The following is a 56,753-nucleotide window of genomic DNA, read 5'->3' on the forward strand; positions in this document are numbered from 1 at the left end:
CGGCATCAACAAGGCCATCCTGTCCTCCGAGGTTCCGGTGGCTACCTATGTGTCGCCGCAGGGGGCCAGGGCGGCCAGTGCCGGTACCTATATCCTCTACGCCAGCCATATTGCCGCAATGGCCCCGGCTACCCACCTGGGTTCTGCGACGCCGGTCCAGATGGGCGGGTTGCCGGGAAGCGACCCGGGAACCCCGTCGGATCAGGATCAGGGCGGCAGTGACGGCAAGACGGCCATGGAACGCAAAATCCTGGAAGATGCCGTGAGCTACATCCGCAGTCTGGCGGACCGACATGGGCGAAATGCCGACTGGGCTGAAGCGGCGGTGCGTGATGCCGTCAATCTGGGTGCCGATGACGCGCTGAAACAGAATGTGATCGATGTCGTGGCGCCTGACGTGCCAGCGCTGCTCGCCAGCATCGACGGCCGTACCGTTACCCTGGCAGCCGGTGACCGGGTACTCCATACCGCGGGCCTGGAGCTGGTGCGGGCGGAGCCGGACTGGCGGACCCGTCTGCTGTCGGTGATTACCGATCCCAATGTTGCCTATTTCCTGATGATCATCGGTTTCTACGGCATCATTTTCGAGCTGGCCAGTCCCGGCGCCATCTTTCCCGGTGTGATCGGAGCGATCTGCCTCGTGCTTGCCCTGTTTGCCTTCCAGGTGCTGTCGGTGAATTACGCCGGCCTGGCATTGGTGTTGCTCGGCCTGGCCTTTATTGTCGGCGAGGCATTCGTGCCCAGCTTCGGAATCCTCGGGATTGGAGGCATCGTGGCGTTTGTCGCCGGCTCGGTCATCCTGATGGACGGAACCCACCGGGACATCTCCCTGCCAACCGTGGGCGGAACCGCTCTGGTGGCCGCAGGGTTCATATTGTGGACGGTGACCCGCTTCATGGGGCTCCGCAAAAAGCATCCGGTGATCGGTGCCGAGCAGATTGTGCACGAGCAGGGAACCGCCCTGGATGAATTTTCCGCCGAACATGGCCACTACTCGGGCCATGTGCGAATCAGCGGCGAGCGCTGGAAGGCGCGGAGCTCGACGCCGGTGGCGGCCGGAGACCCGATCCGGGTGACCGGTATCGATGGATTGACGGTAACCGTCGAGGTCGTTCAGGAGACTGACTGACCCGGCGTACATGTGTTCTGTGTGAACAAGGAGAGACCCTATGATCGGCAATCTGATTCCCTACCTGGCACCGGCAGTGATTTTGCTGCTCATTCTGGTGTCGGCCATCAAGATCCTGCCCGAGTACGAACGTGGCGTGGTGTTTTTCCTCGGCCGGTTCCAGGGGGTCAAGGGCCCCGGCCTGATTATCGTGATCCCCGGCATCCAGCAGATCGTGCGGGTGGACCTCCGGGTGATTGTGCTGGATGTGCCCAGCCAGGATGTCATTTCCAAGGATAACGTGACAGTCCGGGTGAACGCGGTGCTGTATTTCCGGGTGGTCGATCCGGAACGGGCCATCATTCGGGTTGAAGACTACAACTCGGCCACCAGCCAGTTGGCACAGACCACCCTTCGCTCGGTTCTCGGTAAGCACGATCTGGATGAGATGCTGTCCGAACGGGACAGGCTCAATGCGGATATTCAGGAAATCATCGATGCCCAGACCGAGGAGTGGGGCATCAAGGTCGCCAACGTGGAAATCAAGCACGTCGACCTGAACGAGTCCATGATCCGTGCCATTGCCCGTCAGGCCGAGGCCGAGCGTGAGCGGCGAGCCAAGGTCATTCATGCCGAGGGTGAACTGCAGGCGTCTAAGAAACTGGTGGAAGCGGCACAGGTGATGTCTGCCAATTCAGGGGCCATGCAACTGCGCTATCTGCAAACCATGGCGGACATGAGCGGCTCCAATGCCTCGACCATCATGTTCCCGATGCCGATGGATCTGCTCCGGCCGTTCATGGAAAAAGCCTCTCAGGGCAAGGGCCCTGTCGCCGAAAAAGACGAGTAACCGGGCATCCGGGCACAAAAAAAGGCCGGACTTGCCGGCCTTTTCTGCTGAACTTCCGGGCCTTACTTCTGGCTGGAAGTCTGCAGCATGCGCTTGGCGCGCTCGTTGGCCTCGTCGGCAGCCTTCTGTGCTGCGCGGGCTGCGGCCAGAGCTTCTTCAGCAGTCTGCTGGGCAGTGCGTGCAGAGCTGGCAGCGCTGTTGGCAGTGTTCATTGCGTTTTCAGCAGTCTGCTCGGCAGAGCTGGCAGTTGCGTTGGCCTCGTCGATAGCGCCCTGGTCGGTGGTGGCACAACCTGCAGTAACGGCAGTGGCCAGTGCGAACCCGGCGATCATCAGTTTACGCATGGTAAATCCCCTTATTGGTTGAGTTATTTCCTGAGTTCCGGAAGTCAGTATAGACCACTTCCTGATAAACCGGCTCCGATGGATGTTTTCCAACGAATCGTAAAACAGTGTAAATCACACACCGGCGAAATGTTAACTCAGTATACGTAAATTTTTAGTCCCTATGACAGCAACTTAATCGTTGCTTCATCTCTATTCACGGCAGAATGCGGATCGGGGTTCCATTGGAAACCAGTTGCCAGATCTCATCCATGGCCTTGTTGTTGACCGCGATGCAGCCATCCGTCCAGTCCAGACCTTCATAGGCAAAGGCCATGTCGCCGGCATTATTCGGAAGGCCATGAATCATGATGCTGCCGCCCGGATTCAGGCCCCAGGCCCGCGCCAGCTCCCGATCGTGGGCACTTGGATAGGAAATGTGGATGGATTTGTAGAAGTCACTGTGGACGTTTCGCCAGTCCAGGGTGTACTGGCCTTCCGGGGTCCTCTCGTCACCCTCGTACAGCTTGTGCCCTTCGGGATTGTCGCCCAGGGAAATGCGGTAACTGTGAACGATCTTGTCATTGGCCATGAGGAAGAGGCGGCGTTCTGCTTTTTTTACCACCACCTGGGTGATGTCGACGGCACCCGCTTTGGCCGGCATGCGAGTATCGGCCTTTGCGAGCAGGTCCGCGGAGGCAGCCGGCAATGACCAGAACGCGAGGCTGATCATCAGGGAGAGGAATACGTGTTTGAGGAAGCCCATAACCTTTACTTACCAAAGATTCATCTTTTCAGGCCCTTTATATCACAGGCTCACGGCGTGCTGTTAAGGGGTTCTGTTACGTTTTTTGGCCATGTCGTTCTTCCATCAAACATTTTGTGAACTGTCCATCTTCAGGCCGACTTTTGTAACCCGGTCCGCATCGGTCGCGCGGGCCACCAGGGTGACCGGCCCGAGCGTGACCGTGTCACCAACGACCGGATGCCCTTTGGTCCGCCGGGAGAAGCATTCCGCCAGGGTAATCTCCGGGGCCAGTTCGTCAAACTCGATGCCGTAAACCTGTTCCACATCGCCCAGCAGCGCATCACCGTTGAGTACGAAATCGCCGAAAAAGGCCCGTTCGGCCAGATATTCCGGTGCATGCCGACCACTGAGAGCCTTGCCGAGATCGGGCAGGACGGCCGGGGTGGCGAACATGGCCACCATGTCGCCACTGGATACTTCGAGGTCGGCCTTGGGTTGCAGGCATACACGGTTCCGGAACACGCCGGCCACCGCCGTGTTCTCCGGAAAGCGCATCTGGCTGAGCTTTCTCGGGGTTTCCCAGTTCTTGCCTCGAAGGGGAAACAGCATCAGTTCGTGGTCCCCGGCTGCCGGCGCATCCAGGGGCAGGCGACGAAACGGGTCATCCCCGGCGGGCACTTCCAGGCGCATCTTGCGGGCCAGCGGTGCCATGGTCGTCCCCTGGACAATCAGGGAGACCAGCACGATGAAAAAGGCTGCGTGGAAAATCAGCTGGGAGTCCGGGAGACCGGCAATGATCGGGAACAATGCCAGCACGATCGGCACCGCGCCTCTCAGGCCCACCCAGCTGATAAAGCCCAGCTCGCGGGGCTTGAATCCGAATGGCCAGAGCGTGGCCAGGACGGTCACCGGACGGATCACGAAGATCAGGGCCAGTGCCAGTACCAGACCGCTGCCTGCGAGCGGCAGCAACTCCGAGGGCGTTACCAGCAGGCCGAGCATCAGGAACAGGCAGAGCTGCGCCAACCAGGCCAGACCGTCGTGAACCTGCAGGATCATGGGCATCATGCGGACCGGGCGGTTACCGATGACCACACCGGTCAGATAAATCGCGAGAAACCCGCTTCCGCCCAGGGCGTTGGTGGCGGAAAACACCGAAATGCCGGCGGCAGCCACCAGAAGTGGGTACAGGGACGGGGTCAGACGGATCCGGTTGGCCAGTTCCACCACCGCGTAACCCCCGGCAATCCCGGCGACCCCGCCAATACCGAACTGTTTGACCAGCATCATCAGCGCAGACCAGGTGGCACCGTCACCGTGATTGGCAATCAGCGCAACCAGCATCAGGGTCAGGAAAATGGCCATCGGGTCGTTGCTGCCGGACTCAATCTCCAGGGTGGCGCTGACCCGTTCGTTGAGATGAAGGCCCCGACCCTGCAGCAGGGCGAATACCGCCGCCGCGTCGGTGGAGGAAATGATTGCGCCAATGAGCAAGGCAGTCAGCCAGTCCAGGTCGAACGCCCATCGGGCCACCACGGCCGCCCCGGCTGCCGTCATGAATACCCCGACGCTGGCCAGGACCAGGGCCGGCCTCAGACCGACCCGGAAGGTTTCGGCCCGGGTACGCATACCGCCATCGAGGAGGATAACGCCAAGTGCAAGGTTGGCGATCACGAAGGCCAGTTCGAAGTTGTCGAACTTGATGCCGCCGGGGCCGTCCTCGCCCATGACCATGCCCACGACGAGGAAGATCAATAGCACCGGCATGCCGACACGGCTGGACAGTGGGCTGAGCACAATGCTGATCACCAGCATCAGGGCACCGACGAGGGTGAGGGTTGGGTCCATTCAATCTCCAGACAACGCTTGCCCGACCGGGGTCGGACCGCTTATATTTCCTTCGCAGCGAAAGCAAATGCGGGTGTAGCTCAATGGTAGAGCAGAGGCTTCCCAAGCCTACGACGAGGGTTCGATTCCCTTCACCCGCTCCAGCCTGATGCCGCCGGACCTTTGATACAGACTTTAACGGATTAGGGCCAGCAGGAACCAGTGTTGACAGGCATCAAAGCATTTCCGGATAGTCCGGGTACTATTGACCTGTGAGTAACTACAACCTGTACCGTGTGTGATCGATATAGTCCCGGGTAGGGTTTGCGGATTCTGGTTTCGGAAACGTTCACTATATGACGCTTAGCCGGATTGTCACAGTGCTTCTAATGGTTCTCATGTTGGTGAGCGGCCCCTCTGTCGGCGCAATTCCTGGTCACGGCGGTCTGCAGTATGCCTCTGCCACTGTGTCGGAAGGGCCGGATTGCGGAACTCAGGTAGCGATGATGGGCGCTTCCGGTCAGCTGATGGCGGGTGGCTGCGGGAGTGTTGCGCAATCCCACTGCATGATCAGCGTTCAGCAGTGCACGAGCCTTCCGGTCGCCAGCTTGCCCTCCCCTCTGCACCTACCTTCTGAATCCTCGGTGGTTCGCCGGCTTTTCCCGCATACAGCAATCCTTTACCAAAGTCCCCTGCTGGACGTTCTGACGCCTCCTCCTGATCTCCTTTCCTGAATACCAGTGTGTTCCAGGACTGAGCGATTCTGCTCAGACCATCATTGACTGTGTTTCCACCCGTGTGTCGGAAACGGCACGACGGTTTTTATTTGAGGAGATCACTATGAAATTTCAAACGACTCTGGGCCTGACTGCCCTCGTCATTGGCGTATTCGCCATCGGATATCGGCTCCAGGCCGCGAGTTTCGGCGACGAAGTTTCTCCGACTGCGTCTGCCCCTGTGGCGGAAGGGCCGGCCATGACCGTCTTTAAAAGCCCGACCTGTTCCTGCTGCGCCCGCTGGGTGGATGATGCGAAAAACGCTGGCTTTGACCTGACGGTGAAAAACACCAACGACATGAACCGCATCAAGGCCGAATACGGAGTGCCACAGACCATGATGTCCTGCCACACCGCCGTCGTGGATGGCGTTGTGATCGAGGGCCATGTGCCGATGGAGGATATCCGTGCATATCTGACCAATGGCACCTACCCGCTGGGCGACCGCACCATCGGTATTGCAGTCCCGGGTATGCCGCAGGGCTCGCCGGGTATGGAGACCGGACGACAGGACAACTTTGAGGTTGTGGCGTTTGCACCCCGCGGACACACCAAAGTCCTGAAGCGTTACGAGTTCTGATATGCCGGATCTTGCCACCTGGGGTGTCATGGCTGCGTTTCTGGGCGGACTGCTGTCATTCCTTTCCCCCTGCACACTGTCGCTGGTGCCCGGCTATCTGTCCGTGGTTACCGGCGGCGCTGTCCATGAAAGCGAAAATCGCCTGAAGGCGTTCTGGCTGAGCTTCTGTTTCGTCCTCGGATTCAGCGTTATTTTCATTGCCCTCGGTGCGAGCGCCAGCCTGCTGGGCCAGTGGCTGAGGGTGTACCGCGAGGAGGCTAATCTTGTAGCGGGGTTGCTGATCGTCCTGATGGGCCTGTTCATGCTTGGCTGGTGGAGTATGCCGGCACTGCAACGGGACTGGCGCTTCGGACACACCCTGGAGGGCGGGCGGCCAACCGCGGCCTTCCTTCTGGGGCTTGCGTTTGCTATTGGCTGGACGCCCTGCATCGGTCCGATTCTCGGAGCCATACTGGCCCTGAGCTCAACACAGGCGAACGCAGAGACCGGTATCGTCTATCTGGCCATGTACTCGGTTGGACTGGCGATCCCGTTTCTGGGAACGTCGCTGTTCATCGAGCATTTCCGGGTAAGGTTGCGCCGGTTTGGCCACTGGAGCCGGTATCTGCGGATGTTTGCGGGTGCGGTGCTGGTATTGATGGGCGTATTGGTGATTACCGGACAGATGACCCGGTTCGCGACCTGGATGCTATCGGCCTTTCCCATACTGGGGACGCTCGGGTAGACGCTGACTCCACCGTACGGAGTTCATCTCCGTCGATGGAGTCATTTATCCCGGGCTCCGTTTATACCGCTTCGACCACTTTCGAGAGCATGTCCCGCACCTGGCCGGCAACCTCTTTGAGGGCGTCGTTGTCGATGGCTGACATGGAAGCAACGGGGTCAATGGCGCTCACTTCAACGCCGCCCTGGACTTCCCGCAGGATGACATTGCACGGAAGCATGGAACCGACCCTGGGCTCCAGTCCGATGGCTTCCCAGGCCATGGTGGGGTTGCAGGCGCCGAGGATTCGGTAGGCGGACATGTCCTTGTCCAGCTTCTTCTTCATGGTGGCTTTGACGTCAATCTCGGTAAGAACGCCGAAACCATGATCGGCGAGGGCCTTGCGTGCCCGCTCGTCGACCGTGTCAAAATCTGCGTCGGTAATTGTCCGGTTCATCGTGTAGGACATGAAACCTCCCAGTTTGAGAATGCGAACCGCAACGGGTTTCCGTCGGGCGGTTCAGTTTGATGGATCGGTCCGTTTGTCGATCGGCCATTCGGCAAATGCGAGAAAATACAGCAACCCGAGGTTCACCAGTGGAACAAGCGTCAGCAGGCTGAGCCATCCGGAAAAACCGGCACGCTGGCAAATCCGCCAGACCGGCACCACGATAAAAACGGCGATCAGCAGAGGCCAGAAACCATGGCCGGCAAACAGTGTCATGCCGAACGTTGAGTCTCCCATCATGAGCTGTGCTCCTTTTACGGTGAGGATTTTCCATGCTGGTGGGCGTGGGACCTTTGTTGATTATCGGTGGCGACCGCACGGGTGGTGCCCAGAAACCAGGCTTCGGCGATGGCAAGTACCATCATGGTTACCGCGGCAACGGCCAGGACGAATGGGTCGGTCGTCAATTTGACCCAGACAAAGCCTCCCAGTGCCAACAGGTCCAGCACGATCGCTGTTGCGGGAATCCAGGGGCGAGCTTTCACGGCGTCGCGGAGGTGACGGAGAACGCCCCAGTGAATCGCAATGTCCATGATCAGATAAAAAATGATACCGAGGGCCGCAATGCGGGAAAGATCAAAAAACGCCGTCAGGACAAGGCCCAGTACCACGGTGTAGACCAGCGTGTGTTTCTGGATACTGCCGGGCATGCCAAAGTGACTGTGGGGAACCAGCTTCATTTCGGTCAGCATTGCCAGCATCCGTGACACGGCGAAAATGCTGGCGAGGATCCCGCCGGCCGTGGCGGTCATGGCAATTATTACGGTGAACCAGACGCCATAATCGCCCAGGGCCGGCCGAGCTGCTGCGGCGAGCGAATAGTTCCGGGTTTTGATGATCTCGGCCAGTGAGAGATTGCTCGACACCGCAAACCCCACCAGGGTGTAAATGAGGACGCAGGCCGCAATCGAGATGATAATGGCCCGGCCTACGTTCCGGTGAGGATCTTTTACCTCCGAGCCGCTGTTGGTAATGGTTGTGAAGCCCTTGAAGGCCAGGATGCCCAACGCGGTTGCGCCCAGGAACGCGCCTGCGGTACCGGCATTCTGTTCAGTGCCGGCGGGGATGTGGAGGGACAGGCTGTCCGCAATCCAGACCCCGACGAGGCCAAAGGCGAGAATGCCTCCGATTTTGAGAACGCCGATAAAAGACGCCACTTTCTGGATCAGCTGATTGCCCAGCAGATTGATGATGAAGGCGGCCAGTATCAGGGATACCCCGAGAATTGAAATCATCTGGCCACTGCGATCGCCGCCAAACAGCTGCATGGTGTAGGAGCCGAAGGTTCGCGCCAGGAAGCTCTGGGCGATCACCATGGAAAAATACATGAGCAGGGCGTTGAAGGCGGTCGCCAGACTGTGGCCATACGCCTTGTGGAGGTACATGCCAATGCCGCCCGCTGACGGATAGGCATTGGAAATCTTCACGTAGGAGTAGGCACTGAAGCTGACAATGACGGCGGCTGCAAGAAATGCGAGGGGAAAGAGCGCACCGGTCATCTGGGCCATCTGACCGGTGAGGGCGAAAATGCCGGCACCAATCATGACGCCGGTGCCCAGCATGACCGTTCCCGGCAGGGTCAGACTGCCGGGCTGGTAGTGGGTCGTCCTGTCATCTCCCTGATGGTTCACTGAGAATCCTGTTATTTCTTCATGGGTGGAATTTTTGAACAACAAAAAGGCTCGTGGCTGGCGTTGGCCCGGACGTTGTCATCGGTAAAGCGATACCAGGCAAGTTTCCTGCGTGTCCACCAGCCGTTTCTCAGCTCTCCCCCATGGGCCTGAATCAAATCCAGCAACTCATCGGTGGACCAGTGGGTGCCATCGTAGGTGACCTTTAGCTGATGCCCTGACTCGAGTTCTGCAAAGTCGATACACGGATGGTGATTCAACTCCTGGATGAAATCCTCCCACTCGCTCTCCGAAAGACCATCAACCGTGAGTTTCCGTTTCAGCAAAAAGGCTTCCTGGCTGGTCGGTTTGTGAGCTTTTGCCATGGTTATTCCTCCCGGCCTGGTGAATTTTCCATTATCTCAGCACACCAAACTGAATTGCGTCTGAAAACGCCGCAGGCAGAGGTGCTATGGTTTGATCTGCATCAATCAAGGCGTCGATAAGCCGAATTCCTGAATTTTTCAGGCAGAATTCAGGTGGAACGGCAACACTGTCGCATTTCCTGACCAAGGCAAAAGGACCCCGTAGATGCGTTTACTGCTGGTGGAAGACGATCAACTGTTGGCGGAAGGCCTCGCGAGCCAGCTGGAGAAAGCCGGCTTCAGCGTTGATCGGGCCGAGTCGGTTCACGGCGCAACGATGCTGGGCAGCCAGGAGGAGTATCGAGTCTGCGTGCTGGATCTCGGATTACCGGATGGGAACGGCCTGGACCTGCTCCGCCAGTGGCGTGAGAACCGTGTGGCCTTTCCGGTGCTTATCCTGACGGCAAGAGGCGACTGGAAAGACAAAGTGAGCGGATTGAAAGCCGGTGCGGACGATTACCTGGCCAAACCCTTCCAGACCGAGGAATTGATTGCGCGGCTGCATGCCATTGTCCGGCGCAGCGAAGGTCGCGTTCTGTCCACACTGAGGGCAGGTACCATCGAGTTGGATGAAAACCGCCAGATGGTCCGAGTGAGCGACGGTACCGAGCACAGCCTCACGGGAACCGAATTTCGTCTGCTTCGATGCCTCATGAGCCGTCCCGGCCATGTTTTCTCGAAGGAGCAGCTGATGGAGCAGCTTTATAACCTCAGTGACAATCCCACAGATAACGTGATCGAGGCCTACATCCGTCGGTTGAGGAAGCTGGTGGGCGCCAGTGCGATAAAAACCCGGCGAGGTCAGGGGTACCTGTTTGATGACGCTGTTTAGGAAGCCGGATTCGGTCCGGGGCATGCTCCTTGCCATTCTGCTCCCGGCAGGCATCGTGCTGATGGCCCTTGCCTGGTTTGTTCATGGCAGTCTGCTGGACAGGATGTCACGGGAGTTCGTGGAGGGACGGTTGCAGGACGAAGCGGCCTTTCTGGAGCACCAGTTGCGGGAATCCGGCGGCCGCACGGCCGCCCTGAAAACCGGAGGCTATTTCCAGGAAGTCTTCCACCATGGATTTGCTATCGCCTCCGGGGACGGTACTGTCGTTTATCCACGAGCCTGGGCGACACTACTGAAACCGCTGCTGAAATCGAGCCAGCCGGGGACCGTCCGGATACGGGACATGGAGGCCGGTGATGCCCCGTCGGATCTCCTGGCCTACCGTCGATCTTTTGCGATTGGCGATTCGCCGGTGACCGTCGTGGTGGCCGAGGATATGGCTGCGCTGGACAACAGCCAGGCCGAACTGCATGTATGGACGGCAGTGGTGTCGATCCTCCTGATCATTCTGATGATCGGAAGTATCTGGCTGGGCATCACACTTTCCATGCGGCCGGTGGTGACACTCCGTGCTGCCCTCAGAAAACTCCAGGGCGGCGAAGTGTCGCGCATCAAGGTGGAGTGTCCCGAGGAGTTCCGACCGCTGGTCCAGCAGCTCAACCAGTTGCTCGATTCCCAGGATCAACGCCTTGAGCGCTCCCGGGAAGCCCTTGCCAACCTCTCCCATAGCGTGAAAACGCCCATCGCAGCGGTACGTCAAAGCCTGGAAGACACCGGGAAACCCCTGGATGATCGGTTGCGCCGGGAAATGGCATCCCGGCTCAGTGACATCGATCGTCAGCTTGAGGCGGAAATGCGGCGAAGCCGGTTCGCCGGCCCCCAGGTTGGCAAAAGTGCCTTCCCGGTATCCCAGGCCCGGGATCTCCTTTGGATGATGGGCCGCCTCTATCCCGATAAGTCCTTTGAGCTTTCTACCGATCTGACCCAGGAACGCCGCTGGCCGATCGAGGAGCATGATCTCAATGAAATACTCGGCAATCTGCTGGATAACGCCGGCAAGTGGTCGGACCGATGCGTCGAGCTGTGTTTATCCGAAACCCGGGAAAAGATGCAGATTGTCGTAAACGATGATGGTCCGGGAGTGGCCGAAGAAGCCCGTGAACAGCTGGGACGTCGTGGCTTGCGGCTGGACCAGCAAAGCACCGGGCACGGACTGGGACTTGCTATCGTTATGGATATCGTCGCTCGGTATGGAGGACAGGCCGATTTCTTCACCAGCGCCGCTGGGGGCCTGGGGGCCAGGGTTGTGTTTCTTGCCCCCGGGTCATTTGCTCAATCGCATTCCCGTTGCTAGTTTTGAAACAGGTGGTTGGAAGCCTCCTCAGTCAAACGTTCAGAGGAATCCCATGTCGGAAACCGTGGCGAATGGCATTGCCGAGTACTGGGCCACTGGCTTTTTTGTCCTCGCAGTGGGTGGTCTTTGCGCCTTTATGGTCGGTGCATCGAGCCTGCTGGGCGGGCGTAGTCATGGCATCAGCAAGACACTTCCCTTTGAATCCGGCATCCGAGGTGCCGGAAGTGCGCGCCAGCGTTTTTCGGTCAAATTCTATCTGGTGGCCATGTTGTTCGTGATCTTCGACATCGAGGCGGTTTTTCTCTTCGCCTGGTCGATTGTAATCCCGGACGTTGGCTGGACCGGTTTCTGGGGGGCTGCTGTGTTCATCTTTATCCTTCTGGCCGGTCTCATCTACGACAGCCGCACCGGCGCCCTCAACTGGGCCCCGCAACGCAGACGGTCCGGCAAAAGTACCGCCTGACGACATTCGCCCGGGCGTTTCGGCCAGAGGCGAAGGCGCGCCGCGGCGCCCGAACAACACTGGAGGAATTCTATGGCCTATACCCTGACCCGGGCCGAGGGTCCGACGGGAGGCGATGCCCGTTATCCGGTGGACCGTCGCAGCAAAGTCGAGGATCCGGTCAAGCAACAGCTTGAACGCAATGTGTTTACGGGCAGGTTGAGCGAAGTGCTGAATTCGGCGGTCAACTGGGGCCGCAAGAATTCCCTCTGGCCCTATAACTTCGGGCTCTCCTGCTGTTACGTGGAAATGACCACGGCGTTCACTTCGCCCCACGATATTGCCCGGTTCGGCTCGGAGGTGATTCGGGCCTCCCCCAGACAGGCGGACTTCATGGTTATTGCCGGTACCTGCTTCATCAAGATGGCGCCCGTGATCCAGCAACTGTACGACCAGATGCTGGAACCGAAATGGGTGATTTCCATGGGCTCCTGCGCCAATTCCGGGGGCATGTACGACATCTACTCCGTGGTCCAGGGCGTGGATAAATTTCTGCCGGTGGACGTCTATGTGCCCGGCTGCCCGCCCCGGCCGGAGGCGTTCCTGCAGGGCCTGCAACTGTTACAGGATTCGATCCAGGAAGAACGGCGCCCGCTGTCCTGGGTGGTGGGTGACCAGGGAGTGTATCGGGCTGAAATGCCCTCCCAACGGGAAAAATGGCGGGACCAGCGGATCCAGGCCACGGAACTGAGGACACCCGACAAGCTGTAACAGTGTTAGCCGTCGTTTCACAACTGGCCATCAGGAGTTGAACCACGAGCATGACTACGGACACGATCGGTGATGAATGGTTGGAAGCCCTGGAACGGGACTTCGGCGCCAGTGTGCTGCACGAACAGCACACTCATACCGGTATGCCAGTGCTCTGGGTTACGCGGGAGGCGCTGACGGATGTTCTGGCCTACCTGAAAAACCTGAACGCCCCGTTTGATCTGCTCTACGATCTTTCCGCCATGGATGAGCGGCTCCGTGGCCATCGCCAGGGGTTGCCGCGGTCTGATTTTACGGTTTTCTATCAGCTGATGTCGGTGTCACGGAACCGGGACATCATGCTGAAAGTCGCCCTGACTGAAGAAGACCTGAACCTGCCCACCGCCACCGGCGTGTTCCCGGCTGCCAACTGGTATGAGCGGGAAGTGTGGGACATGTTCGGCATTGCCTTTTCCGGCCATCCCCATCTCGCTCGGATCCTGATGCCGCCGACCTGGATTGGCCATCCGCTGCGCAAGGATTACCCCGCCCGGGCCACGGAGTTCGACCCGTATACCCTGACGGTGGCCGGTGAGGAAAAGGAGCAGGAGGCCCTGCAGTTTGTCCCCGAAAACTGGGGCATGGCGCGGGAACGGGACGGCGCCGAGTTCATGTTCCTGAACCTTGGGCCCAACCATCCGTCCGCCCACGGCGCCTTTCGCATCGTCCTGCAGCTCGATGGTGAGGAAGTGGTCGACTGCGTACCGGACATTGGCTACCACCACCGGGGCGCAGAGAAAATGGCCGAACGCCAGTCCTGGCACAGCTTCATTCCTTATACCGACCGCATTGACTATACCGGCGGGGTAATGAACAACCTGCCCTATGTGCTGGCGGTGGAAAAGCTGGCCGGGATTGAGGTGCCCGACCGGGTGAAAACCATCAGGGTCATGATGGCCGAGATGTTCCGGATCACCAGCCATCTGCTGTTCCTGGGCACCTACCTGCAGGATCTGGGGGCCATGACACCAGTGTTCTTCACCTTCAGTGACCGGCAGAGGGGTTACAAGGTGATTGAGGGGATTACCGGGTTCCGGATGCACCCGGCCTGGTATCGCATCGGCGGGGTGATGCAGGATCTGCCCCGGGGCTGGGAGAAGCTGGTGCAGGAGTTCCTCGACTGGATGCCTCCCCGGCTGCGGGAATACGAGCGGGCCATGATGGAAAACGCTCTGGTAAAGGAGCGCACCCGCAACGTGGCCGCGTTTGATACCACCGAAGCCCTGGCCTGGGGCGTCACCGGCCCCAACCTGCGCGCCACCGGCTGCAATTTCGATCTGCGCAAACAGCGGCCCTATTCCGGCTATGACAATTTCGAATTCGAAGTGCCCCTGGGCGACCGCGGCGATGTCTTCGACCGCGGCCAGCTCCGCATCGAGGAAATGCGCCAGAGCCTGCGAATTATCCAGCAATGCGTGGATCACATGCCGGCCGGGGATTTCAAGGCGGATCATCCGCTGACCACTCCGCCGCCCCGGGAGCGGATGCTGGAGCACATCGAAACCCTGATTACCCACTTCCTGCAGGTGTCCTGGGGGCCGGTGCTCAAACCCCAGGAATCCATGCAGATGGTCGAGGCCACCAAGGGGATCAACAGCTATTACCTGACCAGTGACGGCAACACCATGAGCTACCGAACCCGGATCCGGACGCCGAGCTTCCCGCACCTGCAGCAGATACCCAGTCTGATGCGGGGCGGCTTTGTGCCGGATCTGATCGCCCATCTGGGCAGCATTGATTTTGTGATGGCAGACGTGGACCGCTGATGATGGAACAGAGCCAGGCTTCAAACCAGCAGACCCTCGCCACCGACGGCTTCCAGTTGCATCCGGAGGACGAAGCCGCCATGCGCCAAGAGGCGGGCCATTACGAGCAACCCCAGGCCGCCTGCATCGAGGCGCTGAAGATCGTCCAGCGCCGCCATGGCTGGGTGCCCGATGGCGCGATTGCCGCCATTGCCCGGGTGCTGGGCGTGGGCCCGGCCAGCGTGGAGGGTGTGGCCACGTTCTACAGTCTGATTTTCCGGCAGCCGGTGGGGCGCCATGTGATTCTGGTGTGCGATTCCAGTTCCTGTTTCCTGACCGGTTTTGACCCGCTTCTGGATGCCCTGACCGAGCGCCTCGGTATCGGGCTGGGTGAAACCACCGCAGATGGTCGTTTCACCCTCCTGCCTGTGTGTTGCCTGGGCGCCTGCGATGGGGCGCCGGCCCTGATGATTGACGATGATGTGTATGGCCCGGTGGGCGCCGATGATCTCCCGACGGTATTGGAGGGGTATTCGTGAACAGCCAGCGTCAGTCGCCTATTTATCGCAGCCGCCTGCTTCAGCCCGCGTCCGATCGCAAGCCGGAGACCCACCCGCTGACCTGGCGGCTGCGGGATGACGGCCAGGTCGTCGATCTCGCGGACTACGAGGCAAAAGAGGGTTATCGGGCGGTCCGGCGGGTTCTGAATGAACACGATCCCCAGTCCGTTATTGCCGCGATGAAGGACGCCAATGTCCGGGGTCGCGGCGGCGCCGGCTTTTCCGCCGGCCTGAAATGGAGCCTGACCATGCAGGGCGGCGACATGCCCCGGGGGTACATCGTCTGCAACGCCGATGAGATGGAGCCGGGCACGTTCAAGGACCGCCTGCTGATGGAGCAACAACCCCACCTGCTGATCGAGGGCATGATCCTGTCGGCGTTCGCCAACAACGCGCGTTATGGCTACATCTTCCTGCGGGGGGAATACGTGGAGTCGGCCCGGGTGCTGACTCAGGCACTCGCGGAAGCCCGGGAGGCCGGCTGGCTGGGGCCCGACATTGCCGGCAGCGGCTTTGATTTCGACATTGCCCTGCACACCGGTGCCGGGCGCTACATCTGCGGCGAGGAGACCGCCCTGCTCAATTCCCTGGAAGGCAAACGCGCCAACCCCAGGGCCAAACCGCCGTTTCCGGGGCAGTCCGGGGCCTGGGGCAAGCCCACGGTGGTGAACAACGTCGAGACCCTGTGCAATGCGCCGGCCGTTCTGCTGCGCGGTGCCGACTGGTATCAGGGGCTGTCCGGGGGTCGCACCGACGATGGTGGCACCAAACTCTATGGCGCCTCGGGGCTGGTGAACCGGCCCGGACTCTGGGAGTTACCCATCGGAGTCACCGGCCGGGAAATCCTGGATCGCGCCGGTGGCCTGCGGGACGGCCGAAACCTCAAGGCCTGGTTGCCCGGGGGGGCCAGCACCGGGTTTCTGTTGCCGGAGCACCTGGATCTGCCGCTGGATTTCGACACTGTGGGCAAGGAGGGCAGTCGCCTCGGAACCGGTTTGCTGACTGTGGTGACCGAGGATCAGAGCATGGTCTCGCTGCTGCGCAACCTGGAGGCGTTCTTTGCCCGGGAATCCTGCGGCTGGTGCACGCCCTGCCGGGATGGACTGCCGTGGACCGTGAAGTTGCTGATGGCCCTGGAACGCGGCGAAGGCGAGGCCGGCGACGTGGAGTTGCTGGACAAGCTGGCCGCGGACTGCGGGCCGGGATTGACCTTTTGCGCCCATGCGCCGGGTGCGGCGATGCCCCTGCAGACGGCGCTCCGGCATTTCCGGCACGAATTCGAGCAGGGGGTGCGCTCTCCGGAGGACAGGGCTCGCGGGGCGTCGGTTTCAGTGGGGGAAGCATGACGCAGCAATCAACTGGCGGCAGGGAGTAAACCGGTACCATGGCAACCATTCATGTGGACGGCCAGAGCTACGAGGTCGATGGCGCAGACAACCTGCTCCATGCCTGCCTGTCCCTGGGGCTGGACATACCCTATTTCTGCTGGCACCCGGCCATGGGCAGTGTCGGGGCCTGTCGCCAGTGCACCGTGCGCCAGTACAAGGATAAGGACGACGACAGGGGCATGCTGGTGATGTCCTGTATGACCCCGGCGGCGGACGGCACCCGCATCGATATCGAGGATGAGGAGGCCCGGGCGTTCCGGGCCAGTGTGGTGGAATGGCTGATGATCAACCACCCCCACGACTGCCCGGTGTGCGAGGAGGGTGGCCATTGCCACCTGCAGGACATGACGGTGATGACCGGGCACGACCGGCGTCGCTACCGGTTCCGCAAGCGTACCCGTCGCAACCAGTACCTGGGGCCGTTCATTGCTCATGAGATGAACCGCTGTATTACCTGCTACCGCTGCGTGCGCTTTTACAACGACTACGCCGGTGGCAAGGATCTCGGGGCGTTCGGGGCCAAGGACAACATCTATTTCGGCCGTCACGAAGAAGGCACGCTGGAGAGCCGGTTTGCGGGCAATCTGACCGAGGTCTGCCCCACCGGTGTGTTCACCGACCAGAGCCATTCCGATCACTACACCCGCAAGTGGGATCTGCAGTTTGCGCCGGGCATCTGCCACCAGTGTGCCATGGGCTGCAACATCAGTCCGGGCGAGCGCTATGGCGAGATTCGCCGCATCGAAAACCGCTACCACGGCGATCTCAACGGCTACTTTCTGTGCGATCTGGGCCGGTTCGGCTATGGCTATGTGAACCGCACCGACCGCCCCAGGGTGCCCGAGTGGCAGGTGTCTGCGGGTGAGCCGCCGGCCGAACTGCAGGTGGATGCAGTCCTGGCGCGCATTGGCGATGCCCTTCTCCATGCCCGCCGGGTGATTGGCGTCGGGTCGCCCCGGGCCAGCCTCGAGAGCAATCATCAGCTTCGCGAGCTGGTCGGCGCCGATAACTTCTCCACCGGCATCGGGGCACTGGAACAGGATTGCCTCCAGCGCATGAACGACCTCAACCGCAGTTGCGGTCTGCGAACCCCCACACTCCGGGAAGTGGAGGAGCACGACGCCGTCCTGGTGTTGGGGGAAGACCCGATGGAAAGCGCCGCCCGACTGGGCCTGGCCATTCGCCAAGCGATCACGGCACCGCCGGCGGAGCGGGCCGCAAAGCTGGGCGTGCCGGGGTGGAATGCCGAGGCCATGAAGACCCTGGCCCAGGATCACCGCCAACCGCTGTTCATTGCCTATCCGGCGGCCACCGAACTGGACGAAATCGCCCGGCCCAGGCTGTCCCTGGCACCGGAGGATATTGCGAGACTGGGCTTTGCCGTCGCCCACGCCATTGATCCGGCCGCGCCCGACGTGCCGGATCTGGCCGATGAGCTCCGTGAACAAGCCGGTGAGATTGCCCGGTCATTAATGCATGCGGATCGCCCGTTGGTGGTCAGTGGCGGGTCACTGATGTCGCCGGCTGTGCTGGACGCCGCCGGCAATATCGCCCGGGCCCTGGCACGCCGGGCGAGCCTCGGTGGGCTGGTGTTCATACGCCGGGAGGTCAACAGCACCGGCGTGTCACTGATGGACGGACAGCCGCTGGACTGGGCCCTGGATCAACTGTCCGCCGGACAGGCCGACGCGGTGGTTATTCTCGAAAACGATCTGTACCAACGCCTGCCGGATACCCGGGTCGACGCGGCACTGGACCGCTCCGACGTGACGGTGGTGATCGATCACCAGCGTACCCGGACCCTGGAACGGGCCACGTTCTCGCTGCCGGCCGCCACCTTTGCCGAGGCAGACGGCACACTGGTCAGCCTGGAAGGCCGGGCCCAGCGCTTTTTCCAGGTCTTCGAGCCAACCTACATGCGGCCGGAGGCGCGCATTCATGAAAGCTGGCGATGGTTGCACGCGCTTTCGAACCGTCAGAACCGGGCGGATTCCGGCGAGATTACGCTTGATCAGGTGACCGGTGCCTGCGCCAGTGCCTATGCGGACCTGGCGCCGATTGTGGAGGCGGCACCGGGTTCGGGGTATCGGGTCGAAGGGCTTCGACTTGCGCGGGAACCTCACCGGTACAGTGGTCGCACCTCCATGCGGGCCAACCAGAATGTCAGTGAACCGCGCACGCCCCAGGATCCGGATTCTGCGTTTGCCTTTTCGATGGAAGGCTACAGTGGCTATCAGCAGCCCCGGCAACAGGTGCCGTTTGCCTGGGCGCCGGGCTGGAATTCGCCCCAGGCATGGAACAAGTTCACCGACGAGGTGGGCGGTCATTTACGGGGCGGCGACCCGGGTATCCGGCTGCTGAACCCGCAGCCGGGCCGGTATGAGTATGCCGGTAATATCCCCGATGCGTTCCGGGCGGACGGCGGGGGCTGCCAGGCCCTGGTGCTACCCCGGCTGTTTGGCGGCGAGGAAACCTCGGCGCTGGCGGAGCCGATCCGGCAGCGCATGGAGCGCCCGGTGTTACTGCTTTCCGAAACCGATGCTACGGGCCTGGGTGCGGAACTGGGCGGGCTGGTCACGGTTACCGGTGACCATGCCTGTGTCACCCTTCCGGCCCGCGTCCAGCCTGACTGGCCCACCGGCCTGGTCGGTTTGCCGGCAGGCAGCGTCCCGATCGGATTGAACGGCAGCCGGGTGACCCTGAGCGCCGGTCCGGGGGCTACACCGAGCCCCGGTGAGGAGGTGCGGCCATGAGTTGGCTGAGCCCCGAACTGCAAGCCATTCTCTGGGGGATGTTCCAGGCTCTGGTAATCCTCTTGGGCGCGGTGCTGCTGGGTGCGGTTCTGACCATCGTGGAGCGGCGTCTGCTCGGGTTGTGGCAGGACCGCTACGGGCCCAACCGGGTGGGGCCGTTTGGCACCCTGCAGCTGGTGGCGGACATGATCAAGATCTTCTTCAAGGAAGATTGGATCCCGCCCTTCGCCGACCGACCGCTGTTTGTGCTGGCGCCGGTGATTGCGTTTGCCTCCCTGTTGCTGTCGTTCATCATCATTCCGATCACGCCCGGCTGGGGGATTGCCGACCTGCATATCGGACTATTGTTCTTCCTGGCGATGGCCGGCATCAATGTGTATTCGGTGTTGCTTGGGGGTTGGGCGAGTGGCAACAAGTACGCCCTGTTGGGCGCCATCCGCTCGTCTGCACAGACCATTTCCTACGAGGTGTTCATGGGCCTGTCGCTGATGGGCGTGGTGGCTCTGGCCGGCTCGTTCAACCTGCGCGAGATTGTCGCGGCCCAGGACGGTCTCTGGTTCGTGATTCCCCAGTTCTTCGGCTTCTGTACCTTCCTGATTGCCGGCATTGCCGTCACCCACCGGCACCCGTTTGACCAGCCGGAGGCGGAACAGGAACTGGCGGACGGCTACCACATCGAGTACTCCAGCATGAAGTTCGGCCTGTTCTTTATTGGCGAATACGTCGGCATGGTGTTGGTGTCGGCGCTGATCGTGACCCTGTTCTTTGGTGGCTGGCATGGGCCCTGGCTGCCGCCGATTCTGTGGTTTGCAATCAAGACGGCTTTCTTCCTGATGTTGTTCATCCTGTTGCGGGCCTCCTTGCCGCGGCCCCGTTACGACCGGGTGATGAGCTTTGGCTGGAAGGTGTGCCTGCCACTGACCCTGATCAACCTGTTGGCAACCGGCGCGGTCATTTTGCTGGTTGGCGAATGAATCCGAGGAGGACCCTGTTATGGAGAAAGAAAAGGTCCCGTACATCAAATCCGTGTTGTGGCTGGTGCCCGCGACCTGGAGCCAGCTGCGGACCCTGGGCATGGTCTTCATGCACAGTTTCCGCAAGCGGGAGACGGTGAACTATCCGGACGAAGAGGTCTACCTGCCACCCCGCTACCGGGGCCGGATCGTGTTGACCCGGGACCCGGACGGCGAGGAACGCTGTGTCGCCTGCAACCTCTGCGCGGTAGCCTGCCCGGTGGACTGCATTTCCCTGCAGAAGGGGGAGCAGGAGGACGGCCGCTGGTACCCGGAATTCTTCCGCATCAATTTCTCCCGATGCATCTTCTGCGGCATGTGCGAGGAGGCCTGCCCCACCTCGGCGATCCAGTTGACCCCGGATTTCGAGATGGGCGAGTACGATCGCCAGCAGCTGGTGTATGAGAAAGAGGACCTGCTGATCAACGGGCCGGGCAAGGACCACGACTACCACTTCTACAAGGTGGCGGGCATGGCCATTGGCGGCAAGGACAAGGGACAGGCGCTGAATGAGGAGCAACCGGTGGACGTACGTTCGCTGTTGCCGTAGATCCGGAGGAGAGGCCCTATGGAACTGGCATTTTATCTCAGTGGCCTGGTCGCGGTGCTGGCCACACTGGGTGTGATCACTGGCAGGAATCCGGTGCACGCCGTTGTCTACCTGATTGTCTCGCTGATCGCGGTAGCGATGGTGTTTTTTGCGCTGGGCGCACCGTTTGCCGGCGCCCTGGAAATCATTGTCTATGCCGGGGCGATCATGGTGCTGTTCGTGTTTGTGGTGATGATGCTCAACATCGGGCCGGAGCAGGACGGCGACCACACCGGCTGGCGCCACCCGCGACTCTGGATCGGTCCCTCGGTGCTGGCGGCGGTGTTGCTGGCGGTCATGATCACCCTGCTGGTACGGGGCGACATGGCGGGCGCCATTGATGGTGAACTGCTCGCGGCAAGGTCGGTGGGGCTGACACTGTTCGGTCCCTGGCTGGTGGTCGTCGAACTGGCGGCGCTGTTACTGCTGGGTGCCCTGATTTCGGCCTCCCATGTCGGGCGTCGTTCAAATCCGTTGCGGAACAGGAGTGGACGCTGATGACAGGCATTCCGGTGGAACACGGTCTGATTCTGGCCACCTTACTGTTTGTGCTGGGCCTGGTCGGGCTGATGCGGCATCGCAATATGCTGTTCGTGCTGATCAGTCTTGAGGTGATGCTGAATGCGGCGGGCCTGGCCTTTGTAGTAGGGGCTACCGCCTGGGGCCAGCCTGATGGCCAGGCCATGTTCCTGCTGGTGATCACCCTGGCTGCCGCGGAAGCAGCGGTTGGTCTGGCGTTGATGATCCAGCTGTTCCAGCGGGCGCGGTCCCTGAATCTGGATCTGGTCAGCAGGATGCGCGGATGATGGATCTTCCTGTCACCCTGTCGTTTATCTGTCCCCTGATCGGTACCTTGGTGCTGGCGCTTTCCGGTGGTCGGCTGGGGCCGCGCGTCAGTTCCCTGATTGGTGTGGTCAGCATTGGTCTGGCGGCCCTGGCGACGGCGTGGGCCATCTCCCTGTACGTCGCCGGGGCGGGTGCCGTGCGATTTACCCTCTGGACCTGGATTCAGGCGGGCGCCTTCCAGCCCACCATCGGACTGTCGGTGGATGGGTTGGCGCTGGTCATGATGGCGGTCATTACTGGCGTCGGCTTTTTTATTCACCTGTTTGCCGCCTGGTACATGGCCGGTGACACCGGCGTGACCCGCTTTTACGCCTGGATGAACCTGTTCGTCTTCAGCATGCTGATCCTGGTGCTGGCGGATAACCTGATGCTGCTGTTCCTGGGATGGGAAGGTGTCGGGTTGTGCAGCTATCTGCTGATTGGCTATTACTACCAGGACAGTGCCAACGGCCGGGCCGCGTTCAAGGCATTCCTGGTGACGCGGATAGGCGATTTGCTGCTGGCGCTGGGGCTGTTCCTCCTGTTCAACGAGCTGGGTACCCTCGATATCCAGCAGGTGATGGCGCGGGCCGCCGAGGCCTGGTCCGTGGGGAATCCCACCGCGACTGTTGCGGCATTGCTGATCCTCGGCGGGGCGCTGGGCAAATCCGCCCAGGTACCGCTGCATACCTGGCTACCAGACGCCATGGCTGGCCCGACCCCGGTGTCGGCACTGATCCATGCGGCTACCATGGTAACCGCCGGCGTTTATCTGATTGCACGCCTGAACGGCCTGTTCCTGCTCGCACCGCAAGTGCTCTGGCTGGTGGGCGTGATCGGCGCGGTGTCGCTATTACTGGCTGCATTTGCCGCTCTGGCACAGACCGACATCAAGCGGGTATTGGCCTTTTCCACGATGAGCCAGATCGGCTATATGTTTCTGGCTTTGGGCGCTGGTGCGTTTGATGCCGCCATCTTCCACCTGGTGACCCATGCGTTCTTCAAGGCGCTGTTGTTCCTGTCCGCCGGCGCCGTGATTACCAGTTGTCACCACGAGCAGGACATGGCCCGGCTGGGCGGCCTCAGAAAACGCCTGCCGCTGGCCTATGCCGGGTTCCTGGTGGGCGGGTCGGCGCTGGTGGCACTGCCGCTGGTGACCGCCGGTTTCTACAGCAAGGATGAAATCCTCTGGCAGGCGATGGCGTCGGGTCACCAGGGTTTCCTGCTCGCGGGCCTTCTGGGCGCTTTCCTGACCTGCATATATACGGTGCGACTGATTGTCGGTACCTTCCACGGCGACTACGGCAGCGATAACGCCCGTCACGCGGAACAGGGCAGAAATCCGCTGACGCACCATCTGCCGCTGGTGGTTCTGGCAGGGTTGTCCACGGCGCTGGGCGCCTGGCTATACCCGCATCTGGAGGACCTGTTCCCGGCTCCGCCCGGCGCCAGTGCCGAGACCGGCCACACCCTGCTTCAGACCCTGGCCACCGGCACCGTGATTTCCGGTCTGGCGGTCGCGGCCTGGCTGTTTCTGGCCCGTCGTCGCTGGCTTCAGCGGCAGGCCTCGCAAGGGTTGGGGGCCGTGTTGTGGCGTCTCTGGCACCAGGCCTGGGGCGTGGATGCCCTCTACGACCGGCTGCTGGTGCAACCCTGGCTGTTTCTGGTGCGCATAATGAGACATGACGTGGTCAACATGGCCATGAATCTGCCGGCGCTGCTTTCCCGGATCCTGAATGGCGGGCTTGTGCGCGCTCAGAATGGCCGGATTCGCAGCTACGCGACGGTGATGGTGCTCGGGGCCACGATTATTCTGTTGGCCCTGGTGCTGTTTCCGGGGGGTGCTGCATGATCCTTGTCTGGCTGATTCTGATTCCCTTTCTGGGCGGTCTGTTGTGCTGGCAGGCCGATCGCTGGGGCAAGCATGCCCCGCGCTGGATTGCCCTGGCCACCATGCTGTTTGTCCTCGGTATCAGCCTCTGGGTGTGGGTGACCAGCGACTTTGCCCTTCCCGGAAGCAGTCAGGACCACTGGGTCCTGGAATGGCGGACGGGCTGGATCCCCCGCTTTGGCATCGACATACACCTTGCCATGGATGGCCTGTCACTGATCCTGGTAGCGCTCACCGGCTTTCTTGGCGCCCTGGCGGTGTTGTGCTCGTGGCATGAAATCAGTGATCGTATCGGCTTTTTTCACCTGAACCTGCTCTGGATACTGGGCGGCGTCGTGGGCGTGTTCCTGTCGCTGGACCTGTTTGTGTTTTTCCTGTTCTGGGAAATGATGCTGGTGCCCATGTATTTCCTCATCGCGCTCTGGGGGCACAGTGGCTCGGCGGGGCAGACCCGTATCCGGGCCGCCACGCGCTTTTTCATCTATACCCAGGCGAGCGGGCTGTTGATGCTGGTGGCGATTCTCGCGCTGGCGTTCATCCATTTCGGTAACACGGGTGAATGGTCGTTCAACTATTTCGTGCTCCGGGAGGCAGAGATCCCCGAGGCCATCGCGCCCTGGCTGATGCTCGGGTTTTTTGTGGCGTTTGCCGTCAAATTACCCGTGGTTCCGCTCCATGGCTGGTTGCCGGACGCGCACACCCAGGCGCCGACGGCGGGCAGTGTGGATCTGGCCGGTATACTGCTGAAAACCGCCGCCTACGGGATGCTGCGTTTCGGTGTGCCCCTGTTTCCGGCAGAGTCCCAGGCCTTTGCACCGGTGGCCATGGCCCTTGGCCTGTTCAGCATCGTGTATGGTGCGGTGCTCGCCTGTGGCCAGCAGGACATGAAGCGGTTGATCGCCTACACCAGTATTTCCCACATGGGCTTTGTGCTGATTGCCATCTATTCCGGCTCGGAACTCGCGGTTCAGGGCGCGATAGTGCTGATGGTGGCGCACGCGTTCTCGTCGGCGGGGCTGTTTATCCTGAGCGGACAGATCTACGAGCGCCTCCATACCCGAGACATGCGCCTGATGGGCGGGCTGTGGGGGCGTCTGCCCATCCTGCCCGGTCTCACCCTCTGCTTTGTCGCCGCATCCCTCGGGATGCCGGCAACGGCCAATTTCGTCGGAGAGTTCATGATCATGTTCGGAACCTTCAAGACGGCGCCGGTGGTGGTGATCATCGCCAGCAGCGGGCTGGTCCTCTCCGCCATATACTCCCTGTTACTGATGCAGCGAGTCTACTTCGGGCCCGTTTACCGGCAGGGCGCGCTGCCAGGCCCGGACTGGCGGGAGTATTTCATGATGCTGGTCCTGCTGGCCCTGGTCCTCCTGGTTGGCCTTTATCCCCAGCCTCTTCTGGACACCACCGCAGGTCTGTCCGGAACCATTGCCGACCTGTTTGCCGGCATCAGCCCCGTGGACGTTTTCGGGGAGGTGCGTTAATGCTGGAGATCAGAGACCTTTTTTCCATACTGCCCCTGATCATTGTCGGCTCGACCGCCGTGCTGCTCATGCTGGTCATTGCCTGGCAGCGGCACCACACCGCCACGGCACTGATCTCGAGTGCCGGGTTGATTGTCGGTCTGCTGTGCCTGCCGGCGGAGTCCATGTCGGCCGGATCGCCCCCCCTGATGCAGGTGGATGGGCTGGCGCTTATCGCCGGCGCCCTGATCCTGCTTTCGGCCCTGGTGACGGTGATACTGAGCCATCAGTACCTGATCGGTTATATCGGTCCCAAGGAAGAGTTCTACCTGCTACTGCTGTGTGCGACCTCGGGTGCCCTGGCCCTGGTGGCGGCCGATCATCTGGCCATGCTGTTTATCGGCCTGGAACTGCTGTCGATGCCCCTGTACGGCATGCTGGCGTACAGTTTCCGTGCGGAGCGGTCGCTGGAAGCCGGTATCAAGTACCTGCTGCTTTCGGCCACAGCAACGGCGTTTCTCCTGTTTGGCATGGCCCTGATCTATGCCCGGACCGGTAGCCTGGATCTGGGCTGGGTTTCCGGAGCCATGGTGCGGGCATCGGATGCCTGGATGCTGGCTGGCGCTGGCCTGATCGTCGTCGGGCTGGGCTTCAAGCTCTCCGTGGTGCCTTTCCACCTCTGGACGCCGGATGTCTACCAGGGCGGTCCGGCACCGGCCACCATTTTCCTCGCCACCGTCAGCAAACTGGCCGTGTTTGTGGTGTTATTGCGCCTGGCACTGGCAGCGCCGGTGTTCCAGAGTGAGTGGATGCAAACCGTTATCACGGTGCTTGCTTTGCTGACCATGCTGGGCGGCAATCTGCTCGCCCTGTTCCAGGCCAATCTGAAACGTCTCCTGGGGTATTCATCCGTTGCCCACTTCGGTTACCTGCTGGTGGCGATCGTCGCCGGCAATGCCCTTGCGATCGAGACCACGGGGGTTTATCTGGTGACCTACCTGATCACGACGCTGGCGGCCTTCGGTGTGGTAACGATGGTTTCCAGCCCCTTCGGAGGTGAGGATGCCGACGCGCTGCCGCTCTATCGCGGGCTCTTCTGGCGCCGGCCCTATCTGGCAGCGGTCATGACCGTCAGCTTCCTGTCGCTGGCGGGTATCCCACTGACGGCCGGGTTCATCGGCAAGTTCTACGTGATCGCTCTGGGAGTTTCCGAGAGTCGCTGGTGGCTGGTAGGCGGTATTGTCGCAGGCAGTGCCATTGGCCTGTACTACTACCTGCGGGTGATGGTGACGCTTTATCTTCCCGAACCCGGCATGCCGCGCCGTGATGCGGCCCATGACTGGGGCAGCCGGGTCGGGGGGCTGACGCTGATCGCCGTGGCCCTTGCGATCCTCGTGCTCGGTGTCTATCCCACCCCGATGATCGACTGGATCCAGCAGCTGAGCGTCGGTTAGTGCAGTTTGAGCCTTGGATGCATGGCCCGGCTGATCCGGTCCATGAGCCAGATGATGCCGGTCCGGATCATGCCGTGCAGGGCGACCTGGTGCATCCGGTAGAGCGAGAGGTAAAACAGCCTCGCCACCTTGCCCTCAATGTACATGCTGCGCCCGGACAGGTTGCCCATCAGGTTGCCGACCGTGGTGTAGCGACTGAAATTGATCAGTGAGCCGTGGTCGTTGTAGACGAACGGCACCGCCTCCTTGCCCTCCAGACGATTGCAGAGGGTCTTGTAGAGTGCGTCGGCTTGCTGGTGCGCGGCCTGCGCCCTGGGAGGTACGGGGCGCTCCGACTCCGGTTGCGGACAGGCTGCGCAATCCCCGAAGGCAAAGATGTCCGCATCCTGTGTGGTCTGGAGGGTCTGTTCGACCACCAGCTGGTTACCCCGGTTCACTTCCAGACCATCGAGATCACTCAGAAAGGCGGGTGCCTTGATGCCGGCGGCCCAGATGGTCATCTCGGAGGGCAGCTCTGTGCCATCCTTCATGACCACGCTGTTTTCCCGGACCTCGCTCACCGGCTGGCCCGCCAGTACCTTCACATGCTGGCGTTCCAGTTCCCGGGTCGCCGCATTGGACAACCGGCCGGGCAGGGCCGGAAGAATACGATCCGCCGCTTCGATCACCGAAATGGACACATCGGACGCCTGCAGGTGGTTCATCCCGTAAACCGGCAGTTCCCGGGACGCCAGTCGCAGCTCCGCCGCCAGTTCCACGCCGGTGGCCCCGGCGCCGATAATACTGATATTCAAAGCATGCTCTTTGCCCTGCATGGCCTCGTGGTTCTTGCGCAGGAAGGCGTTGAGCATCAGATTGTGGAAGCGCCGGGCCTGCCGGAGGCTGTCGAGGAACAGGCAATGTTCCTGGGCGCCGGGCGTACCGAAGTCATTGGCGGTGCTGCCAACGGCAATCACCAGGGTGTCATAGCTGATGCGGCGCTCGGGTACCACCTCCTGGCCTTCGTCATCGTGGAACGCGTCGATGACGACCTCTTTTGCAGACCGATCCAGTCCACCCATCCGTCCCAGCTGGAACTCGTAATTGTGTTTGCGGGCGTGGGCCCGGTAATTGATTTCATTGGCGTTGGCGTCCAGTGAACCCGAGGCGACCTCGTGCAGCAGGGGCTTCCAGACGTGGGTCAGGCTCGCGTCGACCAGGGTGATTCGTGCCTTGCCCTTCTTGCCCAGTCTGTTGCCAAGGCTGGTGACCAGTTCCAGGCCGCCGGCACCACCACCGACCACCACGATGTGATGAAGATTGCTCATATTTGTCGGACCTTTGGAAATGAAGAGAGCCAAGGGCTCTGGCACCGGAAAGCACTTGGCTGTCCTCACTGTGAAGGCGACCAACAAAGGTAGGGGGCTAACGCTGTGTGGCTCATAGTAACGCGGTGTCGGGAAAAAGAACAATTGGACGGAAGTCCCGGATGACCTGTGCCAACGGAGGGCGCCGATGCCGATCAGTCGCCGCTCATGGTAGAGTCCGGAATAACTGAATTGGCGTTGTAACCGTTGGGGAGAGTTCATGAAAATCGCCGTTTACTGTGGTTCCAGAATGGGCAACGATCCGATCTACGCGGATGGCACCCGGGCTCTGGGTAAGCGATTTGCCGAAGCCGGCATTGACGTGGTGTTCGGCGGTGGGCATGTCGGCCTGATGGGCGTGGTGGCGGATGCGGTTCTGGAACACGGCGGCCGGGTGTTTGGCGTCATACCTGAAGCCCTGCGGGACCGTGAACTGGCCCATGACCGGCTCACCGAATTGCACGTGGTGAGCGACATGCACCAGCGAAAGGCCCGGATGGCGGAGTTGGCGGACGGTTTCCTGGCCTTGCCGGGAGGCATTGGGACGCTGGAAGAGCTGTTCGAGGCCTGGACCTGGGGGCAGCTGGGATTCCACCACAAACCCTGCGGTATCTATAATCTTGGCGGGTTCTATGACCCGTTGCTCGCCCAGGCCGAGACCATGGCCCGGGCTGGCTTCCTCAACCGTGAGTACATTGACATGATTGTGCAGGCGGACACCCCCGAGGCGGTGATTGAGGCCTTCCGGAATTACGTTCCCCCGCACGAGAAATGGACCTGACTTATCCCCGCAGTTCTGCCGCCGCCTCCAGGGCGCCCTCCTGCTGAGCCAGCTCCAGCGCGGTCCGACCGTTTCTGTCACGGGCATCGGCGTCGGCGCCGGCCTTGAGCAGGCGGGCAATGATGCTGCACCGGTTGGACAGTGCCGCCACCATGAGAGGGGTCTGTCCCCGGTTGTTCCGGTGATCGACGGTGGCCCCCATTTCCAGCAGAAGCTCCACCGTGTCGCTCTGACCGTTTTCAGAAGCCAACATCAGTAGGCTGTCTCCGTCGGTGGTTCGTATGTCCACGGGCAGGCCGGCCTGCAGGAGCGGGCGAAGCATCGTGGACCCTCCGTTCCTGGCCAGATCGAACATCCCCTGCGCCAGTGCGATGGCATCCTCATCCTGCTGGGTTTCCGGTGGGCGCGGGCTGCCCGGTGTCTTGCTGCTCATCGTGACCTCGGTGCTGATGTGTGTCGGCCTGTGGGCCGGGAGCCGGTATCGGCGGCCTGCTGCTGATCTGGACAGAGGGCCGACACCACTGTTAAAACCGTTGTATCACAGATCCGGTGGCGAGTGTGTGCCGCTGCCGGCCAGAAGCCAACGATCAACCACCATCGACAGGAGACACGATCGTGAAACTGCAGGTTCGAGGTATTGAGGAAGGCCAGCCGATTCCGGAGAAATTCGCATTCGGCGTATTCAGTGAACAGGACCACATGAGTTTCGGGCCCAACCGGAATCCTGAAATAACCTGGGAAGACGCGCCGGAGGGGACCAGGAGCTTTGTGGTCATGATGTTCGATCCGGATGTGCCCAGTGTCGCGGACGACGTCAACCAGGAAGGCAAGACCGTGTCCGCCGATTTGCCGCGGGTCGACTTTTTCCACTGGTTGCTGGTGGACGTTCCAGCCAGTGTGAACCGGATTCCGGAGGGTGAGGACAGTGACGGTGTCACCCCGAAAGGCAAAGCCTACGGGCCGGGCCCCATCGGCATCCGGGGTGTCAACAACTACACCCAGTTCCTCGCCGGCAACCCGGACATGGCCGGCACCTATGCCGGTTATGACGGCCCCTGCCCGCCCTGGAACGATGAAATCATTCATCACTACCACTACGAGGTACATGCGCTGGATGTGGAAAGTCTCGGACTGGACGGCGAGTTTGATGGCAATGCCGTGCGTGAAGCGATGGCAGGCCACGTTCTGGCCAGCGCCCGGGTAACCGGAACCTATACCCTCAATCCGGAACTCCGGGAATCGTGACGTTTCACTGATAGCGAAATGCTATTTCGCCTATAGCCGGAGGCTTTCGTCTGGAGAGTTTCCGGTTCTTCAGCCCACCCCTTCACCGCTGCACCCCAGATAGGACAAGGAGTTGATGCACCTGATTCAATAGCGATCAAAAGGCGATCATCGAATAAGCACAATTTTTCATAAGACTTTCCGCTAGTTGTTCTAATTAACGCCCTGAACTCAAATCCTCAGACGTCGATACCAAAAATTGACTTATCTCAAATATGTTCCGGTGGTCATATTTGATTGGTCCGGCGATTATCCACAACGGCAACACTTACAACAACAAGATGAGGTACGTTTATGGATGGAGTAACGGGCGATCGCGTCTATGAAGGAGGCGGCGCACAGCGCAAGCCCGGCCTTCTGGATCGCGAAAACACAATAGCAGGCCCCAATTTCAATCGATGGCTGGTGCCCACGGCAGCGCTGGCCATTCATCTGTGTATCGGTATGGCGTACGGGTTCTCCGTCTTCTGGATACCGATGTCGAACATGATTCCGGCCAGCGAAACAGCGGCCTGCACCGATGTAGGTCTGATGCAGGCTCTGACGACCACTACCTGTAACTGGGCGGTGAGCCACGTCGCCTATACCTTTGGTATTTTCATCGCAATGCTGGGTGTCTCTGCCGCACTCTGGGGTGCCTGGCTGGAGCACGCCGGTCCCCGGAAGGCCGGTTTCATTGCCGCCCTGTGCTGGGGTGGCGGTATGGCCGTCGGCGGTGTGGGCGTCATGACCCATCAGCTCTGGCTGTTGTATCTGGGCTGCGGCGTGCTCGGTGGCGTCGGTCAGGGCCTGGGTTACATCACGCCGGTCTCCACGCTGATCAAGTGGTTCCCGGATCGCCGGGGCATGGCAACGGGCTTTGCCATCATGGGCTATGGTGGTGGCGCCATGGTGGGTGCACCCCTCGCGGTATGGCTGATGGGCACCTTCTCCCAGGACGGCGGCACCGGCGTAGCCAGTACCATGATCGTCATGGGCTTTATCTACTTCCTGGTCATGAGCGCCGGGGCGTTCGGGTTCCGGGTACCGCCCAATGGCTGGAAGCCCAGCGGCTGGCAGCCGACCGAGGCGGATACCTCCAATGAAATGATCACCATGGGCCACGTGCATCTGCGCCAGGCCTGGAAGACCAAGCAGTTCTGGCTGATCTGGAGTGTATTGTTCCTGAATGTGACCGCTGGCATTGCAGTGATCTCCATGGCAAGCCCGATGCTGCAGGATGTCTTTGGCGGGGCGCTGGTGGGTCTTGAGGATGCCTCGGCTGCGCTTACCGCGTCACAGAAGGCGGCGGTAGCGGCTGCAGCGGCCGGTCTGGTAGGGCTGATCAGTCTGTTCAACAGTGTCGGGCGCCTGTTCTGGGCCTCCCTGTCGGACAAGATCGGTCGCAAGAACACCTACTACACGTTCTTTGTGCTCGGGATCGCCGTCTACTGTCTGCTGCCGACCTGGGGCCATATGGGCGCACCAGGACTGTTCGTGATCTCCATCTGCATCATCCTGAGTATGTACGGGGGTGGGTTTGCCACGGTGCCGGCCTACCTGGCGGACATTTTCGGCACCCAGATGGTGGGCGCGATCCATGGCCGTCTGTTGACCGCCTGGTCCGCGGCGGGCCTGGTCGGCCCGGTCATTATCACGCTGTTGCGCGAAGCCCAGCTGGATGCCGGGGTGGAACGGGCGCTGGTGTATGACCGCACGCTCTACATCATGGCCGGCCTGCTGCTCGTGGGTCTGATCTGTAACAGTCTGGTCAAGCCGGTGCACAAGTCGCTGCACATGGACGAGGAAGAGCTGGCCCGTGAGCGGGCATTGCAGCACGACTCCCACATCTCGGCCAATGCCGAGACGGCAGCCCGCGGCCGGTTCGGGCCCCTGGGTGTTGTCTGCTGGCTGGCGGTGGGAGTGCCGTTCCTGATCGGGCTCTACATCGCTATCGCCAAGGCGGCGGCGTTGTTCTGACCGGGAGCCCCGCCTGACCGGAGTCGGGCGGGGTGTCAGCCATCCTCGGCGATCAGCTGTTCGAAGGTGATGACCTCGCCGGGGTGGTCCGGATCGTAACCGGGCACCTGATGGATCCGGTCAACGAAGGTGCTGGAACGCATGAGAGCGAGCAGATGTTGCAGATTGGGGTCGTCCAGGCGGTCCTTCCGGCACAGCAGCAGATAGTGCTCGGAGACAACCTCGACAAAGTCCAGGTTGAACTGCCGGGCGGCCGCTTCGACGCCGAATCCGACGTCGGCCATGCCCGAGGCTACGAAGGCAGCGACCGCCGTATGGGTCAGTTCCTGCTGAGGCATGCGGTTGATGGCGTCTTCGGAAAAACCCGCCTGGTCCAGCAGGAGATTGAACAGCAGACGGGTGCCGGAATGCCGGTCCCGGCCAATGAACCGGGCCTGGGTGTTGACCAGGTCCTCGAAGCTTTCGACCCGGGGTTCGAGTTCGCGGCGCATCATCAGGCCTTCCCGTCGGGTGACGAAGCGAATCAGGCGGAACTCATGGCGGCTCAGGTGGTGCCGGTAGTGATCCAGCACTCTCTCGGCCAGCACCGGCTGGGTCGGGAAGTGGAAGCTGGCGATGTCGCAGTCGCCGCGGTTCAGGGCCGACAGAGCCTCATCCGGATTGCGGTACTGAAGGTTGATTTCGACCGTGTCGGAGAACTCCGGGAGCAGGGCGACCGCATAGCCATGGCTGGCATGGAGCCGGAGCACACGGTGGGTGCCAGCGAGGATCTGCTGGATCTGGTCGTTGAACTCGGAGGCCATGCTGTCGATCTGGGGCCCCAGTCGGGCTTTGACTCGCTGCTCCGCCCAGAGCAGTTTCTCCCCCAAGGGGGTGAGCTGGGTGCCGTGGCCCTTCTGCATATGGACCAGGGGTATGCCGAAGACGTCGGTGCCGCGGTTGAGAAGGTTCCAGGCGTGCCGGTAAGACACGTTTGCGGCCCGGGCTGCGTCGGTCAGTTTGCCGGTTTCCCGGATGCTGTCGAGCAGACGGAAGAGTACCGGTTCGAACCAGTCGCCGTCGTCGGTCTGAAAGACCCACGCGGGCGAGAGGGTAAGCTTCTTTTTATGCATGCGGATTCATATTCCGTGGGCGTTGCGGGAGTGCTAGCTTGGCTATAGCACTGTAGCAGAACAAAAACAGGTAGGAATAGTGATGCATATGTCAGCGCAGAGTAACCCAGCCTCGAATCAGGACAACCTGCCCGGTTCCGCGGAATGGACCCCTGACATGATCCAGGCGATTGTGGCGGATCTGAAACACAAGCCCGGCGCCCTCCTTCCCATTCTGCATGCCATTCAGGATCGGGTCGGCCACATTCCGGACGGTGCCGTGCCAATCATTGCCGAGGGCCTGCAGCAGACCCGGGCTGACATCCACGGTGTCATCAGTTTCTACCATCACTTCCGCACCCAGCCGGCCGGCAGCCATGTGCTGCAGGTCTGTCGGGCAGAAGCCTGCCAGTCGATGGGCAGCCGGGCTCTGGAGGCACACATCCGCAACCGCCTGGGGGTGGATTATCACCAGACCACCGCCGATCGCGAGTTCACCCTGGAACCGGTGTATTGCCTGGGTAACTGTGCTTGTGCCCCGTCCATCCGGGTGAACGACCGCATCCATGGCCGGATGACGCCGGAGAAGTTTGACCGGCTGGCGGAACAACTGACCACCTCGACACTCGAACTCAAATAAGCGCGGGAGAAATGACCATGGCGACCCGAATTTACGTGCCCTGCGACACCACGGCGCTCTCCCTTGGCGCCGACGAGGTGGCCTCGCTGATTGAGCGCCACGCCCGGGACCGCGGTGCCGATGTCACGATTGTCCGGAACGGTTCACGGGGCCTGTTCTGGCTGGAACCGCTGGTGGAAGTGGATACCGGATCCGGCCGGGTCGCCTATGGCCCGGTGGAGCCCGACGATGTGGCGGGCCTGGTCGAAGCCGGAATGCTGGAAGCGCGGCCCGAGCATGAAAACTACCTGGGTAACATCGACGATCATCCTTACCTGAAACGCCAGCAACGGCTGACGTTCGCCCGCATTGGCCTGACCGATCCGCTGTCCATTGAGGATTACCGCTCCCATGGCGGCTTTGATGGACTGGAGAAGGCGCTGGGCCTGGATCCCCAGGGCATTGTGGACGAAGTGAAAACTTCGGGACTGCGGGGCCGTGGCGGCGCTGCGTTTCCCACTGGAATCAAGTGGCAGACCGTGCACGATGAGCCCTGGCAGCAGCAGAAATACATCGTCTGCAATGCTGACGAGGGCGACTCTGGCACCTTTGCCGACCGGCTGGTGATGGAATGTGATCCGTTCATGCTGATCGAAGGCATGACCATTGCCGGCCTTGCCGTGGGTGCCACCCGGGGCTTTATCTATCTGCGGTCCGAATACCCCATAGCCCATCGCATCCTGGACGAAGCGATCCGCCGGGCCGAAGCCGACGGCTATCTGGGCGAAGATGTCCGGGGCAGTGGTCGGGCGTTCCACCTGGAAGTCCGGCTGGCGGCGGGCGCCTATATCTGCGGTGAGGAAACGTCACTGCTGGAGAGCCTCGAAGGCAAGCGGGGCCTGGTGCGTGCCAAACCGCCGTTACCGGCGATCAAGGGCCTGTTCGGGCAGCCGACGGTGGTCAATAACGTGCTGTCGTTTGCGGCGGTTCCCTTCATTCTGGCTGAAGGTGGCCAGGCCTACGCCGATTACGGCATGGGCAAGTCCCGGGGCACCCTGCCTATCCAGCTGGCCGGCAATATCCGGCGCGGCGGACTGATTGAGCTCGCCTTTGGCGTAACCCTGCGGGACATCCTGGATGACTTCGGCGGTGGCACCTTGACCGGTCGCCCGATGAAAGCGGTACAGGTGGGTGGCCCATTGATGGCGTATATGCCGGCCAGTCAGTGGGATACCCCGATGGATTACGAGGCCTTCGCGGCCCTCGGCGCGGGCATCGGCCACGGTGGCGTAGTGGCCTTCGATGACACTGTCGACATGGGCGAACAGGCCCGGTTCGCCATGGAGTTCTGCACCGTGGAGTCCTGCGGAAAATGCACACCCTGCCGCATCGGTTCGGTGCGTGGGGTGGAAGTGATCGACCGCATCCGGGCGGGTGAAAACACCGACGCCAACCTGGTCCTGCTGGAAGACCTGTGCGAGACCATGGTCGATGGTTCGCTCTGTGCCATGGGTGGCATGACGCCGTTCCCGGTCCAGAGCGTAATGAAACATTTCCCGGACGACCTGACGGCCTGACCGAATCGAGTGGAGGCACGATATGTTGCAATATTTTGACCCCGGCAAGAGCGGCCTGAACCCCGACATCGATTACGGCACGCCGCCGAGCGAATCTGAAACCCTGGTCAGCGTGTCCATCGACGGCACCGACATCAGCGTACCCGAGGGCACGTCAGTCCTGCGGGCGGCTGCGCTGGCCGGCATCACCATTCCCAAGTTGTGTGCATCGGACAATCTGGAGGCGTTCGGTTCCTGCCGCATGTGCGCGGTGGAGATCGAAGGCCGGCGCGGCTATCCCGCGTCGTGCACCACGCCCGTGGCCGAGGGCATGTCTGTCACCACCCAGAATGGCAAACTGGCGAAGCTCCGGCGGAATATCATGGAGCTGTACATCTCCGATCATCCGCTGGACTGCCTGACCTGCCCGGCCAATGGCAACTGCGAACTGCAGGACGTCGCCGGCGCTGTCGGCCTGCGGGAAGTCCGCTACGGCTTTGACGGTGAGAATCATCTGGATGCGGATGTGGACGACTCCAACCCCTATTTCAGCTTTGATCCGAGCAAGTGCATTGTTTGCTCCCGGTGTGTCCGTGCCTGTGAGGAAGTGCAGGGCACCTTTGCCCTGACCATCGAGGGCCGTGGCTTCGAATCGAAAGTCTCGGCCGGCCAGAGCGAGCCGTTCATGGATTCCGAGTGCGTCTCCTGCGGCGCCTGCGTCCAGGCCTGCCCGACTTCCACACTGATGGAAAAGAGTGTGATTGAAGCCGGCCAGCCGGAGCACAGCGTGGTGACCACCTGTGCCTATTGTGGCGTGGGCTGCTCGTTCAAGGCGGAAATGAAGGGCGACCAGCTGGTGCGCATGGTGCCTTACAAGGGCGGCGACGCCAATCATGGCCACTCCTGTGTGAAGGGCCGCTTTGCCTTCGGGTACGCCACCCACAAGGATCGCATCCGCGAACCGATGATCCGGGATTCCATCAACGAGCCCTGGCGTACCGTGTCCTGGGACGAAGCCATCGGGTTCGCCGCGAAGAGGCTCAAGGACACCCAGGCGAAGTATGGCCGCGAGAGCATTGGTGGCATTACCTCGTCCCGCTGCACCAACGAGGAAACCTATCTGGTGCAGAAACTCATCCGGGCGGCCTTCGGTAACAACAATACCGACACCTGTGCCCGGGTGTGCCATTCCCCCACCGGCTTTGGCCTGAAGACCACCATTGGCGAGTCGGCCGGGACCCAGACGTTTGACTCGGTGATGAAGGCGGACACCATCGTGGTGATCGGCGCCAACCCCACCGACGCCCATCCGGTGTTCGGCTCCCAGATGCGCCGGCGCTTGCGCCAGGGTGCGAAGCTGATCGTGATCGATCCGCGCCGCATCGACCTGCTGAAAACACCCCACGGCAGTGAAGGCATTCACCTGCCGCTGCGGCCCGGCACCAACGTCGCCATGGTGAATGCCCTGGCCCATGTGATTGTGACCGAGGGCCTGGAAGACAAGGCGTTTATCGAGGGCCGTTGCGAGCCGGAACAGTACCGGGCATGGCGCGACTTCATCGTCGAGGAACGCAACTCGCCGGAGGCCATGGAAGCGGTCACCGGTGTGCCGGCTGAACTGGTGCGCAAGGCTGCCCGGATCTATGGTGAGGCGCGCAACGGTGCCATCTATTACGGCCTGGGCGTCACCGAGCACAGCCAGGGCTCCACCATGGTCATGGGTATCGCCAACCTCGCCATGGCCACCGGCAACCTGGGTCGCGAGGGCGTGGGCGTCAATCCGCTGCGGGGTCAGAACAACGTCCAGGGTTCCTGCGACATGGGCTCTTTCCCCCACGAACTGCCTGGATACCAGCACGTTGGCGATCCGAATGTGCGCGAGCGCTTCGAGGGTGACTGGGGCGTTTCCATCGACCCCGAGCCGGGGCTGCGGATCCCCAATATGTTCGACGCCGCCATTGCCGGTACCTTCAAGGCCATGTACGTGCAGGGGGAGGATATCGCCCAGTCGGACCCCAACACCCAGCATGTGGAGGCGGCACTGACGTCGCTGGATTGCCTGATCGTCCAGGACATTTTCCTGAACGAAACCGCCAAGTTCGCCCATGTGCTGCTGCCGGGTTCCACCTTCCTGGAGAAGAACGGCACCTTCACCAACGCCGAACGCCGTATCAACCGGGTTCGCAAGGTAATGGCGCCGGTGGCCGGCATGGAGGACTGGGAAGTCACCATGGCCCTGTCCAACGCGCTGGGTTACCCGATGCACTACCGGCATCCATCGGAAATCATGGATGAAATCGCCCGACTCACGCCCACCTTTACCGGCGTGAGCTACGAGAAGCTCGACCGTTTGGGCAGTATCCAGTGGCCCTGTAACGAGGAGCACCCGGACGGGACGCCCACCATGCACGTACTGGACTTCCCCATTGGCCGGGGCAAGTTTGCCGTCACCGAGTACGTGGCCAGCGAGGAGAAGACCAACCGGAAGTTCCCGCTGCTGCTGACCACCGGTCGAATCCTGAGCCAGTACAACGTTGGCGCCCAGACCCGCCGGACGGAGAACAGCCGCTGGCACGAAGAGGACGTGCTGGAGATCCACCCCAGCGATGCCGAGCTTCGCGGTATCCACGACGGAGACTGGCTGGGCATTTCCAGCCGGGTGGGCCGGACCGTCCTGCGGGCGAAAGTCAGTGACCGGATGCTGCCGGGCGTGGTCTACACCACCTTCCATCATCCCGGCAGCGGGGCCAACGTGATTACCACCGACAGCTCCGACTGGGCCACCAACTGCCCGGAATACAAGGTGACGGCGGTACAGGTGGAAAAGGTGACCCAGCCATCCGAGTGGCAGCGCCACTTCCGGCAGTTCGATGAGCGTCAGCATGAATTGCTGACGCCCGCAGCCGCCAACGCGGAGACCTCCGATGCCACGGCCATCAAGTAGTCCGGCGGCTGCCGCAAGGGTGACCCTGGCCTCCGACCCGGATCATCGTCCGCCGGCCAGTTGCGAGGTTGCGGTAGACGTTTACGGGGGTATCCGGCCGGCGTCGGGCCTGGACCGCGTGGCCGAGGAAGTGCCCGTGGCGATGGTCTACAACGGTATTTCCCATGCGGTGATGATGGCCTCGCCCTGTGACCTGGAAGATTTCGCCCTGGGTTTCAGCCTGACCGAGGGCATTCTGGACCGACCGGACCAGCTGTTCGGCCTGGATGTGTACGCCAGTGAGGACGGTATTGCTGTCGAGATGCACATTGCCGGAGACTGCTTCGCGCGATTGCGTAACCAGCGACGTAACATGACCGGGCGCACGGGCTGCGGGTTATGCGGAACCGAATCCCTGGCGCACGCAATCCGTCCCATCGGGCGCGTGCCCGACGGCCCGACTCCGGACGACACCGCTGTCCAGCGGGCGTTGAAGAGTCTGCGTTGTTACCAGCCGCTGCAGGAACAGACCGGAGCCACCCATGGCGCGGCCTGGTGCGACAACGAAGGCCGGATACACCAGGCCCGGGAGGATGTGGGGCGGCACAACGCCCTGGATAAGCTGATCGGGGCACGTATCCGGGACCACGGCCCCGCGGCGTTCGACAATGGGTTTGTCCTGGTGTCGAGCCGCGCCAGCTTCGAAATGGTGCACAAGAGTGCCAGTGTCGGCGTCCGGACACTGGTGGCGGTATCCGCCGCCACCGCCCTGGCGATCCGCGAAGCCGGCAAGGCCGGCATGACCCTGATCGGCTTTGCCCGCCCGGGCCGGCATGTACGCTACAACCGCGGCGACGAGTTTCCTGTCGAGGAGAGCATTGATGAGTGACCAGCAACTCCAGAACCTGATCAAGATGATCAATCAGATCAGTATCAATAACCTCCATCATGGCGATGAGGACAAGGCCGCGGATGTCGTAGCCACGCACATCCGGAAATTCTGGGCCCGCAGTATGAAGCAGCAGATCATCGACTACGCCGAGTCCGATGGCATCGAGTTGTCTGCGGTGTCCCGGCTCGCCGTCAAACGGCTGGCTGAGCCCCAGGAGGCCTGAACCGGTCATCAAACTGTCGCCCGCCTGTCACCTCCCCGTCACCCGCCTCTGCAAAGGTGACGTTATCCGGAATGGTTGAGTGGCGGGAGGCGACATGCGTAACTACCGGAGCGTATTCATTTCCGATGTCCATCTGGGTACGGCCGATTGCCAGGCCGACTACCTGTTGGATTTCCTCCATAAGGTCCAGTGCGACACCCTGTATCTGGTGGGCGACATTGTCGACCTGATCGCCATGCAGCGTCGGGCTCATTTCCCCGAAACCCACCGCAAGGTCGTCCATCGTCTGATGGATCTGGCGGCCTCCGGCACCCGCGTGGTCTACATTCCCGGTAATCACGACGAATTCTTCCGCCGCTTCTGCGGGCAGACCCTGTCCGGCATCGAGTTGCGGGAAAAAGCGGTGCACACCACCGCCGATGGCCGACAATTCCTGGTGTGTCATGGCGACCAGTTTGACCAGGTGGTCCGCTGCAGTCCGCTGATGCTGCTGGTAGGCGATCGGGCCCATGGGGTGTTGCTGCGGGTCAACCGTTGGTTCAACGCCCTGCGCCGGCTTCAGGGCAAGCCTTACTGGTCCCTCGCCGCCTGGGTGAAGGGCCGGATCGGGCGTGCGCGCACCTTCATTCGCCGGTTCGAACTGGCGGCCCTGACCGTGGCGGAGCGGGGTCACTACGACGGCTTCATTTGCGGCCACATCCATTCGGCGGGGTTCCTGCGCAGTGACGAGGCCCTCTACTGCAACGACGGCGACTGGGTAGAGCATTGCACCGCCCTCACTGAACGGGAGGACGGACGGCTGGAGTTACTGCACTGGTCAGAGTGCCCGACCGTGCTGGCCGTCGAGCCTGCCGGGCCCCATCCGGATGTCTGTGGTGAGGATCGGCCCGCCGTCGATGTTCTGCCCGCCCGGTTCGTGGAGCAGGTGCATCGATTGAGTGAGTTTGGATAACGAGGCTTATCCGGTGGCCAATCTCGCCCCTGAGTCGGCGCACGCAGAGGTTTGATGGGGGTGTCAGTACGTTGACGGCTCGGCGGGCGAGATCTACGGTTAAAAGACGTTGAGTGCATGCCAAGCAACGGCAGAGGCCGACCCAGGCAGCAAGCATAGGGGGAGCTATGACTCATACGCTGGAAATCCAGGATATCCGAGAAGTTACCCACGACGTCAGGCAGATCCGGCTTGAAAAGCCCGAGGGGTACACCTTTACGCCGGGTCAGGCCACCGAGGTCGCCGTTGATCGCGAGGGCTGGAGAGACGAGGGGCGGCCCTTCACCTTTACCTCGCTCGACTCGGATCCCTATCTGGAGTTCGTCATAAAAATCTACCCGGAGCATCAGGGCGTGACCGACCAGATCAGACAGCTCAGCCCGGGCGACAGGCTGATCATCGGCAACCCGTGGGGAACGATTGAATACAAGGGCGAGGGCATATTCCTGGCCGGCGGCGCGGGTGTGACGCCGTTTATCGCCATTCTGCGCGATCTGCATCGCAAAGGCGAAACCGGCAATAACCAGTTGCTCTTTTCCAACAAGAGCGAGCGGGACATCATCCTGAAGGACGAGTTCGCGACCATTCTGGGTGATCAGTTCATGAACGTGATCACCCGGGAGAAGCCGACGGGTGATCACGTTTTTCTGGATGGCGTCATCGACAAGGCGTTTCTGAAATCACAGATCAGCGATTTCGACCAGTCCTTCTACGTGTGCGGCCCCGACCCTTTCAACAACGCCATCATGGCTGCGCTCGAGGAATTGGGAGCCAGCCCGGACGCGCTGATCTTTGAGAAGTAGGTCGGGTGCATGGGCATTCGCTGCTGTTACTGGTGAAGGTGAAGCCAGCGGGTAAGCCGCGATTCCGGGTGGCGGCTCAGATGCCAGGGTAACCATACCATGACGGCCAGTATGGCCAGCCCGGCGGAGACGGTCAGTACCGGATTCAGCCGGAAGGTGTTTCCAAGGCCGGCGAACACCAGCGTCATCGGCAACATGCCGATCAGGGTTGCAACGGCAAAACGCCAGGTCTTGATGGCGGTAACGCCGGCGGCATAGCTGATCAGGGCGAACGAGAATATCGGTATCAGGCGGGTGAGCAGGATGGCGATGGTCAGAAAACGCTGTGAGCCATTTCTGGCAAGCACCGGATTGTCCGGGAAACGTTGGTAGACCGCCTCCCTGCCGAGAAATCGGGCGATCCAGAAGGCCACGAGTGCACCAACAACGGCGCCAGTCGCGGCGATAGCCGTTCCCGGCAAAACGCCAAAGGCCAGTCCGGCTGTCACGCTGACAGGCAGTGTCGGTATCGGGCCTACGACAACCGCAATCAGCATCATCAGCATGAGCAGCAAGGGGCCCGTCACCCCCTGGCTTTGCAGCCAGCTCGCCAGGGCATCTGGTGAAAAGCCCGGGGGCATGCCCAGTATCTGTAGCAGCCACCAGGCAGCGGCCAGTGCGCCGATGACCACAAGAACAACTGCAATTCGTAATGCCATCCAGGAGCCTTCCCTATTGGCGGCTGATAGAGGTTTTATCGAAGAGTTATCGGCGGTTTAGAACTCGGTGACAACTTCATGCGTAGTAGTAGGGTAGTCTAGCGCTGTAAGTCGACCGGTGTAACAAATCCCGGTGTCGGGTGTTTTGACGAGTAAACACGCCATTGGTGGAGAAAAGGATGAAATCGGGAAAGTTGTTGCTGGTCGCCCTGATCGTGATAGCGATTGCCGCATTCTGGCTTTCGGGAGGGAGCGAATGGCTGACCCTGGATGCTCTCAAGCAAAATCGGGCGGCACTGGAACAGTGGAATCATGAGCACTTTTCCCTGGCTCTGACTCTCTACGCGTTCGCCTACGTGCTGGTGACCGCACTGTCCTTGCCCGGGGCGGCGGTGATGACCCTCGCGGGCGGTGCCCTGTTCGGAAACCTCTTTGGTCTGGTTGCAGTGTCGCTGGCCTCCACCATTGGCGCTTCCATAGCATTTCTCGTGGCCCGTTTCCTGTTGCGGGATACGTTGCAGGCAAAATATCGGGAGACCGTGGCCAGAATTGATCGGGGGATCGAAAAGGACGGTGCGTTCTACCTGGCCACGCTGAGACTGGTGCCGGTGTTTCCGTTCTTCCTGATCAACCTGACTCTGGGGCTGACGGGGATGCGGCTCTGGACCTACGCCTGGGTCAGCTGGCTGGCCATGCTTCCGGGTACTTTTGTTTATGTGAACGCCGGGACCCAACTGGGGCAGGTCGAGGCGCTGGGTGATATTGTGTCCGGCGATCTGCTGCTCTCTTTCGCCCTGCTCGGGCTGTTTCCTCTCATCGCCAAATTTGTGGTGGGCTTTCTGCGTCGCCGTAAGGTGTATTCAGGCTGGCAGAAGCCCGAGCATTTTGACTACAACCTGCTGGTCATCGGTGGCGGTTCCGCCGGGCTGGTGTCCGCCTATATCGCAGCGGCTGTCAAAGCGAAAGTAGCACTGATCGAGAAAGATAAAATGGGCGGCGATTGCCTGAATACCGGTTGCGTCCCTTCCAAGGCGCTCATCCGCAGTGCCAGGGCCGCGGATACGCTACGCCATGCCAATCGTTACGGGTTGGAATCGGTCCCCGTGAAAGGTTCCTTCCGCAACATCATGAACCGGGTCAGGGAGGTCATCGCCCAGGTGGAGCCCCATGATTCCCCGGAGCGATACCGCAAGCTGGGTGTGGACTGCATCTCTGGCGAGGCCAGCTTCGTATCTCCCTGGGAGCTGCAAGTTACTCATCCGGACGGTCGCACCGAGAGGCTGACGGCACGAAGCATTGTGGTTGCTACCGGCGGTAAGCCAGCCATGCCGCCGATTCCGGGGCTGGCGGACATGGATCCGCTCACTTCCGACAACCTGTGGGAATTGCAGGAGCAGCCTGGACGTTTGCTGGTGCTTGGTGGTGGCCCCATTGGCTGCGAGCTGGCTCATGCTTTCGCAGGACTGGGTAGCCAGGTGACTCAGGTGGAGCGAGGCGAGCGTTTGCTGCCCCGGGAAGATGCCGACGTGGCGGATGTGATCCGGAAACAGTTTGAAAACGATGGCATCCGCGTTCTTCTGGGCCATGCCGCCGCAGAGTTTCGGCTGGAAGAAGGTGAGAAAGTCGCCTACTGCGAACACGAAGGCGAGCGGGTCAGCATACCGTTCGATGCCGTGCTGGTGGCCGTCGGTCGGGCGGCCAACACCTCGGGCCTAAACCTGGAGAGAATCGGGGTTGAAACCTTGCCCAATGGCACGGTTCCGGTGGAGGAAGACATGAGCCTTCGATATCCGAATGTCTTTGCCTGTGGCGACGTGGCCGGACCCTACCAGTTCACCCATGCCGCCTCGCACCAGGCCTGGTATGCGGCCGTGAACGGGCTGTTCGGCCAGTTCAAACGTTTCAAGGTGGATTACCGCGTGATGCCCTGGGTAACCTTCACGTCGCCCGAAGTGGCCCGGGTGGGGCTCAGTGAGGAGGAGGCCAAAGAGAAAGGGATTGCCTACGAGCTGACCCGGTACGGGCTAGATGATCTCGATCGGGCGATTGCGGAAAGTGAGGCGCATGGGTTTATCAAGGTGCTCACGCCCCCGGGCAAAGACCGGATACTCGGAGCCGTGGTGGTCGGCGCGCACGCGGGCGAGATCCTGGCGGAGTTTACCCTGGCAATGAAGCACGGACTGGGACTGAACAAGATTCTGGGGACCATCCACCCCTACCCGACCTGGAACGAGGCCGCCAAATACGCAGCCGGTGAATGGAAGCGCGCCCACGCGCCGACGGGCGCTCTCCGATTACTGGAGAAACTCCATGGCTGGCGGCGGGGTAAGGCCGGCCGGGCCAACCATAAACAAATGTCTGCTGACAAAGGTGTGTAATATGCCCCTGACCGAAGCCCGAGAGGCGCGTAGACGTATCCCCGCTGTGGAGGTTCTGGAACCCAGGGCCTCGGACAGCTGGACCCATACCCGAAACGGGGACCCCCGTGGCTACATTGATTCTGACCGGCTCAAAGAGCTCTGGATCCATACGGGCACGGCCTGCAATCTGGCCTGTCCGTTCTGCCTGGAAGGCTCCCACCCGGGTGACGGTCGTATTCCTGGGATGAAACTCTCGGACGTAAAACCCTTTATTCACGAAGCCCTTGATATGGGGGTGGAACAGTTTTCCTTCACCGGTGGCGAGCCGTTCGTGATCCGGGACTTCGTCAATATCCTGGACTATGCCAGTCAGCACCGGCCCTGCTTCGTGCTCACCAACGCTACCGAGCCACTGCTGAAACGCCGGCACCAGGTGTTGCCATTGTTGCAGAATCCGTACCCGATCCACTTCCGGGTCAGCCTCGATTTTCCCGACCGTGCCCGCCACGACAAGGATCGCGGCGAGGGGAGTTTTGAGCAGGCGCTGGAGGGTATCCGCTGGTTGATCGATCAGGGCTTCAAGGTATCGATCGCCCGTCAGACGGATCCTGAAGAGATTCCGTCAAAGGTGGAATCGGCGTTTCGGGGCATTTTCCGGGACCGGGGCATTCCTGAAGATCTGGCGTTCACCGCCTTTCCGGATCTGGGGACGCCCGGTTCGGAAGACGGCAGTCCGGAGATCACCGAGACCTGCATGGAGAAGTATCCGACCAAGGAATCCCGGGACCATTTTATGTGCACCTATACGCGGATGCTGGTGAAAAAGGGTGATCAGGTGCGGGTGTATGCCTGCACGCTGGTGGATGACGATCCCCAGTACGACCTTGGGGGCACGTTGGCCGAGAGTATGGACGAGCGGATTATGTTGCGGCATCACCGGTGTTTTGCCTGTTATCGGTTTGGGGCTAGTTGTTCGGCGCCTTGATTCGGTAGGACTGGTAGCTGGGCGTTGGCGGTCTGGGGGTGGGGGTTCTTTCTCCTTGGAAAAACAACTCGCTTTGCTCGGACACGTTTTTCTGGCGGAGAAAGAACCCCCACCCCCAGACCGCGGAAACGGCTTTGCCAGTCGTGAAGAAAGAAAAAAGCAAAGATTTCTTTGGCGTTCGGGTGATCTCACGGACTCGGGGACTGAACTGCCATGGTTGAACGAGGAGATGGGAGGTAGGGAGACCAAAAAATGTGGAGCGCCAGGGATGGCGCGACCAAGCCCCCCACGGATGGGTTCACGGGCGTTTTTTTGGTCTCCCTACCTTCCAGCTCCGATATCGCCGAATGATGTAATCCCGGGCAGTGTCCCGGATCCAAAAACAAAGAGTTGGAAAGCACAATGAACTTTACTGAAGCCTCCCTGTTCTGGGGGTTCCTGCTGGTTTATGGCGTGGTGATGTACGCGCTGTCGCCGAAGAGCAAGAACGCGAATTCGTTTTATAAAGGTGCCGATGATCAGGGCAATCCTGTGGGTCAGTGGTCACTGACGGCGAGTATCTTCATCAGCTGGATCTTTGCCAAGTCGGTGACCAACGCGGCCAACCTCGGGGCGGCCTACGGCGTGGTTGGGGGGCTGGCTTACGCGAGTTACTGGCTGTCGATTCCGGTGGCAGGCTACATCATCTACCTGATCCGGACGCAGACCGGGGCGCGGAGTCTTCAGGAGTTCCTGACCTCCCGGTTTGGGCGGCTGGCGGCGCTGGCGTTTGCGGCGGCGATTCTGATCCGGCTCTACAACGAAGTCTGGAGCAATACCGCGGTGGTCGGTGGCTACTTCGGTCTGCCCGGGCAGTGGCAATACTATACGGCGGCGATGCTGTTCACCGTCTTCACCCTCGCCTACAGCCTGAAGGGCGGTCTGCGGTCATCGATTTTCACCGACGTGATCCAGGCCGTGGTGTTCGTGTTCTTTGTGGGCGCGGTGCTTTTCCTGATTGTGCCGGCCAACGACACCAGTGCCCTGCTCAGCAATGGCGAATTTCGCCTGGATGCCGGGTTTGACCTCCTGCTTGTCGCGCTGCTGCAGATGTTCAGTTATCCCTTCCACGATCCGGTGCTGACGGACCGGGGGTTTGTGAACCGGGAGAAGACCATGCTCAAGAGCTTTGTGGTGGCCGGTCTGCTCGGGTTTGTCGCGGTATTCATCTTCAGCCTGGTGGGAGTGCATGCGCGTCTCCAGGGTCTGGATCCGATGGGCAATGCGCCGGCCGCGGTCGGGCAGTCGCTTGGTCTGGCGGCTTTGTTCTTCATGAGTGTGGTCATGATGACCTCTGCCGGCTCCACGCTGGATTCCACCTTCACCTCGCTGGCGAAATCTATGGCGGTGGATCTGCCCCGTCTGGCCCAGAGGGCCAGGGACCGGCTGCCGAGTGTGCGCGTGGGAGCGGTGGTTATGGTGGTGTTCGCCCTGCTGGGCAACATCCCGATGTTTGCCGGCACCGACATCCTCAAGGCCACCACGATTTCCGGGACCATGGTGATGGGGTTGGCACCGGTGTTCCTGTTCTACGGATTTACCCGCTGGTCGCCCTGGAGTTTTCACCTCAGTTTCTGGTCCGGGCTGGTGCTGGGGGTTCTGTTGGCCATTGGCATGATCCCGGCGAGTTGGGCGATCGGTGATGGCAAGTACGCGCTCCTGCTTGGCGTGAATGCCTGGGGCTTCCTGATCTGCAGCGCCGGATTCTTCGTGCCCCTGGTACTCCGCCGGCTGGCGGGTCGTTCGCTGGCGGCCGGGGAGGTGTGAACCCATGGAGGAAGGTCGCAGCTGTCCCCTGGCGTATCGGTATTCACCATCCCGCCTCGGAGAGGATCCGATAGAGGTCACGGAAGACGTGCTCTACATCGTGGGCGGCCTCTACGGGAACATTGAGGCGCTGGACGAAATTGAACGGATGGCCGATGAGGAAGTGCGCGACGGGCGTCGGGTGCGCCTGGTTTTCAACGGCGATTTCAACTGGTTCAACGCCAGTGATGACCTCTTTCGTGAGATCAACGCCCGGGTGTTGCGGCATATGGCCTGCCTCGGGAATGTCGAGTATGAGCTGGCGAATCCCAGCCCGGGTGCGGGGTGTGGTTGCGCCTATCCGGATTTTGTCGATCAGGGTGTCGTCGAACGTTCCAATCGCATCATTTCCAGGCTACAGGATATCGCCCGGGGTCAGCCGGACCTGATGGAAAAATTGGGGCGTCTGCCCCGATTCCGGTGCCTGATATTTGGAGGCCTAAAGATTTTGGTGCTGCACGGCGACCCGGAGTCTCTCGCCGGCTGGGGTCTGGCCCATGAGGCGTTCGCCGGCGGTAATCAAAAGCAGCTTGAATCCTGGTTCGCAGCGACCGGTGCCGATGCGATGGTCTGTACCCATACCTGCCTGCCTGAGCTCTGGTCCGGCAGTGTCGAAGGGCGCAAACGGGTGGTGGTGAATAACGGCTCGGCGGGCATGGGCAACCTGAGCTCGGATTGCCGTGGCCTGATTGCTCGTGTCAGTGCTTCAGGCGGCGCCGTTGAGCCGCTTGTCGCGACAGACTCTCACGGCGTGCAGTTTTCGCTACAGCCGGTCAGCTTTGATCACGAGGCGTGGATGGAGCGGTTCGATGCCATCTGGCCAGCCGATTCCGACGCTGCGCTCTCCTATCGGAACCGGCTGCTGGAAGGAACGACCCTGCAGCCCGCCAATGTCCGATTCCTTGCCTGACTGTCATTCGAATGTCACTGGCGAATGCTGCAATCCGGTCTATTCTTAAAAAGTCGAGGCAGGGTGCTCGGCCGAGTACCCGTTTCCCGCTGACTTGAAATATATTTTGTGGTCTATATAATTCAGCACTAACTTTTGAAGCGAATTGATCACGTTATGACATCAGAAGGTTCGAATACCACCGCCATCAGCCTCCGCAAACCGACGAAGGATGATGGCTTTCGGCTTAACCAGCTGGTGGCGGAATGCCCACCGCTGGACCCCAACTCGATTTACTGCAACCTGTTGCAGTGCAGCCACTTTGCCGAAACCGGCGTGGCCGCGGAGAAGGAAGGCGATCTGGTCGGCTTTATCTCCGGATACATCCCTCCCCAACAGCCCGAGACCGTGTTTGTCTGGCAAGTGGCCGTTCACGAGAAAGGTCGTGGACAGGGTCTCGCCAAGCGGATGCTGAAAGAGATCGTTTCCCGGGATGCGTGCAAAGACGTGACCCATATGGAAACGACCATCACCGCCGACAACGAGGCCTCATGGGCGCTGTTCCGTTCATTCGCCCGTGATATGGGAGCCGAGCTCACCTACCACGAGCACTTCGAGAAAGAGACCCATTTTGGCGGCAAGCACGACTCCGAGTTCCTGCTGCGCATCGGGCCTTTCACGAAGCCTGTCTGAGAGCCCTGAGTTCACGATCAAACATCGTGAATGACTGACTGTGATTTGGACTAGCCGGTGGGCCACCCGAGGTGGGCCCGCTATCAAGGCTTAAACCAACGCACGGCGGGCTTGTCGCGACCGATATTTACCAACCGGCAGGCTCCCGCGCATTTACCTCGAACCTGACATGCTAAGAGGCAAGACAATGGAAATTTTCAAGTCGACCGAATCCGAAGTACGTGTTTATTCCCGTGCCTTTCCGGTGATTTTCAACCGCGCCAAGAATGCGCATCTGTACACCGAAGACGGCAAGGAGTACCTGGATTTTCTGGCCGGTGCCGGTTCCCTGAACTACGGCCATAACAACGACATTCTCAAGAAGGCGTTGCTTGAATACATCGAGGCCGATGGCGTGAGCCAGGGCCTGGACCTGTTCACCACCGCCAAGCACGACTTCATCGAGTCGTACAAGAAGCACATCCTCGAGCCGCGCGGACTGGACTACAAGATGCAGTTCACCGGCCCCACCGGTACCAACTGTGTGGAAGCGGCCATGAAACTGGCGCGCAAGGTGAAGGGCCGTACCGGCATTATCTCCTTCACCAACGGCTTCCACGGTGTGACCACCGGCGCGGTTGCCGCGACTGGTAACAAGCATCACCGCGGTGGTGTCGGTACCCCGCTGGGCAACGTCGACTTCATGTTCTACGACGGCTACCTGGGCGAGGACGTCGATACCCTGAAGATCATGGACAAGGTGCTGTCGGACAGCTCCTCCGGTGTGGAACTGCCCGCTGCCGTCATCGTGGAAGCGGTGCAGGGCGAAGGTGGTCTGAACGCCGCCCGCGCTGAATGGCTCAAGGGCTTGTCGGATCTGTGCAAGAAGCACGACATCCTGCTGATCCTGGACGACATCCAGGCGGGCAACGGCCGTACCGGCGAGTTCTTCAGCTTTGAGTTCGCGGGCATCAAGCCGGACATCGTGACTGTGTCCAAGTCCCTGAGTGGCTACGGTCTGCCGATGGCGCTGGTGCTGTTCAAGCCGGAACTGGACGTCTGGGATCCGGGCGAGCACAACGGTACTTTCCGCGGCAACAACATGGCGTTCATTACCGCTCGCGCTGCGGTTGAGACCTACTGGAAGGACGACGCCTTCGCCAACGAAGTGAAGGCGAAATCCAAGGTTCTGGGCGACGCCCTGAAAGCCATTTGCGATAAGTACCCGACCGAATTCAAAATGAAGGGCCGTGGCATGATGCGGGGTATCGAGGCGAAGGACGCGGACCTGACCGGTCCGATTACCAAGCGTGCCTTCGAGCGTGGCCTGATCATCGAGACCAGTGGTCCGAATGACGAAGTCATCAAGTGCCTGATGCCGTTGACCACCAGCGAGGAAGACCTGAAGAAGGGTGCTGCCCTGCTGGCCGAAAGTGTCGACGAAATCATGCAGGAAGGTGTGAGCGAGGCGTCGTAAGACGCCCGCTTTTCAGGACATTCATTCCGCAGGATAGCGAAGGCCGACTTATGACTACTGCACAACATACCGTCGAGAAAATCGGCGGTACTTCCATGAGTAACTACGAGGCCGTGCGCGACAACATCATTGTTGGCCAGCGTACCAAGGACGACCTCTACCAGCGTATCTTCGTGGTGTCCGCCTATGGCGGCGTGACCGACGAACTGCTGGAACACAAGAAGACCGGCGAGCCGGGCGTCTATGCCCTGTTTGCCGATGCCGAATCGGACTGGGCCTGGGGTGACGATCTCACCAAGTTGATCCAGTTCCTGACCGATTTCAACGGCGAGCTTTTCGAAGATCCGATGCTCAAGCAGCAGGCGGACCAGTTCATCACCGACCGAATCGAAGGGGTGCGCGGGTGCCTGATCGATCTGCAACGGCTGTGCTCCTATGGCCAGTTCCAGCTTGAAGAACATCTGCTGACCGTGCGTGAAATGCTCGCCGGCATCGGTGAAGCGCACAGTGCTTTCAATACCGCTCTGAAACTGCAGCAGGAAGGCATCAACGCCCGCTTTGTTGATCTGACCGGCTGGCGCGATTCGGAGCTTCTGCCCCTGGATGAGAAGCTCAAGCAGGCGTTCGACAACGTCGACCTGACCCGCGAGCTGCCGATCGTGACCGGCTACGCCCAGTGCAAGGAAGGCCTGATGCGGACCTTCGACCGGGGCTACAGCGAAATGACCTTCAGCCGGGTGGCGGTCATTACCCATGCCCGCGAAGCCATCATTCACAAGGAATATCACCTGAGCTCCGCCGACCCGAAAATCGTCGGTGAGGACAAGGTGGTGCCGCTGGGCAGGACCAACTATGACGTGGCGGACCAGCTGGCGAACCTGGGAATGGAAGCGATTCATCCCCGGGCCGGCAAGGGTCTCCGCCAGAACGAGATTCCGCTTCGGGTAATGAACACCTTCGAGCCGGAGCATACCGGTACGCTGATCACCGGCGATTACATCAGCGAGACACCGCAGGTGGAGATCGTCGCGGGCGCCAAGGGCGTGTTTGCCATCGAGGTGTTCGACCAGGACATGCAGGGCGAGCCGGGCTCCGACCGGAAGATCCTGGACGTACTGAGCCGCTTCAAGGTCCGGTTCATGTCCAAGGACACCAACGCCAATACGATCACCCATTACGTGGATACCACGCTCAAGCACGTCAAACGGGTGGTCAAGGCGCTGGAACAGGAGTTTCCGAACGCCGAGATCAGCACCCGCAAGGTGGCCCTGGTATCGGCCATCGGCAGTGACATGAAAGTGCCGGGCATCCTCGCCCGCTCCGTGAAGTCTCTGGCGGATCGTGAAATCAGTGTCTTGGCCGTGCACCAGTGCATGCGTCAGGTGGACATCCAGTTCGTAATCGACGAAGACAATTACGAACAGGCGATTGTTGCCCTGCACGGCGCCTTGATTGAACCGCACAATCACGAATACGCGATTGTTGCCGCATCAATCGAGTAAGAGGTTACCCGCAGGCGGAACCGGTCGCTTCGCCTGTGGGTAATGGAGGACGTCTTGCCTCCAGATCGGGCGCCCGGCCGGCCGCCTCACCCTGAGTGAGTGTTTTGGCCGGGCGTGGCCGATCCAGTGACCACCCTGCCTCGTATTTCCCTGTACATTCTCAGACCAAGATCGGACCCAACGTCATGTTGCATACTGACACTATGGGACCGTCTCCGACTCTGCCCCGCGATGGCGAAAGGGATTCCCTGGTCGGGCTGTATTTCAGGGATGCGTCCCGGTACGACCTGCTTTCCGACGAACAGGAACGTCGTCTTTCCCGAAAACTGACCCTCTGTTTCCGGGTCATCAGCCGTGAGCTGGCCCTGCCCGAAACCACGCCCCAGACCTTCCGTGAGGTGGTGGGCAGCCTGGGCGATGCCTGTGCCTTCTCGACCCGCTGCCGGCGGGCCTACCACCTTGCGATGGCGTGTCGCCGGAAGCTGATTCAGAGCAACCTCCGCCTTGCGGTACATATCGCCCGGCGGTTCGGGCAGAACGGCATTCCCATGTCGGATCTGATCCAGGACGCCAACGTTGGCCTGATCAAGGCGGCGGAGCGGTTTGATCCGGGCAAGGGTTTCCGGTTTTCCACCTACGCCTACTGGTGGATCAGTGAAGAGGTGAAACGCTGCCTTCAGCGAGGCACCCGGGTGGTCCACACGCCAGAGAACGTGGTTGATGAGATCCGCAAGTTGCAGAAAGTTTCGCTACGGCTCAACCGCGAACTCGGACGGGAACCCTCCCAGGCCGAACTGGCCCGGGAAATGGAAGCTTCTCCCTCACGAATTGGTGAGCTGAGGGCGTTGGCTTCGAGAGAGATTTCCACCGAAACACCGCTGGTGGAGAACAGTGCCCTGACCCTTGGAGACAGCCTCGAGGGGCGTGGCAGCATGACTCCGGACCATCCGATGTCCGAGAGAGACCGGCAGCGGGCCCTGCGACGCATGCTGGGCGAGTTGACCGAACGTGAGCAGGACATCCTCACACGCCGCTTCGGACTGGATCGTCCCGCACCGGAGACCCTCCAGGTCATATCCGACCAGTTGGGTATCAGTCGGGAGCGGGTTCGCCAGATCGAGAAGGGAGCCCTGCGCAAGCTGCAGAGTCGGTTTGAGCGTCTGGATGACGCTTACGGCGCCTGATCCCCTCAGGCGCCGTGCAACAACAGGAACCAGGCTGCCACGGTCAATTGGCAGGCCAGCACAACCGTGGTCAGTACCAGCCTCAGGCGCCGGTACCAGTCCGGCCAGTAAATCCGCATCCATCGCGCATCGACAACGTACAGGGCCAGGTAGGCGATCGTGTACAACACAATCTGCGCGTGGGTCGACAGGAGGAGCCCGATCCCGGCCGTCACGAAAAAGACCTGGCTGAGCAGCATGGTGACCAGCGGTGAGAGGGGGTAACAGCGATTTTCAAGCTGCATCGCAATGGGCCAGTAAACCCCGGCCATAAAGGCCAGGATGCCGGCGCTGTAAAGATAGAAGTAGCCCATGATGGCGACGCTGCTTCCCGGTATCAGGAAGAGGCCAACCACGCCGAGGAGGAAGGGGATGAGTCCGGCGATCCCCACCAGAACCGCAAGTCGCGAAACCGAAATCACTGGCGCTGCCTCTGGACCTTGATCCGCATCGGCTCGATCGGCCCGGACGCCATCCCGACCATTTCATGGTAGGCCGATGGATGAACAACCTCGGTTTCTCGCACCTGGAAGGAGCCCAGCGTATCCTGAATTTCCCAGGCGCTCCGGAACAGTCGTGTCTTGTGGTCCGGGTCGGAGAGCAGCAACGTCTGATCATCAATCACCAGCCGTGCCATATAGCGCTGGCCTTCCAGAGAAATGATTTCCAGGAGGTCGATGACCAGATCCCGCGTGTTTCTGAGTTCGTCGAGGGTGATTCTCACAATCAGGCTCCGGAGTAGTTGACTCACCCCTAATTACGACCCTGAATCACCAGAGGATCATTTTGCCAGCTCGTAACACACCGGATGTTGGGGGCAGCTGACGAGGTGATCGTTGACCATACCGGTGGCCTGCATGAAGGCATAAACGATTGTAGGGCCGACAAAGTTGAAGCCTGCCTTTTTCAGGGCTTTGGACATGGCCACCGATTCCGGTGTTGTGGTTGGCACCTCATCAAGCGTTCGCCATCGGTTCTGGATGGGCTGGTGATCGACGAACGACCACAGGAAATCGGCGAACTCGGTTCCCTGATCCCGGAGCGCCAGGTAACCCCGGGCGTTGCGAATGATGGACTGGACCTTCAGGCGGTTTCGGATAATTCCGGGATTGGAAAGCAGGGCCTCGACCTTGCGGTCGTCATAACGCACGATCCGCTCGGGGTCGAAGTGATCATAGGCCTCCCGGTAAGCGTCTTGCTTGCGCAGAATCGTGATCCAGCTCAGCCCGGCCTGCTGGCCATCCAGGCAGAGCTTCTCGAACAACGCCTGGCTGTCGTATTCCGGTCGCCCCCAGACCGTGTCGTGGTAGTGAACGTAGAGTGGATCATCACCACACCAGGGACAACGCTGGGATTCGCTCATGGGACGGCTCATTCCTTCGGGTGGATGTTGCGCTGGATGACAGGCTCCCAGACGGCCGGAAGTCGCTCGGGTTCGTCCAGATCGAAGTTGTCCGGCGGCGGGGACAGGAGCTGGATGCCCGGTAACGCCTGGGGGCCTTCTGTTGCCGGCTTCCGATAGACGAGTGTGACCAGAAAGCCCTCGCAATCGTAACTGCACACGCGCCAGTCAGTGTCGGGCTGATCTCCATAGAGTTCAAATCCGGGCCGTATTTCCAGTGTCTGGAGATTGTTGGCGATACCCCGCCCGGTCGCCTTCAGCCAGGCTTCCTTGAGTGTCCAGGCCGCGAGGAAGTCCGCCGGGGTGCCGGTTGTCAGCAACCAGGCCTGTTCGACGGGAGAGAACCAGCGTTGGACGACCTTTTCCCAGCGGGGATGGCGACGACGAGGCTCGATGTCGATTCCAATGCCGGCCAGGGGGCCAACGGCGCAGGCTGACAGCCCATGACTGTGGCTCAGTGTCAGGTGCCAGCCCGGCGGTGTTTCGGAGGCGGTGGGACGGCCGCTGATTGGCCGACAGTTCCTGGAAGATTCGCCGGACGCACCCGCGAGAGCTTGCCGGATCAGCCAGCGACTGGTCAGGTATTCACGCCGGCGGGGCCCGGTCAGACGCGACAGCGCGTCAGTCTCGGGCTCGGTCAGCCAGGCAGGCGGGGTGTCGGGCGCACTGCCCGTTTGGTGGCAAAGCCAGATGGAAGGCATGGGTCAGGGTTGCAGCCGTTCGATCTGCCAGCTGTCGCCGCTTCGGGTGTACTCAAAACGGTCGTGGAGCCGGCTCGGACGTCCCTGCCAGAACTCGATCCGCTCGGGCACGATCCGGTAGCCGCCCCAGAAACTCGGTAATGGCACATCACCGTCGGCAAATTTCCGCTTGATCTCGGCCACTTTCTGTTCGAGCAGTCCCCGGGATGTGATGGCTTTGCTCTGTTCGGAGACCCAGGCACCCAACTGGCTGCCACGGGGGCGGGACGCAAAATACCGCAGTGACTCGGTCTTGCTGACCTTTTCGACCCTGCCCTGGATGCGGACCTGGCGATTGAGCCCGATCCACGGGAACAGCAGCGCGGCGCGCGGATTCTCGTCGATTTCCCGGGCCTTTCTGCTGCCGTAATTGGTGTAGAAAACGAAGCCGTGCTCATCGAAGTACTTGAGAAGCACCGTGCGCAGATCCGGCATGCCGTCCTGCCCGGTGGTGGCCAGGGACATGGCGTTCGGTTCCAGGATGCCCGCCTCGCGGGCGTCTTCGAACCAGGTCTGGAACTGGCGAACGGGATTGTCGTCCAGGTCCTCACGGTCCAGCCCTTCGCTTTCAAAATCACGACGCATATCGCCGATATCCATCCACTTCTCCTCGTACAGACGGTGTGCCTGATCATACGCAGGTCGAGGATAGCGAGTTCAATCGTTGCTGTCAGTTCTCTGTTTGTCGTGCAGGGACCACATTGCTTCGGGTGAACACTTACATATCGCAACATTTTTCTGAGAACCGCATCACGGTTTCCCCGTATCTCCTTCGGGCATATCCGAACGCGCCTGTTTTTTGAACAATCCGGCAGGGGCGCCATTCCTGAATACAGAAAAGGGAAATCATCATGGGTGATTACGATGTGTCGCTGGTTGTCGCGTCGTTTGTTGTGGCAGTGCTGGCAGCCTATACCGCGGTGTACTTCGGTCTTCGTCTGGGACGTTCGAAGGGAGGTGAGCGATGGCGGTGGCTCGTTCTCGGTGGCCTGGCCATGGGGTCGGGCATCTGGACCATGCATTTCGTTGGCATGCGCGCCATGGATATGGGCGTCGAAATGTCCTTTGACGGCACCATGACCGCCGTCTCATGGCTGGCTGCGGTTCTCGCGTCCTGTCTGGCCTTGCAGATTATCAGTCGTCCTTCGGTCAATCGGTCGCTGTTTGTCATGGCCACACTGGCGATGGCAGGGGGGATTGTGGTGATGCATTACCTGGGCATGTACGCCATGAGGATGTCCGTCCCGCCCGAATTCAACGCGTTATGGTTGGGTGTTTCTGTGGCCATTGCGGTCATCGCCTCGGGAGGCGCTCTGGCGCTATGCCGGATACTGGCCCGGATGGAAGGCGCGCCCTCACCCCTGATACGGTTAGGCGCGGCGCTGACCATGGCCGTGGCCATCTGCGGTATGCATTACACCGGCATGCTCGCGATGACATTTCCGGGGGATGCCGTGCCGTCTCCGGATAACGGCCTTCGGGGCGACTGGATGGGCATCCCGCTGGCAGTCTTCTGCGTTGCCCTTCTGGCCGTGGCGCTGTTTGTTGCGGTCTACGACCTGCAGGAACGTCGCGAGCGAATCCTGAAACAGCAGCAGGAGAACGAGCGTGTTGCCCGCAAGGCGTTTGTCGACCCGGTGACGGGGCTTCCCAATCGATCCGGTCTGGAGCAGCGGCTCCTTGACGCCCTGGCCAGCGAGGATGCCCGGCGCCATCCGTTTGCCCTGGTCCATCTTGATGTGGCCAACTTCCGTGCCCTGGCTAACCGGCTCGGGCCGAAATCGCTGGACGACGTGATTCGGGAGGTCGCTGGTGCGATCAGGGACCTTCTACCCGAGACCGTCTACCTGGCACGATATTCCAACAGTGGGTTTTTCCTGTTGGTTCCGGATTATCAGGAATCCGGGCATCA

General features: G+C 61.0%; 54 protein-coding genes and 1 tRNA gene (2 of these 55 only partly in view). 39 read left to right on the top strand and 16 right to left on the bottom strand.

The features are described 5' to 3' along the window. Both MLD04_RS11545 and MLD04_RS11550 read left to right on the top strand, forming a co-directional pair. Positions 1–1,129: the 3' portion of an NfeD family protein gene (locus MLD04_RS11545; protein ID WP_248158390.1), read on the top strand. The gene continues 278 nt to the left of window position 1, outside the view; the window shows 1,129 of its 1,407 coding nt (coding positions 279–1,407); its start codon lies beyond the left edge, outside the window; the stop codon is at positions 1,127–1,129. Positions 1,130–1,169: 40 nt separating this feature from the next. Next, positions 1,170–1,958 carry a slipin family protein gene (locus MLD04_RS11550; protein WP_248158392.1) on the top strand — a complete coding sequence of 263 codons (789 nt, stop codon included), beginning with the start codon at positions 1,170–1,172 and terminating at the stop codon, positions 1,956–1,958. 62 nt (positions 1,959–2,020) lie between these two features. Here MLD04_RS11550 and MLD04_RS11555 read toward each other — a convergent pair whose 3' ends face one another. The 3 genes from MLD04_RS11555 to MLD04_RS11565 form a co-directional block, all read right to left on the bottom strand. Beyond that, a complete protein-coding gene (locus MLD04_RS11555) occupies positions 2,021–2,302 on the bottom strand; it encodes an Lpp/OprI family alanine-zipper lipoprotein (RefSeq protein ID WP_248158394.1) in 282 nt (93 codons plus the stop codon). Positions 2,303–2,498: 196 nt separating this feature from the next. Continuing rightward, entirely contained in the window at positions 2,499–3,047 is a 549-nt protein-coding gene (locus tag MLD04_RS11560; RefSeq protein WP_248158396.1) for a L,D-transpeptidase family protein, read from the bottom strand. Positions 3,048–3,152: 105 nt separating this feature from the next. Beyond that, positions 3,153–4,877, bottom strand: a complete 1,725-nt coding sequence (locus MLD04_RS11565) for a potassium/proton antiporter (protein ID WP_248158397.1) — start codon at positions 4,875–4,877, stop codon at positions 3,153–3,155. A gap of 69 nt (positions 4,878–4,946) precedes the next feature. On the opposite strand from MLD04_RS11565, the gene MLD04_RS11570 reads away from it, so the two are divergent. The 3 genes from MLD04_RS11570 to MLD04_RS11580 all read left to right on the top strand — a co-directional run bounded on the left by MLD04_RS11570 (position 4,947) and on the right by MLD04_RS11580 (position 6,936). After that, a tRNA-Gly gene (locus MLD04_RS11570) sits at positions 4,947–5,020 on the top strand. 676 nt (positions 5,021–5,696) lie between these two features. Further along, entirely contained in the window at positions 5,697–6,212 is a 516-nt protein-coding gene (locus tag MLD04_RS11575) for a DUF411 domain-containing protein (RefSeq protein ID WP_248158398.1), read from the top strand. Position 6,213: 1 nt separating this feature from the next. Next, positions 6,214–6,936 carry a cytochrome c biogenesis CcdA family protein gene (locus tag MLD04_RS11580; protein ID WP_248158399.1) on the top strand — a complete coding sequence of 241 codons (723 nt, stop codon included), beginning with the start codon at positions 6,214–6,216 and terminating at the stop codon, positions 6,934–6,936. Positions 6,937–6,997: 61 nt separating this feature from the next. Here the strand turns inward: MLD04_RS11580 and MLD04_RS11585 are convergent, their stop codons facing one another. Genes MLD04_RS11585 through MLD04_RS11600 form a run of 4 tightly spaced genes read right to left on the bottom strand, consistent with a single transcriptional unit; the run spans position 6,998 to position 9,419 of the window. Beyond that, a complete protein-coding gene (locus MLD04_RS11585; RefSeq protein ID WP_008940190.1) occupies positions 6,998–7,384 on the bottom strand; it encodes a DUF302 domain-containing protein in 387 nt (128 codons plus the stop codon). A 51-nt stretch (positions 7,385–7,435) separates the two neighbouring features. Beyond that, positions 7,436–7,663 (bottom strand): hypothetical protein, encoded by a 228-nt coding sequence (locus MLD04_RS11590; protein WP_008940191.1) that lies wholly within the window; start codon positions 7,661–7,663, stop codon positions 7,436–7,438. A gap of 14 nt (positions 7,664–7,677) precedes the next feature. Beyond that, on the bottom strand, positions 7,678–9,054 hold the full coding sequence (locus MLD04_RS11595) for an APC family permease (protein WP_345799620.1): 1,377 nt from the start codon (positions 9,052–9,054) through the stop codon (positions 7,678–7,680). An 11-nt stretch (positions 9,055–9,065) separates the two neighbouring features. Further along, on the bottom strand, positions 9,066–9,419 hold the full coding sequence (locus MLD04_RS11600) for a hypothetical protein (RefSeq protein ID WP_248158400.1): 354 nt from the start codon (positions 9,417–9,419) through the stop codon (positions 9,066–9,068). A gap of 205 nt (positions 9,420–9,624) precedes the next feature. Between MLD04_RS11600 and MLD04_RS11605 the strand changes: the two genes are divergently transcribed. From MLD04_RS11605 to nuoN, 15 genes are all read left to right on the top strand, one after another. After that, positions 9,625–10,290: a response regulator gene (locus MLD04_RS11605; protein WP_248158401.1), complete on the top strand. Its 666-nt coding sequence runs from the start codon at positions 9,625–9,627 to the stop codon at positions 10,288–10,290. After that, positions 10,277–11,644, top strand: a complete 1,368-nt coding sequence (locus MLD04_RS11610) for an ATP-binding protein (RefSeq protein ID WP_248158402.1) — start codon at positions 10,277–10,279, stop codon at positions 11,642–11,644. The genes MLD04_RS11605 and MLD04_RS11610 overlap by 14 nt, the downstream gene beginning before the upstream one ends. A 52-nt stretch (positions 11,645–11,696) precedes the next feature. Then, positions 11,697–12,107 carry an NADH-quinone oxidoreductase subunit A gene (gene ndhC / locus MLD04_RS11615; RefSeq protein WP_248158404.1) on the top strand — a complete coding sequence of 137 codons (411 nt, stop codon included), beginning with the start codon at positions 11,697–11,699 and terminating at the stop codon, positions 12,105–12,107. Between the two features lie 72 nt (positions 12,108–12,179). Continuing rightward, positions 12,180–12,857 (top strand): NuoB/complex I 20 kDa subunit family protein, encoded by a 678-nt coding sequence (locus tag MLD04_RS11620; protein WP_248158406.1) that lies wholly within the window; start codon positions 12,180–12,182, stop codon positions 12,855–12,857. A gap of 50 nt (positions 12,858–12,907) precedes the next feature. Further along, positions 12,908–14,662: an NADH-quinone oxidoreductase subunit C/D gene (gene nuoC, locus MLD04_RS11625; protein ID WP_248158407.1), complete on the top strand. Its 1,755-nt coding sequence runs from the start codon at positions 12,908–12,910 to the stop codon at positions 14,660–14,662. Then, the gene (gene nuoE, locus MLD04_RS11630) at positions 14,662–15,180 is read left to right on the top strand and encodes an NADH-quinone oxidoreductase subunit NuoE (RefSeq protein WP_282451876.1); all 519 of its coding nucleotides are present in this window, start codon (positions 14,662–14,664) and stop codon (positions 15,178–15,180) included. The genes nuoC and nuoE overlap by 1 nt, the downstream gene beginning before the upstream one ends. Next, the gene (gene nuoF / locus MLD04_RS11635) at positions 15,177–16,547 is read left to right on the top strand and encodes an NADH-quinone oxidoreductase subunit NuoF (RefSeq protein ID WP_248158409.1); all 1,371 of its coding nucleotides are present in this window, start codon (positions 15,177–15,179) and stop codon (positions 16,545–16,547) included. Before nuoE ends, nuoF begins: the two co-directional genes overlap by 4 nt. Positions 16,548–16,585: 38 nt before the next feature. Then, positions 16,586–19,342: an NADH-quinone oxidoreductase subunit NuoG gene (nuoG, locus tag MLD04_RS11640; protein WP_248158411.1), complete on the top strand. Its 2,757-nt coding sequence runs from the start codon at positions 16,586–16,588 to the stop codon at positions 19,340–19,342. Continuing rightward, positions 19,339–20,316 carry an NADH-quinone oxidoreductase subunit NuoH gene (gene nuoH / locus MLD04_RS11645; protein WP_248158414.1) on the top strand — a complete coding sequence of 326 codons (978 nt, stop codon included), beginning with the start codon at positions 19,339–19,341 and terminating at the stop codon, positions 20,314–20,316. The genes nuoG and nuoH overlap by 4 nt, the downstream gene beginning before the upstream one ends. A 19-nt stretch (positions 20,317–20,335) precedes the next feature. Then, a complete protein-coding gene (gene nuoI / locus MLD04_RS11650; RefSeq protein ID WP_248158417.1) occupies positions 20,336–20,905 on the top strand; it encodes an NADH-quinone oxidoreductase subunit NuoI in 570 nt (189 codons plus the stop codon). A gap of 18 nt (positions 20,906–20,923) precedes the next feature. Then, entirely contained in the window at positions 20,924–21,442 is a 519-nt protein-coding gene (nuoJ, locus tag MLD04_RS11655; protein ID WP_248158419.1) for an NADH-quinone oxidoreductase subunit J, read from the top strand. Then, entirely contained in the window at positions 21,442–21,750 is a 309-nt protein-coding gene (gene nuoK / locus MLD04_RS11660) for an NADH-quinone oxidoreductase subunit NuoK (protein WP_248158420.1), read from the top strand. Before nuoJ ends, nuoK begins: the two co-directional genes overlap by 1 nt. Continuing rightward, positions 21,747–23,621 carry an NADH-quinone oxidoreductase subunit L gene (gene nuoL, locus MLD04_RS11665; RefSeq protein WP_248158421.1) on the top strand — a complete coding sequence of 625 codons (1,875 nt, stop codon included), beginning with the start codon at positions 21,747–21,749 and terminating at the stop codon, positions 23,619–23,621. Before nuoK ends, nuoL begins: the two co-directional genes overlap by 4 nt. Then, positions 23,618–25,147: an NADH-quinone oxidoreductase subunit M gene (gene nuoM, locus MLD04_RS11670; RefSeq protein ID WP_248158422.1), complete on the top strand. Its 1,530-nt coding sequence runs from the start codon at positions 23,618–23,620 to the stop codon at positions 25,145–25,147. Before nuoL ends, nuoM begins: the two co-directional genes overlap by 4 nt. Continuing rightward, positions 25,147–26,580: an NADH-quinone oxidoreductase subunit NuoN gene (gene nuoN, locus MLD04_RS11675; RefSeq protein WP_248158427.1), complete on the top strand. Its 1,434-nt coding sequence runs from the start codon at positions 25,147–25,149 to the stop codon at positions 26,578–26,580. The genes nuoM and nuoN overlap by 1 nt, the downstream gene beginning before the upstream one ends. Here the strand turns inward: nuoN and MLD04_RS11680 are convergent. Continuing rightward, positions 26,577–27,887 (bottom strand): NAD(P)/FAD-dependent oxidoreductase, encoded by a 1,311-nt coding sequence (locus tag MLD04_RS11680; RefSeq protein ID WP_248158429.1) that lies wholly within the window; start codon positions 27,885–27,887, stop codon positions 26,577–26,579. The two genes, nuoN and MLD04_RS11680, sit on opposite strands and share 4 nt — an antisense overlap. Before the next feature lie 259 nt (positions 27,888–28,146). Between MLD04_RS11680 and MLD04_RS11685 the strand changes: the two genes are divergently transcribed. Continuing rightward, positions 28,147–28,707, top strand: a complete 561-nt coding sequence (locus tag MLD04_RS11685; protein WP_248158432.1) for an LOG family protein — start codon at positions 28,147–28,149, stop codon at positions 28,705–28,707. A gap of 1 nt (position 28,708) precedes the next feature. On the opposite strand, the gene MLD04_RS11690 is transcribed toward MLD04_RS11685, so the two are convergent. Then, positions 28,709–29,140, bottom strand: a complete 432-nt coding sequence (locus MLD04_RS11690; RefSeq protein ID WP_248158436.1) for an ankyrin repeat domain-containing protein — start codon at positions 29,138–29,140, stop codon at positions 28,709–28,711. A gap of 182 nt (positions 29,141–29,322) precedes the next feature. On the opposite strand from MLD04_RS11690, the gene MLD04_RS11695 reads away from it, so the two are divergent. After that, positions 29,323–29,952 carry a YbhB/YbcL family Raf kinase inhibitor-like protein gene (locus MLD04_RS11695; protein ID WP_248158439.1) on the top strand — a complete coding sequence of 210 codons (630 nt, stop codon included), beginning with the start codon at positions 29,323–29,325 and terminating at the stop codon, positions 29,950–29,952. Between the two features lie 333 nt (positions 29,953–30,285). Then, positions 30,286–31,950, top strand: coding sequence for an L-lactate MFS transporter (locus tag MLD04_RS11700; protein ID WP_248158442.1), 1,665 nt, complete (start codon positions 30,286–30,288; stop codon positions 31,948–31,950). A 35-nt stretch (positions 31,951–31,985) separates the two neighbouring features. On the opposite strand, the gene MLD04_RS11705 is transcribed toward MLD04_RS11700, so the two are convergent. Next, positions 31,986–33,062 carry a substrate-binding domain-containing protein gene (locus MLD04_RS11705; protein ID WP_248158445.1) on the bottom strand — a complete coding sequence of 359 codons (1,077 nt, stop codon included), beginning with the start codon at positions 33,060–33,062 and terminating at the stop codon, positions 31,986–31,988. 82 nt (positions 33,063–33,144) lie between these two features. Here MLD04_RS11705 and MLD04_RS11710 point away from each other — a divergent pair, with 82 nt between their 5' ends. From MLD04_RS11710 to MLD04_RS11740, 7 genes are all read left to right on the top strand, one after another. Continuing rightward, a complete protein-coding gene (locus MLD04_RS11710) occupies positions 33,145–33,681 on the top strand; it encodes a formate dehydrogenase subunit gamma (protein ID WP_282451877.1) in 537 nt (178 codons plus the stop codon). Positions 33,682–33,692: 11 nt separating this feature from the next. Continuing rightward, positions 33,693–35,237, top strand: coding sequence for a formate dehydrogenase beta subunit (locus MLD04_RS11715; protein WP_379882999.1), 1,545 nt, complete (start codon positions 33,693–33,695; stop codon positions 35,235–35,237). Positions 35,238–35,259: 22 nt separating this feature from the next. Beyond that, positions 35,260–38,160, top strand: a complete 2,901-nt coding sequence (fdhF, locus tag MLD04_RS11720; RefSeq protein ID WP_248158451.1) for a formate dehydrogenase subunit alpha — start codon at positions 35,260–35,262, stop codon at positions 38,158–38,160. Then, positions 38,141–39,028 (top strand): formate dehydrogenase accessory sulfurtransferase FdhD, encoded by an 888-nt coding sequence (gene fdhD / locus MLD04_RS11725; protein WP_248158454.1) that lies wholly within the window; start codon positions 38,141–38,143, stop codon positions 39,026–39,028. The genes fdhF and fdhD overlap by 20 nt, the downstream gene beginning before the upstream one ends. After that, positions 39,021–39,254, top strand: coding sequence for a formate dehydrogenase subunit delta (locus MLD04_RS11730; protein WP_008940219.1), 234 nt, complete (start codon positions 39,021–39,023; stop codon positions 39,252–39,254). Before fdhD ends, MLD04_RS11730 begins: the two co-directional genes overlap by 8 nt. Before the next feature lie 94 nt (positions 39,255–39,348). Beyond that, positions 39,349–40,206 carry a UDP-2,3-diacylglucosamine diphosphatase gene (locus tag MLD04_RS11735; RefSeq protein ID WP_248158457.1) on the top strand — a complete coding sequence of 286 codons (858 nt, stop codon included), beginning with the start codon at positions 39,349–39,351 and terminating at the stop codon, positions 40,204–40,206. Between the two features lie 167 nt (positions 40,207–40,373). After that, complete coding sequence (locus MLD04_RS11740) at positions 40,374–41,048, top strand: FAD-binding oxidoreductase (protein WP_248158458.1); 675 nt, start codon at positions 40,374–40,376, stop codon at positions 41,046–41,048. A 26-nt stretch (positions 41,049–41,074) separates the two neighbouring features. On the opposite strand, the gene MLD04_RS11745 is transcribed toward MLD04_RS11740, so the two are convergent. Next, a complete protein-coding gene (locus MLD04_RS11745) occupies positions 41,075–41,746 on the bottom strand; it encodes a TVP38/TMEM64 family protein (RefSeq protein WP_248158461.1) in 672 nt (223 codons plus the stop codon). Between the two features lie 179 nt (positions 41,747–41,925). On the opposite strand from MLD04_RS11745, the gene MLD04_RS11750 reads away from it, so the two are divergent. The 8 genes from MLD04_RS11750 (at position 41,926) to MLD04_RS11785 (ending at position 52,660) form a co-directional block, all read left to right on the top strand. Beyond that, a complete protein-coding gene (locus MLD04_RS11750) occupies positions 41,926–44,124 on the top strand; it encodes an FAD-dependent oxidoreductase (protein WP_248158464.1) in 2,199 nt (732 codons plus the stop codon). A gap of 1 nt (position 44,125) precedes the next feature. Then, positions 44,126–45,091, top strand: coding sequence for a radical SAM protein (locus MLD04_RS11755; RefSeq protein ID WP_248158466.1), 966 nt, complete (start codon positions 44,126–44,128; stop codon positions 45,089–45,091). Positions 45,092–45,493: 402 nt separating this feature from the next. Next, entirely contained in the window at positions 45,494–46,897 is a 1,404-nt protein-coding gene (locus MLD04_RS11760; protein WP_248158468.1) for a sodium:solute symporter family transporter, read from the top strand. 4 nt (positions 46,898–46,901) lie between these two features. Further along, a complete protein-coding gene (locus MLD04_RS11765) occupies positions 46,902–47,846 on the top strand; it encodes a metallophosphoesterase family protein (protein ID WP_248158470.1) in 945 nt (314 codons plus the stop codon). Positions 47,847–48,002: 156 nt separating this feature from the next. Continuing rightward, on the top strand, positions 48,003–48,518 hold the full coding sequence (ectA, locus tag MLD04_RS11770; protein ID WP_248158473.1) for a diaminobutyrate acetyltransferase: 516 nt from the start codon (positions 48,003–48,005) through the stop codon (positions 48,516–48,518). A gap of 187 nt (positions 48,519–48,705) precedes the next feature. Further along, positions 48,706–49,974 (top strand): diaminobutyrate--2-oxoglutarate transaminase, encoded by a 1,269-nt coding sequence (gene ectB / locus MLD04_RS11775; protein ID WP_248158476.1) that lies wholly within the window; start codon positions 48,706–48,708, stop codon positions 49,972–49,974. A gap of 50 nt (positions 49,975–50,024) precedes the next feature. After that, on the top strand, positions 50,025–51,476 hold the full coding sequence (locus MLD04_RS11780) for an aspartate kinase (RefSeq protein WP_248158478.1): 1,452 nt from the start codon (positions 50,025–50,027) through the stop codon (positions 51,474–51,476). A gap of 185 nt (positions 51,477–51,661) precedes the next feature. Further along, entirely contained in the window at positions 51,662–52,660 is a 999-nt protein-coding gene (locus MLD04_RS11785; protein ID WP_248158480.1) for a sigma-70 family RNA polymerase sigma factor, read from the top strand. A gap of 5 nt (positions 52,661–52,665) precedes the next feature. Here the strand turns inward: MLD04_RS11785 and MLD04_RS11790 are convergent, their stop codons facing one another. From MLD04_RS11790 to pdxH, 5 genes are read right to left on the bottom strand one after another with little or no spacing between them, the layout of a single operon-like run. Then, positions 52,666–53,121, bottom strand: a complete 456-nt coding sequence (locus MLD04_RS11790; protein ID WP_248158483.1) for a DUF3429 domain-containing protein — start codon at positions 53,119–53,121, stop codon at positions 52,666–52,668. Next, complete coding sequence (locus tag MLD04_RS11795; RefSeq protein WP_248158486.1) at positions 53,118–53,423, bottom strand: DUF6482 family protein; 306 nt, start codon at positions 53,421–53,423, stop codon at positions 53,118–53,120. The genes MLD04_RS11790 and MLD04_RS11795 overlap by 4 nt, the downstream gene beginning before the upstream one ends. Before the next feature lie 57 nt (positions 53,424–53,480). Continuing rightward, a complete protein-coding gene (locus MLD04_RS11800; RefSeq protein ID WP_248158488.1) occupies positions 53,481–54,062 on the bottom strand; it encodes a DNA-3-methyladenine glycosylase I in 582 nt (193 codons plus the stop codon). An 8-nt stretch (positions 54,063–54,070) separates the two neighbouring features. Next, positions 54,071–54,802 (bottom strand): 4'-phosphopantetheinyl transferase family protein, encoded by a 732-nt coding sequence (locus tag MLD04_RS11805; protein WP_248158490.1) that lies wholly within the window; start codon positions 54,800–54,802, stop codon positions 54,071–54,073. Positions 54,803–54,805: 3 nt separating this feature from the next. Next, a complete protein-coding gene (pdxH, locus tag MLD04_RS11810; RefSeq protein ID WP_248158491.1) occupies positions 54,806–55,441 on the bottom strand; it encodes a pyridoxamine 5'-phosphate oxidase in 636 nt (211 codons plus the stop codon). Between the two features lie 251 nt (positions 55,442–55,692). Between pdxH and MLD04_RS11815 the strand changes: the two genes are divergently transcribed. Beyond that, positions 55,693–56,753: the 5' portion of an MHYT domain-containing protein gene (locus MLD04_RS11815; protein ID WP_248158500.1), read on the top strand. It continues 223 nt past the right edge of the window; the window shows 1,061 of its 1,284 coding nt (coding positions 1–1,061); its start codon is at positions 55,693–55,695; the stop codon falls past the right edge of the window.

The sequence above is a fragment of the Marinobacter koreensis genome (genome assembly GCF_023156285.1).
GTDB classification, from domain to species: Bacteria; Pseudomonadota; Gammaproteobacteria; order Pseudomonadales; family Oleiphilaceae; genus Marinobacter; species Marinobacter koreensis.

Bases quoted from the DNA above. Each gene is read 5' to 3' on its own strand.
- MLD04_RS11550 (WP_248158392.1), top strand. From the start codon at position 1,170: ATGATCGGCAATCTGATTCCCTACCTGGCACCGGCAGTGATTTTGCTG.
- MLD04_RS11555 (WP_248158394.1), bottom strand. From the start codon at position 2,302: ATGCGTAAACTGATGATCGCCGGGTTCGCACTGGCCACTGCCGTTACT.
- MLD04_RS11560 (WP_248158396.1), bottom strand. From the start codon at position 3,047: ATGGGCTTCCTCAAACACGTATTCCTCTCCCTGATGATCAGCCTCGCG.
- MLD04_RS11565 (WP_248158397.1), bottom strand. From the start codon at position 4,877: ATGGACCCAACCCTCACCCTCGTCGGTGCCCTGATGCTGGTGATCAGC.
- MLD04_RS11575 (WP_248158398.1), top strand. From the start codon at position 5,697: ATGAAATTTCAAACGACTCTGGGCCTGACTGCCCTCGTCATTGGCGTA.
- MLD04_RS11580 (WP_248158399.1), top strand. From the start codon at position 6,214: ATGCCGGATCTTGCCACCTGGGGTGTCATGGCTGCGTTTCTGGGCGGA.
- MLD04_RS11585 (WP_008940190.1), bottom strand. From the start codon at position 7,384: ATGTCCTACACGATGAACCGGACAATTACCGACGCAGATTTTGACACG.
- MLD04_RS11590 (WP_008940191.1), bottom strand. From the start codon at position 7,663: ATGATGGGAGACTCAACGTTCGGCATGACACTGTTTGCCGGCCATGGT.
- MLD04_RS11600 (WP_248158400.1), bottom strand. From the start codon at position 9,419: ATGGCAAAAGCTCACAAACCGACCAGCCAGGAAGCCTTTTTGCTGAAA.
- MLD04_RS11605 (WP_248158401.1), top strand. From the start codon at position 9,625: ATGCGTTTACTGCTGGTGGAAGACGATCAACTGTTGGCGGAAGGCCTC.
- MLD04_RS11610 (WP_248158402.1), top strand. From the start codon at position 10,277: ATGACGCTGTTTAGGAAGCCGGATTCGGTCCGGGGCATGCTCCTTGCC.
- ndhC (WP_248158404.1), top strand. From the start codon at position 11,697: ATGTCGGAAACCGTGGCGAATGGCATTGCCGAGTACTGGGCCACTGGC.
- MLD04_RS11620 (WP_248158406.1), top strand. From the start codon at position 12,180: ATGGCCTATACCCTGACCCGGGCCGAGGGTCCGACGGGAGGCGATGCC.
- nuoC (WP_248158407.1), top strand. From the start codon at position 12,908: ATGACTACGGACACGATCGGTGATGAATGGTTGGAAGCCCTGGAACGG.
- nuoE (WP_282451876.1), top strand. From the start codon at position 14,662: ATGATGGAACAGAGCCAGGCTTCAAACCAGCAGACCCTCGCCACCGAC.
- nuoG (WP_248158411.1), top strand. From the start codon at position 16,586: ATGGCAACCATTCATGTGGACGGCCAGAGCTACGAGGTCGATGGCGCA.
- nuoH (WP_248158414.1), top strand. From the start codon at position 19,339: ATGAGTTGGCTGAGCCCCGAACTGCAAGCCATTCTCTGGGGGATGTTC.
- nuoI (WP_248158417.1), top strand. From the start codon at position 20,336: ATGGAGAAAGAAAAGGTCCCGTACATCAAATCCGTGTTGTGGCTGGTG.
- nuoJ (WP_248158419.1), top strand. From the start codon at position 20,924: ATGGAACTGGCATTTTATCTCAGTGGCCTGGTCGCGGTGCTGGCCACA.
- nuoK (WP_248158420.1), top strand. From the start codon at position 21,442: ATGACAGGCATTCCGGTGGAACACGGTCTGATTCTGGCCACCTTACTG.
- nuoL (WP_248158421.1), top strand. From the start codon at position 21,747: ATGATGGATCTTCCTGTCACCCTGTCGTTTATCTGTCCCCTGATCGGT.
- nuoM (WP_248158422.1), top strand. From the start codon at position 23,618: ATGATCCTTGTCTGGCTGATTCTGATTCCCTTTCTGGGCGGTCTGTTG.
- nuoN (WP_248158427.1), top strand. From the start codon at position 25,147: ATGCTGGAGATCAGAGACCTTTTTTCCATACTGCCCCTGATCATTGTC.
- MLD04_RS11680 (WP_248158429.1), bottom strand. From the start codon at position 27,887: ATGAGCAATCTTCATCACATCGTGGTGGTCGGTGGTGGTGCCGGCGGC.
- MLD04_RS11685 (WP_248158432.1), top strand. From the start codon at position 28,147: ATGAAAATCGCCGTTTACTGTGGTTCCAGAATGGGCAACGATCCGATC.
- MLD04_RS11690 (WP_248158436.1), bottom strand. From the start codon at position 29,140: ATGAGCAGCAAGACACCGGGCAGCCCGCGCCCACCGGAAACCCAGCAG.
- MLD04_RS11700 (WP_248158442.1), top strand. From the start codon at position 30,286: ATGGATGGAGTAACGGGCGATCGCGTCTATGAAGGAGGCGGCGCACAG.
- MLD04_RS11705 (WP_248158445.1), bottom strand. From the start codon at position 33,062: ATGCATAAAAAGAAGCTTACCCTCTCGCCCGCGTGGGTCTTTCAGACC.
- MLD04_RS11710 (WP_282451877.1), top strand. From the start codon at position 33,145: ATGCATATGTCAGCGCAGAGTAACCCAGCCTCGAATCAGGACAACCTG.
- MLD04_RS11715 (WP_379882999.1), top strand. From the start codon at position 33,693: ATGACCATGGCGACCCGAATTTACGTGCCCTGCGACACCACGGCGCTC.
- fdhF (WP_248158451.1), top strand. From the start codon at position 35,260: ATGTTGCAATATTTTGACCCCGGCAAGAGCGGCCTGAACCCCGACATC.
- fdhD (WP_248158454.1), top strand. From the start codon at position 38,141: ATGCCACGGCCATCAAGTAGTCCGGCGGCTGCCGCAAGGGTGACCCTG.
- MLD04_RS11730 (WP_008940219.1), top strand. From the start codon at position 39,021: ATGAGTGACCAGCAACTCCAGAACCTGATCAAGATGATCAATCAGATC.
- MLD04_RS11735 (WP_248158457.1), top strand. From the start codon at position 39,349: ATGCGTAACTACCGGAGCGTATTCATTTCCGATGTCCATCTGGGTACG.
- MLD04_RS11740 (WP_248158458.1), top strand. From the start codon at position 40,374: ATGACTCATACGCTGGAAATCCAGGATATCCGAGAAGTTACCCACGAC.
- MLD04_RS11745 (WP_248158461.1), bottom strand. From the start codon at position 41,746: ATGGCATTACGAATTGCAGTTGTTCTTGTGGTCATCGGCGCACTGGCC.
- MLD04_RS11750 (WP_248158464.1), top strand. From the start codon at position 41,926: ATGAAATCGGGAAAGTTGTTGCTGGTCGCCCTGATCGTGATAGCGATT.
- MLD04_RS11755 (WP_248158466.1), top strand. From the start codon at position 44,126: ATGCCCCTGACCGAAGCCCGAGAGGCGCGTAGACGTATCCCCGCTGTG.
- MLD04_RS11760 (WP_248158468.1), top strand. From the start codon at position 45,494: ATGAACTTTACTGAAGCCTCCCTGTTCTGGGGGTTCCTGCTGGTTTAT.
- MLD04_RS11765 (WP_248158470.1), top strand. From the start codon at position 46,902: ATGGAGGAAGGTCGCAGCTGTCCCCTGGCGTATCGGTATTCACCATCC.
- ectA (WP_248158473.1), top strand. From the start codon at position 48,003: ATGACATCAGAAGGTTCGAATACCACCGCCATCAGCCTCCGCAAACCG.
- ectB (WP_248158476.1), top strand. From the start codon at position 48,706: ATGGAAATTTTCAAGTCGACCGAATCCGAAGTACGTGTTTATTCCCGT.
- MLD04_RS11780 (WP_248158478.1), top strand. From the start codon at position 50,025: ATGACTACTGCACAACATACCGTCGAGAAAATCGGCGGTACTTCCATG.
- MLD04_RS11785 (WP_248158480.1), top strand. From the start codon at position 51,662: ATGTTGCATACTGACACTATGGGACCGTCTCCGACTCTGCCCCGCGAT.
- MLD04_RS11800 (WP_248158488.1), bottom strand. From the start codon at position 54,062: ATGAGCGAATCCCAGCGTTGTCCCTGGTGTGGTGATGATCCACTCTAC.
- MLD04_RS11805 (WP_248158490.1), bottom strand. From the start codon at position 54,802: ATGCCTTCCATCTGGCTTTGCCACCAAACGGGCAGTGCGCCCGACACC.
- pdxH (WP_248158491.1), bottom strand. From the start codon at position 55,441: ATGGATATCGGCGATATGCGTCGTGATTTTGAAAGCGAAGGGCTGGAC.